This window comes from Bradyrhizobium sp. HKCCYLS20291 (genome assembly GCF_051167715.1).
Classification (GTDB): domain Bacteria; phylum Pseudomonadota; class Alphaproteobacteria; order Rhizobiales; family Xanthobacteraceae; genus Bradyrhizobium.
In genome coordinates this window covers 110,297-166,222 of sequence record NZ_JBNPTO010000016.1, presented here as the reverse complement: position 1 = coordinate 166,222, position 55,926 = coordinate 110,297, and the positions used below count along the sequence as shown (strand labels likewise).

General features: G+C 65.5%; 54 protein-coding genes (2 of these 54 only partly in view). 31 read left to right on the top strand and 23 right to left on the bottom strand.

Translation table 11 applies throughout. From position 1 onward, the window contains the following. Positions 1-824 carry the 3' portion of a UDP-glucose 4-epimerase GalE gene (gene galE / locus ACQR07_RS28930; RefSeq protein ID WP_434905486.1) on the top strand. 172 nt of this gene lie to the left of the window's left edge, so 824 of the gene's 996 nt are visible here — the last part of the coding sequence; its start codon lies off the left edge, out of view; it ends in the stop codon at positions 822-824. 17 nt (positions 825-841) lie between these two features. Here galE and ACQR07_RS28925 read toward each other — a convergent pair whose 3' ends face one another. The 4 genes from ACQR07_RS28925 to ACQR07_RS28910 all read right to left on the bottom strand — a co-directional run bounded on the left by ACQR07_RS28925 (position 842) and on the right by ACQR07_RS28910 (position 5,253). Next, the gene (locus ACQR07_RS28925) at positions 842-1,135 is read right to left on the bottom strand and encodes a hypothetical protein (protein WP_434905485.1); all 294 of its coding nucleotides are present in this window, start codon (positions 1,133-1,135) and stop codon (positions 842-844) included. A 51-nt stretch (positions 1,136-1,186) separates the two neighbouring features. Further along, on the bottom strand, positions 1,187-2,641 hold the full coding sequence (gene hydA, locus ACQR07_RS28920) for a dihydropyrimidinase (RefSeq protein ID WP_434905484.1): 1,455 nt from the start codon (positions 2,639-2,641) through the stop codon (positions 1,187-1,189). Between the two features lie 132 nt (positions 2,642-2,773). Next, the gene (locus ACQR07_RS28915) at positions 2,774-4,027 is read right to left on the bottom strand and encodes an acyltransferase family protein (RefSeq protein WP_434905483.1); all 1,254 of its coding nucleotides are present in this window, start codon (positions 4,025-4,027) and stop codon (positions 2,774-2,776) included. A gap of 92 nt (positions 4,028-4,119) precedes the next feature. Further along, positions 4,120-5,253, bottom strand: a complete 1,134-nt coding sequence (locus ACQR07_RS28910) for a helix-turn-helix domain-containing protein (protein WP_434905505.1) — start codon at positions 5,251-5,253, stop codon at positions 4,120-4,122. Positions 5,254-5,442: 189 nt separating this feature from the next. Here ACQR07_RS28910 and ACQR07_RS28905 point away from each other — a divergent pair, with 189 nt between their 5' ends. Then, entirely contained in the window at positions 5,443-6,069 is a 627-nt protein-coding gene (locus ACQR07_RS28905) for a hypothetical protein (RefSeq protein WP_434905482.1), read from the top strand. Positions 6,070-6,126: 57 nt separating this feature from the next. On the opposite strand, the gene ACQR07_RS28900 is transcribed toward ACQR07_RS28905, so the two are convergent. Both ACQR07_RS28900 and ACQR07_RS28895 read right to left on the bottom strand, forming a co-directional pair. After that, complete coding sequence (locus tag ACQR07_RS28900; RefSeq protein WP_434905481.1) at positions 6,127-7,746, bottom strand: ABC transporter substrate-binding protein; 1,620 nt, start codon at positions 7,744-7,746, stop codon at positions 6,127-6,129. Between the two features lie 381 nt (positions 7,747-8,127). Further along, a complete protein-coding gene (locus tag ACQR07_RS28895) occupies positions 8,128-8,745 on the bottom strand; it encodes a TetR/AcrR family transcriptional regulator (RefSeq protein ID WP_434905480.1) in 618 nt (205 codons plus the stop codon). Positions 8,746-8,848: 103 nt separating this feature from the next. Between ACQR07_RS28895 and ACQR07_RS28890 the strand changes: the two genes are divergently transcribed. The 4 genes from ACQR07_RS28890 to ACQR07_RS28875 all read left to right on the top strand — a co-directional run bounded on the left by ACQR07_RS28890 (position 8,849) and on the right by ACQR07_RS28875 (position 12,551). Further along, on the top strand, positions 8,849-9,547 hold the full coding sequence (locus ACQR07_RS28890) for a PspA/IM30 family protein (protein ID WP_434905479.1): 699 nt from the start codon (positions 8,849-8,851) through the stop codon (positions 9,545-9,547). Between the two features lie 52 nt (positions 9,548-9,599). Beyond that, positions 9,600-9,875 (top strand): YiaA/YiaB family inner membrane protein, encoded by a 276-nt coding sequence (locus tag ACQR07_RS28885; protein WP_434869297.1) that lies wholly within the window; start codon positions 9,600-9,602, stop codon positions 9,873-9,875. A 457-nt stretch (positions 9,876-10,332) separates the two neighbouring features. Next, positions 10,333-11,337, top strand: a complete 1,005-nt coding sequence (locus ACQR07_RS28880; RefSeq protein ID WP_434905478.1) for a hypothetical protein — start codon at positions 10,333-10,335, stop codon at positions 11,335-11,337. Beyond that, complete coding sequence (locus ACQR07_RS28875; protein ID WP_434905477.1) at positions 11,334-12,551, top strand: hypothetical protein; 1,218 nt, start codon at positions 11,334-11,336, stop codon at positions 12,549-12,551. Before ACQR07_RS28880 ends, ACQR07_RS28875 begins: the two co-directional genes overlap by 4 nt. Here ACQR07_RS28875 and ACQR07_RS28870 read toward each other — a convergent pair. Further along, on the bottom strand, positions 12,536-14,116 hold the full coding sequence (locus ACQR07_RS28870; RefSeq protein ID WP_434905476.1) for a hypothetical protein: 1,581 nt from the start codon (positions 14,114-14,116) through the stop codon (positions 12,536-12,538). The two genes, ACQR07_RS28875 and ACQR07_RS28870, sit on opposite strands and share 16 nt — an antisense overlap. A gap of 397 nt (positions 14,117-14,513) precedes the next feature. After that, entirely contained in the window at positions 14,514-15,365 is an 852-nt protein-coding gene (locus tag ACQR07_RS28865) for an SDR family NAD(P)-dependent oxidoreductase (RefSeq protein ID WP_434905475.1), read from the bottom strand. A gap of 242 nt (positions 15,366-15,607) precedes the next feature. Here ACQR07_RS28865 and ACQR07_RS28860 point away from each other — a divergent pair, with 242 nt between their 5' ends. The 9 genes from ACQR07_RS28860 (at position 15,608) to ACQR07_RS28820 (ending at position 26,696) form a co-directional block, all read left to right on the top strand. After that, positions 15,608-16,729 (top strand): alkene reductase, encoded by a 1,122-nt coding sequence (locus ACQR07_RS28860; protein ID WP_434905474.1) that lies wholly within the window; start codon positions 15,608-15,610, stop codon positions 16,727-16,729. Between the two features lie 212 nt (positions 16,730-16,941). Further along, positions 16,942-18,606 carry a thiamine pyrophosphate-binding protein gene (locus tag ACQR07_RS28855; RefSeq protein WP_434905473.1) on the top strand — a complete coding sequence of 555 codons (1,665 nt, stop codon included), beginning with the start codon at positions 16,942-16,944 and terminating at the stop codon, positions 18,604-18,606. Between the two features lie 818 nt (positions 18,607-19,424). Further along, positions 19,425-20,807 (top strand): M20 family metallopeptidase, encoded by a 1,383-nt coding sequence (locus tag ACQR07_RS28850; RefSeq protein ID WP_434905472.1) that lies wholly within the window; start codon positions 19,425-19,427, stop codon positions 20,805-20,807. A gap of 576 nt (positions 20,808-21,383) precedes the next feature. Continuing rightward, a complete protein-coding gene (locus ACQR07_RS28845) occupies positions 21,384-22,298 on the top strand; it encodes an amino acid ABC transporter substrate-binding protein (protein WP_434905471.1) in 915 nt (304 codons plus the stop codon). Between the two features lie 428 nt (positions 22,299-22,726). Beyond that, entirely contained in the window at positions 22,727-23,458 is a 732-nt protein-coding gene (locus ACQR07_RS28840) for an amino acid ABC transporter permease (RefSeq protein WP_434905470.1), read from the top strand. Position 23,459: 1 nt separating this feature from the next. Beyond that, entirely contained in the window at positions 23,460-24,152 is a 693-nt protein-coding gene (locus ACQR07_RS28835) for an amino acid ABC transporter permease (RefSeq protein WP_434869306.1), read from the top strand. Positions 24,153-24,161: 9 nt separating this feature from the next. Then, entirely contained in the window at positions 24,162-24,893 is a 732-nt protein-coding gene (locus ACQR07_RS28830) for an amino acid ABC transporter ATP-binding protein (protein WP_434905469.1), read from the top strand. Positions 24,894-25,138: 245 nt separating this feature from the next. Beyond that, positions 25,139-25,999: a D-amino-acid transaminase gene (locus ACQR07_RS28825; RefSeq protein ID WP_434905468.1), complete on the top strand. Its 861-nt coding sequence runs from the start codon at positions 25,139-25,141 to the stop codon at positions 25,997-25,999. Positions 26,000-26,096: 97 nt separating this feature from the next. Further along, positions 26,097-26,696: a 3-keto-disaccharide hydrolase gene (locus ACQR07_RS28820; RefSeq protein ID WP_434905467.1), complete on the top strand. Its 600-nt coding sequence runs from the start codon at positions 26,097-26,099 to the stop codon at positions 26,694-26,696. Here the strand turns inward: ACQR07_RS28820 and ACQR07_RS28815 are convergent. The 3 genes from ACQR07_RS28815 to ACQR07_RS28805 all read right to left on the bottom strand — a co-directional run bounded on the left by ACQR07_RS28815 (position 26,683) and on the right by ACQR07_RS28805 (position 28,256). Further along, the gene (locus tag ACQR07_RS28815) at positions 26,683-26,850 is read right to left on the bottom strand and encodes a hypothetical protein (protein ID WP_434905466.1); all 168 of its coding nucleotides are present in this window, start codon (positions 26,848-26,850) and stop codon (positions 26,683-26,685) included. The genes ACQR07_RS28820 and ACQR07_RS28815 overlap by 14 nt on opposite strands. Before the next feature lie 71 nt (positions 26,851-26,921). Continuing rightward, complete coding sequence (wrbA, locus tag ACQR07_RS28810) at positions 26,922-27,521, bottom strand: NAD(P)H:quinone oxidoreductase (protein ID WP_172113277.1); 600 nt, start codon at positions 27,519-27,521, stop codon at positions 26,922-26,924. Between the two features lie 36 nt (positions 27,522-27,557). Beyond that, positions 27,558-28,256: a pirin family protein gene (locus ACQR07_RS28805; protein WP_434869312.1), complete on the bottom strand. Its 699-nt coding sequence runs from the start codon at positions 28,254-28,256 to the stop codon at positions 27,558-27,560. Positions 28,257-28,385: 129 nt separating this feature from the next. On the opposite strand from ACQR07_RS28805, the gene ACQR07_RS28800 reads away from it, so the two are divergent. Both ACQR07_RS28800 and ACQR07_RS28795 read left to right on the top strand, forming a co-directional pair. Continuing rightward, positions 28,386-29,294, top strand: coding sequence for a LysR family transcriptional regulator (locus tag ACQR07_RS28800; protein WP_434905465.1), 909 nt, complete (start codon positions 28,386-28,388; stop codon positions 29,292-29,294). Positions 29,295-29,424: 130 nt separating this feature from the next. After that, positions 29,425-30,414 carry a Bug family tripartite tricarboxylate transporter substrate binding protein gene (locus ACQR07_RS28795; RefSeq protein ID WP_434905464.1) on the top strand — a complete coding sequence of 330 codons (990 nt, stop codon included), beginning with the start codon at positions 29,425-29,427 and terminating at the stop codon, positions 30,412-30,414. A gap of 3 nt (positions 30,415-30,417) precedes the next feature. Here ACQR07_RS28795 and ACQR07_RS28790 read toward each other — a convergent pair whose 3' ends face one another. From ACQR07_RS28790 to ACQR07_RS28775, 4 genes are all read right to left on the bottom strand, one after another. Next, positions 30,418-30,885 carry a YbaK/EbsC family protein gene (locus ACQR07_RS28790; protein WP_434905463.1) on the bottom strand — a complete coding sequence of 156 codons (468 nt, stop codon included), beginning with the start codon at positions 30,883-30,885 and terminating at the stop codon, positions 30,418-30,420. Next, positions 30,875-31,621 (bottom strand): haloacid dehalogenase type II, encoded by a 747-nt coding sequence (locus tag ACQR07_RS28785; RefSeq protein ID WP_434905462.1) that lies wholly within the window; start codon positions 31,619-31,621, stop codon positions 30,875-30,877. Before ACQR07_RS28785 ends, ACQR07_RS28790 begins: the two co-directional genes overlap by 11 nt. A gap of 79 nt (positions 31,622-31,700) precedes the next feature. Continuing rightward, positions 31,701-32,585, bottom strand: coding sequence for an amidohydrolase family protein (locus ACQR07_RS28780; protein WP_434905461.1), 885 nt, complete (start codon positions 32,583-32,585; stop codon positions 31,701-31,703). Positions 32,586-32,663: 78 nt separating this feature from the next. After that, a complete protein-coding gene (locus ACQR07_RS28775; protein WP_434905460.1) occupies positions 32,664-32,786 on the bottom strand; it encodes a hypothetical protein in 123 nt (40 codons plus the stop codon). 48 nt (positions 32,787-32,834) lie between these two features. Between ACQR07_RS28775 and ACQR07_RS28770 the strand changes: the two genes are divergently transcribed. The 4 genes from ACQR07_RS28770 to ACQR07_RS28755 all read left to right on the top strand — a co-directional run bounded on the left by ACQR07_RS28770 (position 32,835) and on the right by ACQR07_RS28755 (position 34,623). Continuing rightward, positions 32,835-33,218 (top strand): hypothetical protein, encoded by a 384-nt coding sequence (locus tag ACQR07_RS28770; RefSeq protein WP_434905459.1) that lies wholly within the window; start codon positions 32,835-32,837, stop codon positions 33,216-33,218. A 196-nt stretch (positions 33,219-33,414) separates the two neighbouring features. Next, positions 33,415-33,540, top strand: coding sequence for a type B 50S ribosomal protein L36 (ykgO, locus tag ACQR07_RS28765; protein WP_006611362.1), 126 nt, complete (start codon positions 33,415-33,417; stop codon positions 33,538-33,540). 90 nt (positions 33,541-33,630) lie between these two features. Continuing rightward, the gene (locus tag ACQR07_RS28760; protein WP_434905458.1) at positions 33,631-34,260 is read left to right on the top strand and encodes a tetratricopeptide repeat protein; all 630 of its coding nucleotides are present in this window, start codon (positions 33,631-33,633) and stop codon (positions 34,258-34,260) included. Positions 34,261-34,365: 105 nt separating this feature from the next. After that, the gene (locus ACQR07_RS28755; RefSeq protein ID WP_434905457.1) at positions 34,366-34,623 is read left to right on the top strand and encodes a hypothetical protein; all 258 of its coding nucleotides are present in this window, start codon (positions 34,366-34,368) and stop codon (positions 34,621-34,623) included. Positions 34,624-34,649: 26 nt separating this feature from the next. Here ACQR07_RS28755 and ACQR07_RS28750 read toward each other — a convergent pair whose 3' ends face one another. After that, positions 34,650-34,832 (bottom strand): hypothetical protein, encoded by a 183-nt coding sequence (locus ACQR07_RS28750; RefSeq protein ID WP_434869320.1) that lies wholly within the window; start codon positions 34,830-34,832, stop codon positions 34,650-34,652. Positions 34,833-35,083: 251 nt separating this feature from the next. Between ACQR07_RS28750 and ACQR07_RS28745 the strand changes: the two genes are divergently transcribed. Beyond that, entirely contained in the window at positions 35,084-36,043 is a 960-nt protein-coding gene (locus ACQR07_RS28745) for an alpha/beta fold hydrolase (RefSeq protein ID WP_434905456.1), read from the top strand. 86 nt (positions 36,044-36,129) lie between these two features. Here the strand turns inward: ACQR07_RS28745 and cycA are convergent, their stop codons facing one another. Continuing rightward, the gene (gene cycA, locus ACQR07_RS28740; RefSeq protein WP_434905455.1) at positions 36,130-36,525 is read right to left on the bottom strand and encodes a cytochrome c-550 CycA; all 396 of its coding nucleotides are present in this window, start codon (positions 36,523-36,525) and stop codon (positions 36,130-36,132) included. Positions 36,526-36,736: 211 nt separating this feature from the next. On the opposite strand from cycA, the gene ACQR07_RS28735 reads away from it, so the two are divergent. Both ACQR07_RS28735 and ACQR07_RS28730 read left to right on the top strand, forming a co-directional pair. Beyond that, complete coding sequence (locus ACQR07_RS28735; protein ID WP_434905454.1) at positions 36,737-38,230, top strand: FAD-linked oxidase C-terminal domain-containing protein; 1,494 nt, start codon at positions 36,737-36,739, stop codon at positions 38,228-38,230. A gap of 1,274 nt (positions 38,231-39,504) precedes the next feature. After that, positions 39,505-40,182, top strand: coding sequence for a hypothetical protein (locus tag ACQR07_RS28730; RefSeq protein ID WP_434905453.1), 678 nt, complete (start codon positions 39,505-39,507; stop codon positions 40,180-40,182). A gap of 91 nt (positions 40,183-40,273) precedes the next feature. Here ACQR07_RS28730 and ACQR07_RS28725 read toward each other — a convergent pair whose 3' ends face one another. Continuing rightward, positions 40,274-41,161 carry a DUF3800 domain-containing protein gene (locus ACQR07_RS28725; protein ID WP_434905452.1) on the bottom strand — a complete coding sequence of 296 codons (888 nt, stop codon included), beginning with the start codon at positions 41,159-41,161 and terminating at the stop codon, positions 40,274-40,276. 584 nt (positions 41,162-41,745) lie between these two features. Between ACQR07_RS28725 and ACQR07_RS28720 the strand changes: the two genes are divergently transcribed. From ACQR07_RS28720 to ACQR07_RS28705, 4 genes are all read left to right on the top strand, one after another. Then, positions 41,746-42,978 (top strand): FAD-binding protein, encoded by a 1,233-nt coding sequence (locus ACQR07_RS28720; RefSeq protein WP_434905451.1) that lies wholly within the window; start codon positions 41,746-41,748, stop codon positions 42,976-42,978. Continuing rightward, complete coding sequence (gene glcF / locus ACQR07_RS28715) at positions 42,975-44,294, top strand: glycolate oxidase subunit GlcF (protein ID WP_434905450.1); 1,320 nt, start codon at positions 42,975-42,977, stop codon at positions 44,292-44,294. The genes ACQR07_RS28720 and glcF overlap by 4 nt, the downstream gene beginning before the upstream one ends. A gap of 70 nt (positions 44,295-44,364) precedes the next feature. Further along, positions 44,365-44,841, top strand: coding sequence for a hypothetical protein (locus tag ACQR07_RS28710; protein ID WP_434905449.1), 477 nt, complete (start codon positions 44,365-44,367; stop codon positions 44,839-44,841). Positions 44,842-45,357: 516 nt separating this feature from the next. Continuing rightward, a complete protein-coding gene (locus tag ACQR07_RS28705; protein WP_434905448.1) occupies positions 45,358-46,371 on the top strand; it encodes a TorF family putative porin in 1,014 nt (337 codons plus the stop codon). A gap of 373 nt (positions 46,372-46,744) precedes the next feature. On the opposite strand, the gene ACQR07_RS28700 is transcribed toward ACQR07_RS28705, so the two are convergent. Continuing rightward, positions 46,745-48,508 carry an ABC transporter ATP-binding protein/permease gene (locus ACQR07_RS28700; RefSeq protein ID WP_434905447.1) on the bottom strand — a complete coding sequence of 588 codons (1,764 nt, stop codon included), beginning with the start codon at positions 48,506-48,508 and terminating at the stop codon, positions 46,745-46,747. A 324-nt stretch (positions 48,509-48,832) separates the two neighbouring features. Here ACQR07_RS28700 and ACQR07_RS28695 point away from each other — a divergent pair, with 324 nt between their 5' ends. Both ACQR07_RS28695 and ACQR07_RS28690 read left to right on the top strand, forming a co-directional pair. Then, entirely contained in the window at positions 48,833-50,497 is a 1,665-nt protein-coding gene (locus ACQR07_RS28695) for an L-lactate permease (RefSeq protein WP_434905446.1), read from the top strand. Between the two features lie 147 nt (positions 50,498-50,644). Continuing rightward, a complete protein-coding gene (locus ACQR07_RS28690) occupies positions 50,645-51,052 on the top strand; it encodes an META domain-containing protein (RefSeq protein ID WP_434905445.1) in 408 nt (135 codons plus the stop codon). Between the two features lie 269 nt (positions 51,053-51,321). On the opposite strand, the gene ACQR07_RS28685 is transcribed toward ACQR07_RS28690, so the two are convergent. The 3 genes from ACQR07_RS28685 to groES form a co-directional block, all read right to left on the bottom strand. Next, positions 51,322-52,512 carry a hypothetical protein gene (locus ACQR07_RS28685; RefSeq protein WP_434905444.1) on the bottom strand — a complete coding sequence of 397 codons (1,191 nt, stop codon included), beginning with the start codon at positions 52,510-52,512 and terminating at the stop codon, positions 51,322-51,324. A gap of 151 nt (positions 52,513-52,663) precedes the next feature. Beyond that, positions 52,664-54,307, bottom strand: a complete 1,644-nt coding sequence (gene groL / locus ACQR07_RS28680) for a chaperonin GroEL (RefSeq protein WP_434905443.1) — start codon at positions 54,305-54,307, stop codon at positions 52,664-52,666. A 121-nt stretch (positions 54,308-54,428) separates the two neighbouring features. Next, positions 54,429-54,725 carry a co-chaperone GroES gene (groES, locus tag ACQR07_RS28675; RefSeq protein ID WP_008961387.1) on the bottom strand — a complete coding sequence of 99 codons (297 nt, stop codon included), beginning with the start codon at positions 54,723-54,725 and terminating at the stop codon, positions 54,429-54,431. A gap of 328 nt (positions 54,726-55,053) precedes the next feature. On the opposite strand from groES, the gene ACQR07_RS28670 reads away from it, so the two are divergent. Beyond that, positions 55,054-55,563, top strand: a complete 510-nt coding sequence (locus ACQR07_RS28670) for a hypothetical protein (protein WP_434905442.1) — start codon at positions 55,054-55,056, stop codon at positions 55,561-55,563. A 108-nt stretch (positions 55,564-55,671) separates the two neighbouring features. Here ACQR07_RS28670 and ACQR07_RS28665 read toward each other — a convergent pair whose 3' ends face one another. Continuing rightward, positions 55,672-55,926, bottom strand: the 3' portion of a protein-coding gene (locus tag ACQR07_RS28665; RefSeq protein WP_434905441.1) for a protein phosphatase CheZ. The gene runs 534 nt beyond the window's last position; 255 of the gene's 789 nt are visible here — the last part of the coding sequence; its start codon lies beyond the right edge, outside the window; it ends in the stop codon at positions 55,672-55,674.

Below are 55,926 nucleotides of genomic sequence, written 5' to 3'. Positions count from 1 at the left end.
GCATCAAGGTGGCGAGCACCATCCGCCAATACGACGTCGAGGCGGTGATGCACTTCGCGGCGTCGAGCGCCGTCGGTGAATCGGTCGCCGACCCGCAGAAATATCATCTGAACAACGTCGCCGGAACGCTCGGGCTGCTGCAGGGCATGCGCGAGGCCGGCTGCACGCGGCTGGTGTTCTCCTCGACCGGCGCGGTCTATGGCAATGCCGGGCGCGAGCCGATTCCGGAGAGCGCGGCGGGGCCGACCGTCAATCCCTACGGCCGCTCGAAATACATGATCGAGCAGATGCTGTCGGACTATCGCGCCGCCTACGGCTTCTCCGCGACGGCGCTGCGCTATTTCAACGCCTGCGGCGCCGATGCCTCGGGCGCGATCGGCGAGCTGCGCGACCCGGAGACGCATCTCATTCCGCGCGCGCTGATGGCGATCCTCGGCCATGTGCCTGACTTCGCGATCTTCGGCACCGACTACGAGACGCCCGACGGCACCGCGGTGCGCGACTACATCCATGTCGACGACCTCGCCGCGGCCCATATCGCCGCGCTCGGGCGGCTGCTCGAGGGGCATCGCGGCGGCGCCTACAATCTCGGGACCGGCAGCGGCTATTCGGTGCGCGAGATCGTCGATGCGATCCGGCAGGAGACCGGCGAGCAGGTGCCGCTGGTGGTTCGCGAGCGCCGCGCCGGCGATCCGCCGATCCTGGTCGCCGATGTCAGTCTGGCCGAGCGCGAGCTCGGCTTCAAGGCGCGTCGCTCGGATCTCGGCAACGTCATCCGCTCGGCGTGGACGTGGCACCAGACGGCGCACCCGCGCATCGTCTGAGGGGAGGGGATCTCTCGCTACGCCGCGGCCGGCGGCGTTTCCGCGAACGCGTCCATCACCATCATCTCCACCTGCTCGTCGTCGACCGACCAGCGGCCGATCTCGGCCGCATCGCGGAAGAAGTGGATGCTGTGGACCGGTGAGCGGGCGTCGTCGCCGCGGATCATCCGGAGCAGGTTCTGCGCCACACGGCAATGATCGCCGGGCAGCCTGAGGTCGAAGAATGCATCGCCAAAGCCGGGCAGCGGGGTGCCGGCCGAATCACGAACTTCCATGCGCAACTGTGCCATACTCGCATTCAACGCCAGCAACGGTTTCCGCCCGGTAAATGCCGCCGGGTCGCGTGTAGTTTCTCGCGATGATCACGGCGTAATCATGTCGCGCGCGACGGCGCGCGGCGCGGTGATCTCCTTCCAGGTGGCGTTGGCGACGTGCACGGGCGGGAAGGCGGGCCGCTCGACATAGCGGCCGTCGCCGGCTTCGGCGCGCAATTCGCCGCTCTGCCAGGCGACGCGGCCGCGCGACACCGTGACCGCCGGCCCGCCGGTGCAGGCAAAGCCCTCGAACACGTTGTAGTCGATACGGCTGACCTGTTTGCTCGCGCTGATGGTGTTGTGTGCGTCCGGGTCCCACACCACGAGGTCGGCATCGGCGCCGGCCATGACCGCGCCCTTGCGCGGGAAGATATTGAGGATGCGCGCGATGTTGGCCGAGGTGACGGCGACGAATTCCTCCTTCGTCAGCCGCCCGGTGCCGACACCCGCGGTCCACAGCAGTGGCATGCGGTCTTCCAGACCGCCGGTGCCGTTCGGGATCTTGCGGAAGTCACCGTGGCCGAGCCGCTTCTGCGCCAGCGTGAAGGCGCAATGGTCGGTCGCGACCACCTGCAGCGAGCCGGACTGCAGCCCCGCCCACAGGCTGTCCTGGTGCGCCTTGTCGCGGAACGGCGGCGACATCACGCGGGCGGCGGCATGGTCCCAGTCGTCGGAGCGATACTCGCCGGCGTCGAGCAGCAGGTGCTGGATCAGCGGCTCGCCATAGACGCGCTGGCCGCTAGCGCGGGCGCGTGCGATCGCCTCGTGCGATTGGCGGCAGCTGGTGTGCACGACATAGAGCGGCGCGCCGGTCATGTCGGCGATCATGATGGCGCGGCTGGTCGCCTCGCCCTCGACCTCCGGCGGCCGCGAGAAGGCATGGCCCTCCGGCCCGTCGATGCCGCGCGCCAGCATCGCCTCCTGCATCCGCGCGACGACGTCGCCATTCTCGGCATGGACCAGCGGCATCGCGCCGAGCTCGGCGCAGCGCGCGAAAGAGTTGTAGAGCTCGTCGTCATCCACCATCAGTGCGCCCTTGTAGGCCATGAAGTGCTTGAAGGTGTTGATGCCGTAGGTCCTGACGACGGTCTCCATCTCCTCGAATATCTGCCTGGACCAGGAGGTCACGGCCATGTGGAAGCCGTAGTCGGCCGCCGCCTTCTCGGACTTGCGCCGCCAGTCCTGATAGGCCGCGAGCATCGACTGGCCGGGATCGGGGATGCAGAAGTCCACCACCATCGTGGTGCCGCCGGCGAGCCCGGCCTTGGTGCCCCATTCGAAATCGTCCGCCGAGACCGTGCCCATGAAGCCGAGCTCGAGATGGGTGTGCGGATCGATCCCGCCGGGCATCACGTAGCAGCCGTCGGCATCGATCACCTCGGCCGACAGCGGCGGCTCGATGGCGGTGCCCACGGCCAGGATGGTTCCGCCTTGGATCAGGACGTCGGCGCGCCGGGAGTGGTCGTGGTTCACCACCGTGCCGCCGCGGATGAACAATGACATGGGCCGCCTCGCTCTGCGCATCGCTTGCAGCGTCCGTGCGCCGCCGCTGACAAAACTAGCGCGCGTAGGCCGGGCTGCCCTGATCAAATTTTGACCAGGGCAGAGCGTTGGGAAGGCAGGCGGGCGCAGGCGTCAGCTCGACATGGCCGAGCCGGCGACGGCCAGCTGCTTCGGCGTCTGTCCGCGCCTCTCGCCGTTCAGCACGCGACCGATGAACGTGCCGCGGACCAGCAGGTGATAGCTCGCCAGCATCAGCGGAATGGCGATCAACAGGATGAAGCCAAACTTGACGGGCCATGGCCAATCGAGTTGCGACACTGCAACTTGCAGCGCCATCACGATCGGCAGGTGGATCACATAGAGCCAGTAGGAGGCGTCCGCGAGATAGCGCCGCGTCCGGCTGAAGCCTGCCAGAAAGCGCAGCGCCAGGCCGATGACGGCGAAGGTCGTGGCCCAGATCGCGAGCGCGTAGGCGATCGCGCCGGCAAGCCTGACCGTGGCGAGGTCGACCGGCGCAGTCCAGTTTCGTGCCGAAACTTGCATCACCGCGAAGGCCAGCCCGAAGCTGAGCGCAATCAACGTCGCCGCAGCGACCGTGGTCAGCAGCCAGCGCTGCTCCAGGAGCCGCAACAGCCCGATCTGCCGGTGCAGCAACCAGCCGACGGCAAACGCGCTGCCGAAGCAGACCCAGGCCTGGCCGTTGGTGATCAGCGACTGGTCGGGCGTGCGCACGCCGATGAAGCCGATCCAGTTCGGGTCGGAGCTGAGGGTGAGCAGGATCGGCAGCGCCAGGATCGCCGGCGCGAGCCGGCTCTGCATGACCCGAGCGAACAGGCGGTCCACCGCGGCGCGGGCCCGGCCGCCGGAGTCCATGGAAATCACGGCCCAGCGCAGCAGCAGCGCCGCAACATAAAGCTCGATCAGCACGTAGAGAAACCACAGATGGGTCAGCGGAAAGCGTGGCAAGGCTGGCGGCCACCCGCCCATGCCCGGCGTCGGTCCGCCATGCGGAAACTGGCTCGCAACCATCACCAGAGCGGCGATCGGGATGAAGACGAGCGGCCACGCCACCGTCAGCGGCAGCACGATCCGCAGCAGCCGGTCCTTGACGAACCCAGCCGTACCGCGCCGGTGCAGGCTCATGCGGGCGAAGAAGCCGGCCATCAGGAAGAAGGTCGTCATCCGGAAGACGTGGATGACGAAGGTCACGACGCCGAGCACGGCGCTCGGGTGGGTGTCCTCGATGAGCCAGAACCGCCGTGGTCCGAGCGGCAGGAACGACGTCGCCGCATGCAGCACGATGCCGAGCAGCAGGGCATAGGCTCTGACTGCGTCCAGCGCATGCAGCCGTTCGGAGGTGGGAGCAGGGCAGATGGCATGGGTCATCGCGTTCTCCAGGCGGTAAGGACGAGGGCCCATCTTTGCCCTCATCCGCCATGTCGCGTTGGCCGGATCGCGAATTCGGCCAGCCGATGTCTTCAGTCGGCTTGCCGAATTCTCAAATCGCCGGCGTCATCCGGCGATGACGACAGCGCCTGCCGGCGGAATTCGGTCGGTGTCATGCCGGTCGCCGCCTTGAAGGCCCGGTTGAACGGGCCGATCGACTGGAAGCCGGCGTCGATCGCGACCGTCAGCACCGGCACGTCGCGCTGGCTCGGGTCGGACAGCGCCGCCTTGGCGTCGTCGATCCGGTAGCGGTTGAGGAAGGCGTTGAAGTTGCGATGGCCGAGCCCCTCGTTGATCGCCTGCCGCAGCCGATACTCCGGCACGTTGAGCTGCGCCGCGAGCCCGCCGATCGACAGTCCTTCCTGCCGATAAATGCGCTCGACGGTCATGAGCTGATCGAGCCGGCGCAGCAGCAGCGGCGCGATCGCGGGGCGCGCGTCGCCTTCGGCCCTCTTCGTCTCGGTGGCACCGGCCGCAAGCACCGCCGGTGTCGGCAGCGCCGCAATCGTGTTGGCCCCGAACAGATTCCAGCTCGCCAGCACCGCCAGCACGCAGAGCGTGAATGCGCTGATGAAGCTGCCCAGGCCGCCGAGATTGGCCTTCACTCCGAGCGGCGCGGTCGGCAGCGGCAACAAGGCCGGTCCCGCGACCAGGGCGATGAAGCCGAGATTCAAGATCACGACGGCCATGCGCAGCAGCCGGCGTCGCGCGACGAGATCGTCGCGCCAGGTCGTCACCGTCTGCACGATCGCGAGCAGCGCGAAGCCGAGCGCGAGCACCGACAGGGTCTTGGCGCAGGCTTTGGTGACATCAGGCAACATCGGCCAGCTCAGCGACGCCGTGAAGCCGACGATGACGACAGCCAGCCACACCAGGCCGTGCCAGCGCCTGAGCGCGAAATCGTCGTCGAAGGCGGCGCGGGCCCACAGCCAGAACACGACCGGCTGTGCCGACAGGATCGGCAGCGTCCACCAGAACGTGGTCGTTGGAATGAACGGCGCGGTGGCAATCGCAAACCCCGCGCCGCCGGCCGACATTGCCAGGCCGAGAAGGGCCTGGCAATTGGTCAGGCGCGCGCGCAGCAACACGAGCACCATCATCACGAACAGGCCGCTCGCCGCGCCGCGCAGCCCGAGATCCAGCGCCGTGAGACCGATGTCCTGCACCCGTACCAAGCCCCGTCCTTGTACAGCGTCGGATATTGCATCCTGAGCGTGTCGAGGACAATGGCCGCAGCTGAGGAAAGGCGAGATCGAAACGGTGGAGCGACCTTCACTATGCTAGAACAGGGACCGATCGATCCCATTGGCGCTGACGCGTCGGGCAACGGTCGACAACTCCGGGAGACACCGATCATGAGGCGAAAAGCCGCGATTGCTCTTGCCCTGACCGTGCTCTTCCCATCAATCGGGCCGGCCGTCGCTGGGTTGGGCGAGGTCAAGGTCGTGATGATCGAAGTCGTCGACGACTATGACCAGGCCGATGTCAGTCCAATGGGTCATCAGCCACGGCCGATGATCAAGGTGACACTGTCCTCGGACGAAGATCTTCGGGACTATACCCGTCGAGGCTTTCATGTCGGCGTGAACGTCGGTGTCTGTCTCGAGGGGAGCTTCACCGTCGATGAGACCAAGAACCTGTCAGGGGTGTATGTGTACGACGCATCCGGCAACATCAACGACCATCGGGAGCTATTGCCGTCGGGTGCGTCTGAATACATCTACCACTTCTACTTCAACGTTGCCTTCAAGAAGCTCTTTGAACCCGCACCGGGGCAGCTTCCGTCGTTTTCTTGGGATATGCGCACGCAGCCCGAAGACGTCTGCTTCAAGATCAGGGGCGGCACCATGCTCGGAACGGGTTTCGCGAAAGACCCGGTGGTGATCCCGGCAACTGAGATAACCGACGCCATCGCGCGCGGTGAGCGCTCGAAGAGGGGCGTGAGCGCCAAGAAGAAGAGCGCCGTTCGGGACCGGCGCTGACCACCGCTAGCTTTCGCGTCGCTGCCATACCGCTCGACGGACGTCGGACCGGACCCGCTATTCCAGATCAATCGCGTGATACTGGCCGGTCTTGTCGAGCTGCGTGCCCCAGACCTTGTGCAGCGCCTGGTGGTCGGACGGGCTGAAACGCACCTTCGATCCGACGCCGAGCTCGTAGTCCTGCATCGCCTCGAGATTGCTGACCAGCGATTCGGTGTCGAGCGCGGGACCGGTGCGTTTCAATCCTTCGATCAGGACATTGGCCGTGAGATAGGCCTCGAGTGAAGTGTAGTCCGCAGGCTCGCCCGGGAAATACTTCGCGAGCGCCTTCTTGTAGTTCAGCGTGACGGACGCGTAGCCGTCGACGGCCGGCGTGACCTGGGTGCAGATGACGCCGTCGGCATAGCGCGGGCCGAGCACCATCAGCTCGCTGGCAAGCCCGGTGCTGCCGACGCCGGAGATCGTCGCGTAGATCATGTCCGGGTGGAGGTCGCGCGTCTTCTCGATGAACTTCGCCGCAGCGCGGAAGGTGGCCACCAGCACGACCGCCTTGATCGCCGGGCGTTGCCGCTTCAATTGCGCGATGGCGTCGTCGACATTCACCGTGTTGCGGTTGTAGGTCATGCGGAAGACGTCGCCATTGCCGCCGCGCAGCGCGCGCATCGCCTTGACGACGCCCTCCCATCCGGCATCGCCGTAGGCGTCCTGCTGGGTGAGCACGCCGATGTCCTGCGGACGCAGCCGGCGGTTCTTGACGAGATAGCGCACCAGCGCGTCGGCCTCCTCGGCATAGCCCGCCCGGTAGTTGAACACGTAGCGGTCGGGCGGATCGCGCCGCAGCGAGGGCGCGCCGGTGAAGGCTCCGAAGTACAGCGCGTGGCGCTCGAGCGCGTAGGGCACCGAGACCAGGGCGGTCGGACTGCCGTAGTTCTCGACGAAGCCGAACACCTTGTGCTGCTCGTAGAGCTCCTTCATCGCGTTCAGCGTCCGCGTCGGCTCATAGGCATCGTCGGCTGTGGTGAGCTTGAGCTGGCGGCCATGCACGCCGCCGTCCTCATTGGCCTGCGCAAAGGCGAGCTCGATACCGAGCTTGAGCTGATGACCCATCTCCCTGGCCGGCCCCGAGAACGGAGCCGCCATGCCGAAGCGAATCTCGGTGTCCGTCACCCCCTGGACCGCGGGCTGAGCGCTGGCCTGCGGAACTGCGGCCGCGGCGACCATCCGCGTGTCGAATGCCGGGAGGCGATCCTCATCCCTCAAGCGCATGCTCTGCTCGGGCATGGCGGCAGTGGTGCCCGCAATCGTTCCCGTTGGGAGCGTGTCCGCCACGGCCTGCGGGACTCGCGCAGCCGACGCGGGCGGCGTCGAGGCCGCTGCGACGTCGGCGCTGCTGCCAGCGGACAGTGCCGCAGCCCAGCGGGTCGGCAGATTGCTGAATGCGAGGGCTGCCATGGCCGCCGCCACAGCGACGAGGCCGAGCGTGCTCGGCACGCCGCGAAATCGCCGCTCGCGCGGCGGCGGGAGCACATCCTGGATGCCGAAACGTGACGCAAATTCGGCCGGCGTGGGCCGGTCGTGCTCGTCGCGCCAGGCCTGCTCGTAGGGCGGACGCCGGCCTTCGTCGTAGGCCGGCTTGGATGGCGGATCCCTGTCGTTGGGCGCACGCAAATGTCTCACGACTTCCCCCTTGCCACGCACGCTCCGGTCATCATTGGAGTTGTTGTCTCGGATCGCGCGGCGGCCCTACGATGCTGCCGGCCAGATGAGCGTGACCATGCGCCATGTGCGCCAGATCCCACCGAACTAACACTCCCCGTCGAGTGTTCGTTGATCGGCCGTTCCCGACATGTTGTCTGGAACGCGTCCGAACCTCGGCATGATACTGCGAACCAATGCGGCGGTAGTTTGTTCGCTCGGTCGAACGTGACCGAACTCTGATCAGGCGTCCACTGTTGTGAGACGTCGATCAGCAGAGATGCAGACGCGGGGGTATTTGCAGCGCGCGGCAGCAATGTCCTACTTTGTAGGATGGTGTGGCCTGCCAGGGTTCCATTCGTCTCAACTGTTCGTCTTCTCCTCCACGACCAGCCCGGTCACCATCGCCTTCACCATCGTCGCGATCTGCTGCCGCAAGGCGGCGAGCGGCACGGCGATCAGCTTCTGCTCCAGGCCGAGTGCGACCATGCCGTGGACCGCCGAGAACAGGCTGCGCGCGGTGACGCTGATGTCGTCGAAGGTGCGGTTCGGAAAAAGCGCCGCCAGGGGCTGATGAATGTGGCGGAACAAATGCATCTGGTCGGCAACCGCCCAATCGGGCAGCGGCTTCTCGGCCGGCATGCGGTGTTCGAACAGCGCGCGCCACAGTTCGAGATTGTGAGCGGCGAAGTCGCAATAGGCGATCGCGATGCGCACCAGGGCGGCCTCCGGTCCCGGCGGACCCGCGCTTTCAGCCGCCGACAGATCGGCGTCGAGCCGCGCCAAGGTGCGCGATCCGACCATCAGCACCAGGTCGTCGACGTCGGCGACGAGGTTGTAGACCGCGCCATTCGCGACGCCGATCTCCTGGGCGAGATCGCGCGTCTTCAGGCCGGCGAGACCACGGGTCTTGATCATCCGCTCGGCCGCCTCGATCAGGGCCTCGCGCTGTTTTGCCCGCCGTTCCAATGTTTTAGACATCGTTAACCATCCCGATGAGCAGCGCTCAACATTTCTCTTGAGCGACGCTCAAGATCGCGCCAGAAGAATGTTCATGAGCGATGCTCATAGCAGGGAGTTCACAATGTTCAAGACCGTTCTGACGCTGTTTCGAGGTACCGTGGCAGTCGCGGAGGAGGAGCTGCAGGATCGGACCGCGCTGGTGATCCTGGATCAGCAGCTGCGTGACGCGGCTGCGGCCGTCGAGCGCAGCAAGCGCGCGCTGGCGCTGGCCATTGCACAGGATCAGCAGGAGGGCCGGCGGCTCGAGGCGACGCTGGGACGCATCACCGACCTCGAAGTGCGGGCCACGGCCGCGCTCGACGGCGGCCGCGAGGATCTGGCGCGCGAGGCCGCGCAGGCGATCGCCGGCCTGGAGGCCGAACGCGATGCGGCCAAGACGGCCCGGGCGCTGTTCGCCACCGAGATCAACCGGCTGAAGAAGCACGTGACCAGCGCGGAAGCGCGCATCGCCGAGCTCGACCGTGGCCGCCGCATCGCTCGCGCCTCGGAAGCCGTGCGCAATCTGCGCCGCGGCGGCATCGAGGCGGCGCGCCCCTACGAATGCACGCTGCCCGACGCCGAGGCGACGTTGAAGCGGCTGCGCGAGCGGCAGATCGAGGCGCAGGCCGCCGACGAAGCGCTGATGGAGCTCGACGCCGCCACCGGCCCGATCACCACCGCCGAGAAGCTCGCCGAGCAGGGCTTTGGTCCGCGCATCAAGACCACCGCCGACGACGTGCTGGCCCGGCTGAAGGCCGGCCGCGCCACTGCGGCGAACTGACATCCATCCTCACCACCAACACTCAACTCAACCGACACCATAGGAGCCGACCATGAACCAGAACGTCCAGCCGCACTCCGGTGCCTTCATCACTTTCTCCTACGCCTCGTTTGGCGCATCCGCCTTCCTCGTCGCGCTCGGCGTGTTCTTCATGCCGATCGATCTCTGGATGAAGGGCTATCTGACGATGGGCATCGTCATGCTAGTGCAGACCTGCGTCACCCTGACCAAGACGCTGCGCGACCGCCACGAGAGCAGCAAGCTCGTCAACCGCATCGAAGACGCCCGCGCCGAGCGCCTGCTGATGGAGGTGTCGAAGGCGGCGTGAGGCGGAGCGCCGGCAAGCTCGCCTGCTCCCATAAGCCCGGCTGCCCTCCCTCTCCCCGTTCTTCACGGGGAGAGGGTCGGGGTGAGGGGCAGCCACACGGGCAGACTTAGCTATGAGCACCATTGCCACGGGGCTTTGAATGCAAGTGTACAATGCTCTTAAGTTCACCACGGAGCTGACACCGCCCGCCCGGCTGCCCCTCACCCCACCCTCTCCCCGTGAAGAACGGGGAGAGGGAGCAGACCGTTGTCGCGGCGGGTGAGGTTCTGAATCAATACGGTCACGCAAGCGGTGGCTGCAAATGCAGCCGCCGTTTGCCGTTATTCAAGCTGCGTTTACCGTGACTGCGTCTCCGCCTTTCGTCGTGGTGCGCGCATTAACGTCGGCGGAGCATATGTCGTGAACGGCAGGGCAGGGCCGCCGCGAGCCGTTTCCGATGCGCCGAGTGGATAAGGGCATGAACATCGTCGCAGCGTTGAGCCGCATCAGACGCAACGCCAGCTTCTGGCTGATAGCGCTGGGGCAGGAGGCGATGGACCTGTCGCTGCGCACCCATGCGGATCTGCGCACGCGCATCGTCGAAAGCCCGGGCCGCACGCTGGATGATGCGGCGCTGGCTGCGCTCGTGGCCGATCTCCGCTCCATTGCGGCCAAGACGCTGCCGGCGGGCGATCTCACCTACGGCATCTTTTCCGGACGGCGCGAGGCGCTCGCCCGCGCCATCATCACGCTCGTCTCCGACGCGGCGACCGGCAGGCCGATCGCCTTCAATGCGCTGGCGGTGATGCAGGTCGCGCGCGACGGCGAGACGCAGGAGGTGGTCCATCTCGGTCTGGTGATGGTCGATCCGGAGGCGCGCGGCAAGGGTCTGTCCGGCGTGCTCTACGGCCTGACCACGCTGCTTCTGTTCATCCGTGACGGCCTGCGACCGAAGTGGATCTCCAACGTCACGCAGGTGCCGGCGGTCGCCGGCATGGTGTGCGAGACCTTCTCCGACGTGTATCCGTCGCCGCAGCCGGAGGCGCGGCAGAGCTTTGCGCATCTGGAGCTCGCCCGCGGCATCATGCGCGCGCATCGCTCGGTGTTCGGGGTCGGCGAGGACGCGGGCTTCGACGAACGGCGCTTCGTCATCACCAATGCCTATACCGGCGGCTCCGATGCGCTGAAGAAGACCTATGACGACGCGCCCAAGCATCGCGACGAGGTCTATAACGGCTTCTGCGCCCGGGAGCTGGACTACGTCAGGGGCGACGACCTGCTGCAGCTCGGGCGCATCGATCTCGCCGCCGCGCGCCGCTACCTGACGCGTGAGATTCCATCCGGCTCGCTGCCGGCGCTGCTGGCCACCTCGGCGGTGCTGGCGCTGCAGCGCATGGTGCTGCCGCTGCTGCATTGGCTCGACGACACCAGGGCCTTCGGCACCTTGCGGCCGCATCTGCCGACCGGCGAGACCCCGCCATGACGCCTGGCGTTATCGCGGATTCCGTCGTCAACCTGTGCGGCGCGATCGGCCTCGCGGTCGCCGCCGCGATGCTTCATCGCCGCGATCCCAGGGGACCGCTGACGACGCGGCTGGTTGCGCTGCTGGCGGTCGTCGCCGCCCTGTTCCTGCTGCGCGGCGTTGCCTGGTGGACCGACAGCACGACGCTGGACCGCATCTCGCTGATCCCGGCGGCATTGATCCCGCTCGGCGCCGTGGTCGTGACCGAGGGTCTGCTGCGCCGGCATGTTCATCGTTGGCTGAAGCTAGCGGCGCTGATTGGCGGCGCCGTGCTCGCGCTGGCTGGCGCGCTTGGCCCGGTCGAGCTCGAAAATCTCCACACGATGGTGTTGTCGGCCTTTCAGCTCGCAGGCTTTGCCGTCTGCGCTCTCGTGCTGCTTCGCCGCGATCGCAAGAGCCTGCTGGCCTGGGAGAACCGCGCCATCGATCGCGTGGCCTTCGGCGCGCTCGTCGTCATTCCTTTCATCATCACCGATTTTCGCGTGCTCGCGCCCGACATGCCGGTGCGGCTCGGCGCGCTCGGCGCGCTGCTCGCGGTGACCGCGATCCTGATCGCCGGCGCCAGCGCCGAGGCGCAGCGCCAGGGCGTGTGGCTGACATTGCTTCGCGTCACCGGCGCGGCCGTGCTCGGTGCGGCCGCAGCAGCGCTGTTGCCCGACGCCGATGCGGCGCAGCTGACGCGCCTTTGCGCGGTGGCCATCGCGGGCGTCCTCACCATCGGCCTGATGGGTGATGCGTTGCGCGCGGTGCTGGAAGCCCGGCAGCCCGGCGTGCTCGATTCGATCAGCGTCTCGACCGGGGCCACGCGCGACGAACTGATCGCGGAGCTGACGCGACAGCCGATCTTCGAGAGCGCGCGGCGCTGTCGCACGGCGGAGCTTGCAAATTACGATCCGCCGCTGCTGCGCGACTTTCTCGCACCCCGCCGCGTGCTGCGCCGGGCCGATGCGCCGTGGGGCCTCGCGCCGACCGATCCTGCGGTCGAGCGCATGACGGCGCTGATGGCGGCGCGCCACGCCACGCATGTGATCGTGCTGTCGCACGATCCGGTCGACATCATCGCGCTCGCGGTCTCCGTGATCGCGGCCGATCCGGCCACCGAAACGGCACTCGCGCTGGTCCGGCGCCTGCTGGTGCAGGCGCCCGACGTGCCGTCGGATCACGCCCACATGTGATGGTGCGCGTGCTGATGATGCTGTGACATGTCGATGTGCGGCACGTCGACCTGCGGCGGCTCGATTGCCGGCGCCGCGCCGGCGTGCGCGGCCGCTGCGACGTGGGGCAGCATGATCACGTTCGCCGCCGGGGCGGCCATGATGGCTGCCAGCAGCGCCGCGGAGTCGGCACTGCCGCCGCCGGTGGTTGCCAGCACCTGGGCGGCCGTGGTGCCGTCGACATTGTAGGCGCCGCCGTTGATGGGGATGTTGTTGCCGCCGACGTCGGCCGCGTTCTGATGCATCTGGTCGGCGGCGGCTGCCACCAGCGCCTTGTTGCCGGTCTGGAAGCCTTCGAGGATCTTGGCGATCTCGGCGCCGAGCGTGCTCTGGTCGCCGAGCAACTCGTTGTCGAAGCGCGCCTGGAAGATGCCGCCCTGCGCCGCGTCGAAATCGGTGACGTCCTTCTTGAACGTCATCAGGTCGGCGGTGATCTTCGCCATCGCCGCCGCATCGCCGGCATTGACCGCCGCGATCGCGGCCTTGCCGAGCGCGTTCGACTGCGCGATGAACATGGCCCAGAAATCGGTCTGTGCCTGGTTGTCCTGATAGGCCGGCGTCGGGTTGAGGAAGTCGCCGAAGCCGGTCCAGCCCTTGAGGCCGTTCTGCTGTGCCATGTTGGCGAGGTTGGTGTCGCCGGCGACGATGTCGATGATGTCGAGGAAGTCATCGTTCAGCGCGCGGCCGATGTCGACATTCCCGGCCGCGCCGTTGATGTGGGTGTTGATGAGCGCGAGCTGATCGATGATGGCGAGCGCGTGCACGCCGGTCAGGCCGCCGAACTGCAAGGGATTGGCCGCGACCAGCGCGTTCAGGCCGGCGATCAGCGCGTCGACGTCGTTCTGGATGACGTCGACATTGCTGTCGTTGACGCCGCCGAGCAGGCGGTTGGTGGCGTCGTTGAAGATCAGGCCGAGCTCGGCCAGCGTGCCCTTGGCGGCGGTTGCGGCGGTCACGCCGTCCGGCAGCAGCGCTGGTGCTTGCATAAAGCCGGTGACGCCGTCGGCAGTGGTGGCCCTGCCGACGAGAACAGGGTCGTTGTTGACGACGTGGAGAATGTCGAGATGCGCGTTGCGCAGCGCCGTCTCTGCCGCGGCGATGCTGCCGAACGCGCCGCCGCCGGTCACCGAGGCCATCGCGGCATCCTGCGCGACGGTGATGTCGCAGAGGATCCTGTTGACGTGGGCGAGCGCCTGGCCGGTGAACTGGCCGGCCGCGACCATCGCCTTCAGGCCGTCCTGAATCACGGTGAGGTCGCCGGTGTAGTTGAAGACGCTGCCGAGGCCCTGGCCACCTTCGTCGACCACGTTGCGCCACAGCCCGCCTTCGAGAAAGCGCGTGGCGTCGTTGAACACGACGCCGAGATCGGCAAAGCCGAGTGCGGGCGGCGTGGGTGTGGGCGGCGTCGGGGTGGGCGCCGGCTGGCAATGATGGTTGTGATGATGATTGGCGTGATGATGATGGTGATCGTTATGATGATGATGGTGGTGGTGGCTGTCGTGATGGTGACGGTGATGGCGCGTCATGTCCGACGTACTCCCCAATGCTGCGCACGCCTGCAGATCGGCCGACGCTATCAAGGTCCGCTGATCGGGTGCGGTGATCGGGCCATCTGGGGCCTGCTTCGTGGCCGCTTCGCGCAAGGTTTGTGGAATGTGTCTGCGTCAGATTGTCGTGCGGCACGTGAGCCGCGTAGCAATGGAACTGCGACACCGCGGCGCTTGACGTCGGGCGGATCGCCGGCCCGCCGTGGCCGAGTGCGAAGCAACGCCGCTCAACTACCTGACACGTCGCAAAGGGTTCCCGCGCGACGCCTCCTTCAGCCGCCTCCGCCGGCGACGCGCGCGCGGCCCGGCTGCGACGATCCGACACGCCGGCAGTGCAGCAGATCCTGTGAGGGGCTGCGATCCGGGCGTGGCGGGATCATGGCAATTTCTTCACGAACTCCGCGAACGCATCGGCGTAGTCGGCGTGCCAGCGCGACAGCGGCGGCCGGTTCTCGACGATATCGGAGGCCGCCCACAGGATGCGCCGCTCGTCGAGGGCGCGCGGCACGTCGTTGTCGGGACACAGCACGTAGAAGTCGCCGGCCGCGACGCGCTCCAGCATGAAGTCGACGGTCTGCTCCGGCGTCCACGCGGCGGCCGGTTTCTCGACGCGGCCATTGGCCGTGAGCGGCGTGAACACGAAGCCGGGGATGAACAGATGCGCCGTGACCCGGCAACCGGGCGTGTTGCGCAGCTCGTGCTGCAGCGCCTCGGTGAACGCCTTCACGCCGGCCTTGGAGACGTTGTAGGCGGGATCGCCGGGCGGCGTGGTGATGCCCTGCTTGGAGCCGGTGTTGATGATCAGCGCCGGCTTGCCTTGCGCGATCATGTTGGCTGCAAACACCTGCGAGCCGTGGATGATGCCCCACAGATTGACGCCGAGGATGCGCTGCCAGTTGGTCTCGGCGAGCATCCTGCTGCCGGGCTGGATGCCGGCATTGTTCATCAGCACGTCGATGGCGCCGAAGCGCTGCCGTGCAGCCTGCTCCAGGGCGGCGACGCTGTCACGGCTGCTGACGTCGACCGTGGCGGTCATGACCGCCGCCTCGCCGCGCCTGGCCTCGGCGGCCACCTGCGCAGCGGCCGACCGCAGACGCGCCTCGTCGACATCGGCGATGCAGACATTCATGCCGAGCGCGGCGAAGCGCCTGGCGGCGGCAAGGCCGATGCCGGAGGCACCTCCGGTGACGACGGCGGTGTGGTCGGGCGACAGGGCAGGGTGGGACACGGGCGGCTTCTCCGGCAGGATGATGATGACGTTGGTGCATGACGACTGAGGGCGGCGGCAAGATCATACATCTCGGCGCATGACAGGTCGTCATCGCTGCAACGCCAAGCGCGGGGCCCGGTTGCAGTTTTTCGGCATGGAGGGTCTGCTCGCCGACGGGAGCAGCGGACATTGCCAGCCTCATGTTTTGCGAACAAGATGACATCAATCCACATGCCATGAGATGGAAAATCGGGGGAGAAATGCCGGCACTGTTTTCACCGCTCACGATCGGTCCCTATCACCTGAAGCATCGCGTCGTGATGGCGCCGTTGACCCGCATGCGCGCCGACCCGGCGACGCTCGCGCCGCGCCAGCTCAACGCCGACTATTATGCGCAGCGCGCGACGCCGGGCGGGCTGATCATCGCCGAGGCCTCGCCGGTACACCGGACCGGCGCAGGCAACCCGAACGTGCCGGGCGTCTATAGCGAGGCGCAGGTCGCCGGCTGGACGCGGGTCGTCGACGCCGTCCATGCCAAGGGCGGCTTGATCTTCCTGCAGCTCTGGCACGTCGGCCGCGTGTCGCATTCCTCATTCCAGCCCGGCGGCGCGCTGCCGGTGGCACCGTCGGCGATCGCGATCGGCGACGATCTCAAGGCGATGACGGCGGACGGCAAGGGGGCGGCCTACGAGACGCCGCGCGCGCTCGAGACCGACGAGATCCCCGGTCTCGTCGCCGCCTATGGCCAGGCCGCGCGCAACGCGATGGCCGCCGGCTTCGATGGCGTCGAGGTGCATGGCGCGAACGGCTATCTGATCGAGCAGTTCCTGCAGACCCGCAGCAACCAGCGCACCGACCGCTATGGCGGCTCCATCGAAAACCGCTGCCGCTTCCTGCTCGAGGTGACGCAGGCGGTGATCGATGCCTGCGGCGCCGGCAAGGTCGGCGTGCGGCTGTCGCCTTACGGCATCGCCAACGGCTCCGGCGAGGCCGACCCGATGCCGCTGTACACCTACGCGATCGAGGCGCTCAACCGGCTCGGCATCGCCTATCTGCACGTGATCGAGCCGCGCTCCTCCGGCGCCGGGCGTGCCGACGTCAACTGGCAGAACGTGCCGTCGGCGCTTCAGCTGTTCCGGCCGGTCTGGAAGGGCGTGCTGATCGGCGCCGGCGGCTTCACCGGCGAGCCGGCGGAGGCGGCGATCGCGAGCGGCCAGGCCGACGCCATCGCCTTCGGCCGCTACTTCATCTCCAACCCGGACCTGCCGGCGCGCCTGCAGCACGGCTGGCCGCTGACGCCCTACAACCGCCCGACCTTCTACGGCGGCGAGGAGAAGGGCTACACGGACTATCCGGCGTATGACGCGACGGTGGACGCGTAGCCCGCGCGCGCTCCGCCGTCATTGCGAGCAGCGCATAGAAAGATGCGAGCTTTTCGCTCGACTGCCTCAACGTCGTCATGCCCGGGCTCGTCCCGGGCATCCACGTCCTTCCGAGAATGCCGACCGACGTGGATGGCCGGGACAAGCCCGGCCATGACACGGCGAGATAGCGCAATTACAAACAACACCGCAGTGCCGGAGGAATCGCCGCCATGAAAAACCGCACCACCGGACGCTCGGCCTTTCTCGCGCTGCTCAAGGATGAGGGTATCACGCATCTGTTCGGCAATCCCGGCACCACAGAGCTGCCGGTCATGCATGCGCTGAAGGACCATCCTGATCTCACCTACGTGATGGCGATGCAGGAGAGCCTGGTGGTGGCGATCGCCGACGGCTTCAGCCGCGCGTCGGGACGTCTCGTCGCCTGCAACGTCCATGTCGCGCCCGGCCTCGGCAATGCGATGGGCTCGCTCTACAATGCGCAGTTCACGGGCACGCCGATGATCCTGACCGCCGGCCAGCAGGAGCAGGGCCACGGGCTGATGGAGCCGCTGCTCTACGGCCCGCTGGTGCGCATGGCCGAGCCGCTGGTGAAATGGGCGGTGGAGGTGACGCGGCTGGAGGACCTGCCGCGCATCGTCCGGCGCGCCGCCAAGGTCGCGACCACGCCGCCGACCGGCCCGGTCTTCATCTCGCTGCCCGGCGACATCCTCAACGCCGAGGCCGGCATCGAGCTCGGCCGCGCGACGCGGGTCGATGCGCGCGTGCGGCCGTCGGCGGAGGCGCTTCAGGCGCTGGCGCAGCGCATTCTCAAGGCGCAGCGGCCGGTGATCATCACCGGCGACGAGATCGTCAAGAGCGACGCACTGCAGGCCGCCGCTGAATTTGCGTCGGCGATCGGCGCGCCGGTGCATCAGCAGTCCGCGCCCTACGGCGCGCATTTCCTCTCCGAGCATCCCTGCTACATCGGCTCGCTGTCGCGCGCGCAGAAGCAGGTGCGCGATCTGCTGGCGCCGCATGATCTCCTGATCGTGCTCGGCGCCGATCCGCTGCGGATGTCCGTGCATAGCGAGATCGAGCCGCTGCCCGATGGCCTGCCCATCGTCCAGATCGGCCTCGTCGACTGGGAACTGGGCAAGAACTTCGGCGCCGAGATGGCGCTCAAGGCCGACGTCCGCGAGACCCTCGCACAGCTGACGCCGCTGCTGCGCGAGCTCGGCGGCGCGGCCCTGCAGGCGCGGGCGCAAGAGCGCATCGCGGAGTTGGCGCCGAAGAACTGGAGCGCGCGCCGCCGGACGCTCACTGCGCAGATCGAAACGTCGCGCGACAAGGCGCCAATCGATCCCGACTACCTGGCCCTGCAGGTCGCACAGGCCATGCCCGAGCATGGCATCCTGGTCGACGAGGGCCTGACCTCGGCGCGCTACATGACGGCGCTGTTTCCCTATCGCGACCGCTACAATTATCACGGCCTGGCCTCGGGCGGCATCGGCTGGGGCCTGCCGGCCTCGGTCGGCGTCAGCCTCGCCAATCCCGACCGTCCCGTGGTGTGCTACTCCGGCGACGGCAGCGCGATGTATTCGATCCAGGCGCTGTGGACCGCCGCCCATCACAAGCTGCCGCTGTCGGTCGTCATCGTCAACAATGGCGGCTACCGCATCATCAAGCAGCGGCTGCTGTCGTTCCATGGCGACGACAACTACATCGGCATGGATTTCGCCGACCCGCCGGTGGATTTCGCCGGCCTCGCCCGCTCGCTCGGCTGCGAAGCGCTGCGCGTCAGCGATCCAAGCGAGTTGAAGTCGGTGCTGTCGGAGGCCTTCCGGCGGCCGGGCACCAAGCTCATCGAGGTGATGGTGAGCAACGCGGTGAATTGACAGGCGAGTGGATTGAGGGGCGGCCCTGTCCCCACCCACCGCCGTCATTCCGGGGCACGCGGGTCCACGACCCGCGTGAGCCCGGAATCCATAGCCACAGGCGAACGTTGTGGCGCGAGTTCGTCACACAGCCGGCTGTGGTTATGGATTCCGGGCTCAGCCAAGCACAGGACGGCTCCGCCATCCTGTGCTTGGCTGCCCCGGAATGACGACCTCATGAGCAGCCTCTAAGAAAGCACTTTACGAATATCCGAATCTATGCTTTATTCCCGAAATCCCGCCTCGACACGGAGGGGCGTTGCGCGCGATCGTCACGACACGCGGGGCGGGGAGCGATGGCTGCTGACAGGCCGCAGCGTGGGGAAGCCCGCGCCGACGAACGGCAGGTTGCAGACGCAAAGGCGTGTGGTCCTGGCGCCCCGATGCTGGCGCCAAGTCGACGGGTGATGATCCCGCTGACGACGGTGGCTATCGAGCCGGACACCGGGGAGAGCGCGCTATAAGCGTAAATCCGTCGCGCGGGGAATGCCGGATGTCCGGCTGAACCTGTGGTGACTGCCGCCTGCTTTTCTTTCTGCAGGCGGGCCATGGGTGAGGCCCTCACCCGGCATTCCCCGCGCCCTTCGTCTTGCGAGGGCGTTCAATGGTCATAGCTCGGGTGCCGATTGCACCGCGAGAACGAAAGCGCATATTTGCGAGCCGGACTGGTTCCGAATTCCGAGACCGCAATCGCGTGCCCCATTGAATTCAAACCAGCCCCTTCCGCTGGCCGCCCGATCCCGATATGACGCCGCCTTCGTTGTGACTGGAAAAGCGCCATGACCAGGATTGATGCAATCGCCCGTGCCCGCCAGAGCCTGACCGGTGGTGACTTCCTGGCAGAGCTTGGCCGCAGGGTCGCCTATCGCACCGAGAGCCTCAATCCCGAGCGCAAGGACGTGCTCGCGTCCTATCTCACCGACGAGCTGACGCCATCCTTTGCCGCGCTCGGCTTCTCGTCCGAGCTCGTGGCCTCGCCGAGCGGCAAATCGCCATTCCTGATCGCGACCTATCACGAGAGCGACGACGCTCCGACCGTGCTGAGCTATGGCCATGGCGACACGGTCGACGGCATGGCCGGCGAGTGGCGCGACGGGCGCGACCCCTGGGCGGTGACGCCGGCGGGCAACCGCGTCTATGGCCGCGGCACCGCCGACAACAAGGGCCAGCACAGCATCAATCTGGCGGCGCTGCGCGCCGTGCGCGAGGCCCGCGGCGGCAAGCTCGGATTCAACGCGAAGTTCATCATCGAGATGGGCGAAGAGATCGGCTCGCCGGATCTTGCCAAGGTGGCCGATCTGCATCGCGAGGCGCTGAAGGCCGACGTCTTCATCGGCTCGGACGGCCCGCGGCTGTCGACCGCCCGCCCCACCATCTTTCTCGGCTGCCGCGGCGGCATCCGGCTGCATCTCGACGTCGCCTTGCGCGAGGGCGGCAACCATTCCGGCAATTGGGGCGGCGTGCTGGCCAACCCCGCGACCATCCTCGCCAATGCCATCGCCACGTTGGTCGACGGCCAGGGCCGCATCAAGCTGGACTCGCTGAAGCCGCCACGCCTCACCAACGCGATTCGCTCCATCCTGGCCGACGTGAAGGTCGAGCCGACCGCCGACGAGCCGGCGCTGTCGGACAATTGGGGCGAGGACGGCCTGACGCCGGCGGAGCGGCTCTACGCCTGGAACACGCTCGAAGTGCTGGCGATCTCCTCCGGCAATATCGACAAGCCGGCGAACGCGATTCCCGGCAGCGCCCGCGCCGTGCTGCAGCTGCGCTTCGTGGTCGGCACCAAGGTCGACAGCATCGTGGAGGACGTGAAGAGCCACCTCGTCGCGCACGGCTTCCCGATGATCGAGGTCAGCATGACGCAAGGCTTCGCGGCTTCGCGCGCCGACATCGACAGCCCCTGGATCAAATGGGCCGCGGAGTCGATCAAGATGAGCACCGGCAAGGCGCCCGCCGTGCTGCCGAACTTCGGCGGCTCGCTGCCGAACGACGTGTTTGCCGACGTGCTGAAGATGCCGACGATGTGGGTTCCGCACTCCTATCCCGGCTGCTCGCAGCACGCGCCGGACGAGCACATTCTGCTGGACGTCACGGAGGAGGCGCTGGGATTGATGGCGGGGCTGTTCTGGGATCTGGGTGAGTTGCGGAAGCCGTTGTGAGTGAGGTTTCGTTGCGATGCGCACAACTCGTGCGGCGCGCTGGGTGTACCTCGCCCCGCCAGGGCGAAGCGAAGCTTCGCTAAGGCGGGGAGAGGTCGGATCGCATCGCCAGATGCGATCCGGGTGAGGGGGTACAGGTCTCTCCACGGACACCACTCGCGCGTTTGCCCCTCACCCCGACCCTCTCCCCGTGAAGAACGGGGAGAGGGAGCACACCCGCCGTTCGGGGGACGGGGTCGGCTAACAGGAAAAGGTGCGCTCGCGAGCCATGGAACTTGATTTGCAAGCTGATCAGCAAACGCGGTGCCCCCCTGCAACTTTCGTCGGGTCGCCCGACCGCTGCGGGCCTCGTAGTTTACCATCAGGATGGTTGCCGCGGCGGCCGTCGCGCGAATGCCTTGTCGAACGGGACGCCGGGCAGGCAATTTGTCGCAAGCGTCCGAGAACTTCCCGCCGCGGGGCGGTCTATGGTGCCCGCGCTCTCCCGGTCGGGAAGATTCCCCGGCCGGGAGCCATTTTGACTTTGCTCTGGTTCGTGCAAGCATCCGGCAATCTGTCGGATCGAGGAGATCAGTTATGAAGCAGCTTCGCCTATTCGGTCTTGCCGTCGCCGCCGCGCTTTGCGCCGGTCAGGTGCAGGCCGAGGACCTGACGGGGACCTTGAAGAACATCAAGGAGACCGGTGCCATCACGCTCGGCGTCCGCGATTCCTCGATTCCGTTCTCCTATCTCGACGACAACCAGAAGCCGATCGGGTTTGCGATCGACATCTGCATGGGCATCGTCGATGCCGTGAAGAAGGAGCTGAAGCTCGACAAGCTCGAGGTCAAGCTCAACCCGGTGACGTCGTCGACCCGCATCCCGCTGCTCGCCAATGGCACCATCGATCTCGAATGCGGCTCGACCACCAACAATGCCGAGCGCCAGAAGCAGATCTCCTTCACCAACACCCACTTCCTGACGGCAAGCCGCTACGTCTCGAAGAAGGCGAGCAACATCACCAAGATCGATGATCTGAAGGGCAAGACCGTGGTGTCGACCGCCGGCACCACCAACATCAAGCAGCTCACCGAAGCCAATGCCGCGCGCAGCCTCGGCATCAACATTCTCCCGGCCAAGGATCACGCCGAGGCCTTCCTGATGGTCGAGACCGACCGTGCGGTGGCGTTCGTGATGGACGACATCCTGCTGTCGAGCCTCGTCGCCGGCTCGAAGGATCCGGCCGCCTACGTCATCTCCAGCGACGCGTTCTCCAAGCCCGAGCCCTACGGCATCATGCTGCGCAAGGACGATCCGCAGTTCAAGAAGGTCGTCGATGCCGCGACCGCCAAGATCTACACCAGCGGCGAGGGCGCCAAGCTGTACGACAAATGGTTCATGCAGAAGGTCCCGCCGAAGGGCCTGAACCTGAACACTCCGATGTCGGCCGAGCTGAAGGCCGAGTTCGCCAAGCCGTCGGACTCGCCGGACCCGGAATCCTACAAGCCGTAAGCTGCTTCCTCGCTCCATCTGCAGCTGCCGCATGATGCCGCTCGCAAAACTTGGAGCCGAGCCGTCGCAGCGACGACGGTCTACTCCCTCTCCCCGTTCTTACGGGGAGAGGGTCGGGGTGAGGGGCAGCCACACGGGCGGTGCGCGTGGTGTGACCGTCCGGATTTACACGCGATGCGATCCTGAAGATGGGAATCGCTCCATGCACGGTGACTTCCCGTGTGGCTGCCCCTCACCCCAGCCCTCTCCCCGTGAAGAACGGGGAGAGGGGGCGCACTGCCGGTGCCGCGGCAGTCGAGCTATGAAGTGATTGCGGCAACACTGGCCCGTTGATTGCATTCGCTGGACGGAATGAGCTTGATTGACTGCGCCCGATCCTATCAGCTGATCGCAATGGCTCACCGAGCGAACCCTCTCAGGACACCCCCGTGAACTACACCTGGAACTGGCACATCTTCCTGGAGCCCAACCCGACCGGGGCCGGCACCTATCTCGACATGCTGCTGGCGGGACTGAAGGTCACCATCGTGACCTCGCTGCTGGCCTGGGTGATTGCGCTGATGTTCGGCACCATCGTCGGCATCCTGCGCACCCTGCCGTCGAAGCTCGCGACCTGGATCGGCTTTCTCTACGTCGAATTCTTCCGCAACATGCCGCTGCTGGTGCAGCTGTTCCTGTGGTTCTTCGTGCTGCCGGAGCTGCTGCCGCGCGCCGCCGGGCTGTGGCTGAAGCAGCTGCCCAATGCGCCGTTCTATACGGCGGCGGTCGGCGTCGGGCTGTTCATGTCGGCGCGCGTTGCCGTGCAGCTGGGCGCCGGCATCGGCTCGCTGCCGCGCGGCCAGAAGATGGCGGCCACCGCGCTCGGCCTGACCACGTTGCAGGTCTACCGCTACGTGCTGCTGCCGATGGCCTTCCGCATCATCCTGCCGCCGTTGACCTCCGAGTTTCTCAATACGGTCAAGAACAGCGCCGTCGCGATCACCATCGGCCTGATCGAGCTGACCGGCGCCGCGCGCGCCATGCAGGAGTTCTCGTTCCAGGTGTTCGAGGCGTTCAGCGCCGCGACCCTGATGTATCTCGTCATCAACATCATCGTCGTGATCGGCATGCGGCTCCTGGAGCGCGCGGTGGCGATCCCTGGCTACATCACGGGCAAATGAGATGCTGGCCAATTTCGATTTCGACGTCATCCGCCGCTCGCTGAGCTATCTGTTCATCGACGGCATGACCTTCACGCTGACCTTGACGGCGCTGTCGGCGACCGGCGGCCTCGTCTTCGGTACGCTGATCGCGCTGATGCGTCTCTCCGGCTATCGCGTGATGGGCTGGATCGCCGGGCTCTATGTCGACTTCATGCGCTCGCTGCCGCTGGTGCTGGTGATCTTCTGGTTCTACTTCCTGGTCCCCTATATCGGGCAGTGGATCACCGGTTCTTCCAGGCCGATCAAGGTCGGCGCCTTCGCATCGTCGCTGATCACCTTCATCATGTTCGAGGCGGCGTATTTCTCCGAGATCATGCGCGCCGGCATCCAGTCGATCTCGCGCGGCCAGCCCGCCGCGGCCTCTGCACTCGGCCTGACCTATGCGCAGACCATGCGCTACGTCGTGCTGCCGCAGGCGTTCCGCAACATGCTGCCGGTGCTGCTGACCCAGACCATCGTGCTGTTCCAGGACACCTCGCTGGTCTACGTGCTGTCGATCCCGGACTTTCTCGGCGCGGCCTCGAAGGTTGCGCAGCGCGACGGCCGCCTGGTCGAGATGTACCTGTTCGCGGCCGTGATCTACTTCTCCGTTTCCAGCATCGCGTCCTACGGCGTCCGCCGTCTGCAGTCGCGCATCGCCATCATCAGGTAATCGGCTCCCATGATCGAAATCAGCCACGTCAACAAATGGTACAGCCCGGCCTTCCAGGTGCTGAAGGACTGCACCACCTCCGTCGCCAAGGGCGAGGTCGTGGTGGTCTGCGGGCCCTCCGGCTCGGGCAAGTCGACCCTGATCAAATGCGTCAATGCGCTGGAGCCGTTCCAGGACGGCGCGATCACCATCGACGGCCTCAAGGTCAATGATCCCAAGACCAATCTGCCGAAGCTGCGCTCGCGCGTCGGCATGGTGTTCCAGCACTTCGAGCTGTTTCCGCACCTGAAGATCATCGACAATCTCTGCCTCGCCCAGCAGAAGGTGCTGGGACGCGGGCAGGAGGAAGCGACCGCAAAAGGCATGAAGCTGCTGGACCGCGTCGGCCTCAAGGAGCAGGCGCAGAAATTCCCGGCGCAGCTCTCCGGTGGCCAGCAGCAGCGCGTCGCCATCGCGCGCGCGCTGGCGATGGATCCGATCGCGATGCTGTTCGACGAGCCGACCTCGGCGCTCGACCCGGAGATGATCAGCGAGGTGCTCGACGTCATGGTCGATCTCGCCCGCGAGGGCATGACCATGATGGTCGTCACCCACGAAATGGGCTTCGCCAAGAAGGTCGCCCACCGCGTCATCTTCATGGATCGCGGCGAGATCGTCGAGGACGCCAAGAAGGAGGATTTCTTCGGCCAGCCCCGCAGCGAGCGCGCGCAGCAGTTCCTGTCGAAGATTTTGTCGCACTGACGTTCGGAGTTGCGTGCGAATTTCATCGCAGACGGCAGTCTGCTCCCTCTCCCCGTTCTTCACGGGGAGAGGGTCGGGGTGAGGGGCCGCCGCACGGGAAGCGTCCGCGGCGAAACCTGTACCCCCTCACCCGGATCGCATCTTGCGATACGATCCGACCTCTCCCCGCAAGCGCGGAGAGGTGAAGAGAAAGCGGTGCGCGGGGCAAGATCGTCGCGCGCTGAGAGTTGAGAGGAGATACCGCCTTGGACCCGATCGCTTACGTCAACGGCGCCTTCGTGCCGCTCTCCGAGGCCAAGGTCTCGGTGCTCGATCGCGGCTTCCTGTTCGCCGACGGCATCTATGAGGTCGCCGCGGTGCTCGACGGCAAGCTGATCGACAGCGCCTCGCACCTCGCCCGCCTGGAGCGCTCGGTCGGCGAGATCGGCCTCGCATTGCCCGAGAGCGTCGCTCGCATCGAGGAGCTGCAGAAGGAGCTGGTCGCGCGCAACCAGCTCGACCAGGGCATGGTCTATCTGCAGGTCACCCGCGGCGCCGACAAGAGCCGCGACTTCCCGTTTCCGAAGGGCGACGTCAAGCCGACGCTGGTGATGTTCGTCACCGCGAAGAACATCGTCGATGCGCCCGCGGCGAAGACCGGCATCGGCGTCATCACCGTGCCCGACATCCGCTGGGCGCGGCGCGACATCAAGAGCGTGGCGCTGCTGGCGCAGGTCCTCGCCAAGCAGGCGGCGGCCGCCGCCGGCGCCGGCGAGGCCTGGATGGTCGAGGAGGGCCACGTCACCGAGGGCGGCTCGTCCTCCGCCTTCATTCTCACGCAGGACGACGTCATCGTGACACGGCCGAACTCCAACGCCATCCTGCCGGGCTGCACCCGCAAGGCGGTGGTGAAGCTCGCCGAGGAGCGCCAGCTCAAGGTCGAGGAGCGGCTGTTCACGGTCGACGAGGCGCTGGCGGCGAAGGAGGCCTTCATCACCAGCGCGAGCTCGTTCGTGCAACCGGTGGTCACGATCGACGGCAGGCCCGTCGGCGGCGGCAAGCCGGGGCCGGTGGCGGCGCGGCTGCGCGAGATCTATGTCGAATTTGCGCGGGCGACGGCGGTGTAGTTCAACGACAGAGCAGGTGCAGCATCGAAACTCGTTTGCATTATCCGGCGCTTTGCTATCGTGGCGGAGCAACAGAAAATCGCAGGGAGGAGTTTCGATGCGTTATCGCTGGGGTGTGCTCGCGGCCGGATTGGTGATGACGGGCGCGGCGTTGAATGGGATCGGGGCGGCGTCGGCCGATGACGGCTGGGTGACCCTGGTCGACGGCGGCAAGAAGGTCGAGTTCACCGAGGTCGGCAAGGCCAATTGGGAGGCCAAGGACGGCTCGCTGATGGCCGACAAGCTCGACGGCAAGGACCCGTCCTATCTGGTCACCAAGACCAGCTACAAGGATTTCCAGATCAAGGCCGAGTTCTGGGTCGACGACGCCGCCAACAGCGGCATCTTCATCCGCTGCGACCAGTCGGAGAAAATCGACGCTGCGATCTGCTACGAGGTCAACATCTTCGACAAGCGGCCCGACCCGAAATACGGAACCGGCGCGATCGTCGACGTGGCGAAGGTCGAGCCGATGCCGAAGGCCGGCGGCAAATGGAATACCTACGAGATCACCGCCAAGGGCACGCGGCTGACCGTGATCCTCAACGGCGAGAAGACCGCCGATGTCGACGACAGCAAGCACGCGGCGGGGCCGATCGCCCTGCAATACGGCTCTGGGGTCGTGAAGTTCAAGAAGGTGCAGATCAAGCCGCTGTAGTCGCTTTGGCCGCTGTCGCGGCCGTGCATTCCGGGCAGCGGCGCTGGCCGCGGCTCGCACGATAGAGGCTCTTGCAGTACCAGTGGCGCGCCATCATCTGCAGAGGATGGCGGGCCAGCCGGGCCAGCGTCACCAGTTCGAGCATGGCGGGCATTGCGGACTCCTTTACATTCTTCCAACGAGATGGGGCGGCACTTCCGAGACAGGAGTGCCGCCCCAGTCGCATCAGCCATGCAGCTTCTTTGCGGTCTCGGCGATCGCGCGGCCCTGATAGCGCGCCCCCGCCAGCTCGTTTTCGCTCGGTTGGCGGCTGCCGTCGCCGCCGGTGATGGTGGTCGCGCCGTAGGGCGAGCCGCCGGTGACCTCGTCGAGCTTCATCTGGCCGGCGAAGCCGTAATTGAGGCCGACGATGGTCATGCCGAAATGCAGCAGGTTGGTGATGATCGAAAACAGCGTGACTTCCTGGCCGCCATGCTGGGTCGCGGTCGAGGTGAAAGCGCCGCCGACCTTGCCGTTCAGCGCGCCCTTGGCCCAGAGCCCGCCGGCCTGGTCGAGGAAGTTGGCCATCTGCGAGGCCATGCGGCCGAAGCGGGTGCCGGTGCCGACGATGATCGCGTCATAGTCCGCGAGCTCCTCGATCTTGGCGATCGGCGCGGCCTGGTCGAGCTTGTAGTACGATGCCTTGGCGACGTCGGCGGGCACCAGCTCCGGCACGCGCTTGATGTCGACGGTGGCGCCGGCCTCGCGGGCGCCTTCGGCCACCGCATTGGCCATCGCTTCGATGTGGCCGTAGGCCGAGTAGTAGAGGACGAGAACCTTGGTCATGGCAGTCTCCGTGGGGATGAAGATGAGCAGAAGCGGTTAAGCAGCGTCGACCAGCACCAGCTCGGAATCTTCGAGCGCGGTGATCTTGAGCGTCGCCTCGTCGCGGATGGCAGCGCCGTCACGGGCGTTCACACGGACGCCGTTGACTTCGACGCTGCCGGCGGCGGGCACGAGATAGATGTGGCGGGCCTTGTCGGCCGCGTACTCGGCGGTCTCGCCGGCCTTCAGCGTGGTACCGAGCACGCGCGCCTTGGCCCGGATCGGCAGCGCGTCGGTGTCATCAGCAAAGCCGCTGGCCAGCGTCACGAGCTTGCCGGAGCGATCCGATTTCGGGAATGGCTTGGCGCCCCAGGTTGGCTGGCCGCCGTCGGTGGTCGGCTCGATCCAGATCTGGAAGATCCGCGTCGTGGTCGGCTCGAGATTGTACTCGGAGTGGCGGATGCCGCTGCCGGCGCTCATCACCTGGACGTCGCCGGCCTCGGTGCGGCCCTTGTTGCCGAGGCTGTCCTGATGGCTGATCGCGCCTTCGCGGACATAGGTGATGATCTCCATGTTCTGGTGCGGGTGCGGCGGGAAGCCGGTGTTCGGCGCGATCTCGTCGTCGTTCCAGACGCGCAGGGCGCCGTGGCCCATGTTCCTGGGGTCGTAATAGCTCGCGAACGAGAAATGGTGCTTGGCCTTGAGCCAGCCGTGGTCGGCGCCGCCCAGCGCCGCAAAGGGCTTCAGTTCGATCATGGGTCTGCTCCTGATGCTGCAACGGTCGGCTGGAGCCGCCGTGCGGTTGGGCATTGGAATAAGGGAGCGGCTGGAGTATAGAAATAGAAACTATTGAAACCTATTGTTTCCAAAATCGAGATTGAGCCGATGGTGCGACTTCCGGATTTCGAGGCGATGGCGATCTTCGCCAAGGTCGTCGAGCTGCGCTCGTTCGCCGGCGCAGCCCAGGAGCTGAGCCTCTCCAAGGCCTCCGTCTCCAAGGCCGTCAGCCGGCTGGAGGAGCGCCTGGGCACGCGGCTGTTCAACCGCACCTCGCGTCGCCTGGCGCTGACCGACGCCGGCCAGCGCCTCTCCGAGCGCGCCGCCCAGCTGCTCGCCGATGGCGAGGCCGCGGAGACCGAGGCGCTGGCGCAGTCGCTGACGCCGCGCGGCCTGGTGCGCTTCGCGGTGCCGATGACCTTCGGCGTCAAGAAGATCGCGCCGCTGCTGCCGGCGTTCCTGGAGCAGTATCCGGAGGTCTCGATCGACCTGCACATGAGCGACGCCACCGTCGACCTGATCGGCGAGGGCTTTGATCTCGCGCTGCGGATCGCGCGGCTGCCGGATTCGTCGCTGGTGGCGCGCCGGCTCTGCGCGATGCCGCGCTACACGGTGGCGGCGCCGTCTTATCTGAAGCGCTACGGGCGACCGACACATCCGATGCATCTCGCCGAGCACAAATGCTTCGGCTACGCCTATCTCTCCACCGCCGGCGTCTGGCACTACACCAATGCGGCCGGCGAGCAGGCGAGCGTACGTCCCGCGGGACAGCTGCGCGTCAACAATGGCGAGGCGCTGTTGCCGGCGGTGCTCGCAGGCCTGGGGATCGCCGACCTGCCGGATTTCATCGTCGCCGATGCGATTGCCTCGGGTGACGTCGAGGTGGTGCTGAAGGGCTGGAGCCAGCAGGAAGGCGCGATGCATCTGGTAATGCCACCCGGCGGCCCGCGTCCCGCGCGCGTCGAGGTGCTCTCGGAGTTTCTGGTGAAGGAGCTCGCGAAGGGAAAGAAGCGGTGATTGCGCCGAATGCTTTCGATGCAGTGCAATTGAGGGCGAAGCACGCGCGATGAAATGTTGCTTTGCCAGCGTGCCGCGGTTCGCGCTAGGCTCCTCTCACAAGAAGACCTATGCCAGGGGAGAGCTGCCGATGAATCGCCGCCGGTTCCTGCGGACCGCTGCCGCTCTGCCGCTTCTTCAAGGTCCTCTGACGACGCTCGCCTCCGCACAGGATGCCTATCCCACCCGCAACATCACGATGATCGTGCCGTTTCCGGCCGGCGGCCAGGCCGATCTCGCCGCGCGCCCGGTCGCAGCAGCACTGGAGCAGATTCTCGGCAAGCCGGTGATCGTCGACAACCGCGCTGGCGGAGGCGGTGGTTCGGTCGGCAATGCACAGGCCGCGCGTGCGGTGCCCGACGGATATACGCTGCTGATGACGTTGTCGTCGCTCGCGGTGCTGCCCGAAGCCGACCGGCTGTTCGACCGGCCCGTGGCCTACGAGGTGACGCAGTTCGCGCCGATCGCGCGCGTGCTCGCCGATCCGACGCTGCTGGCGGTGCCGGCCTCGGCGCCGTGGCGGACGCTGCAGGATCTGATCGACGATGCGCGCAAGCGTCCCGGCGAAATCCCCTATGGCTCCTCGGGACCGTATGGCACCTTGCACGTGGCCATGGAGATGTTTGCGTCGAGTGCCGGCATCAAGCTGCTCCACGTCCCGTTCCGCGGGGCTGGCCCGGCGCTGACCGCGCTGCTCGGCGGGACCGTGCAGGCGCTTGCGGCTGCTCCGGGCACGCTGAAGCCGCAGGTCGATGACGGCCGGCTGCGGGTGCTGGCGAACTGGGGCGCGGCGCGCGTCCCGAGCTTTCCGGATGTGCCGACGTTCATCGAGCTCGGCTACAAGGATGTCGAGATGTACATCTGGGCGGGCCTGTTCGGCCAGCAGGCCATGCCTGCGAGCGTGATGAAACGGCTTCGCGAGGCGATGGCCAAGGCGACGGCGAGCCCGGAGGTGGTGAAGCCGCTCGCGGCCGTCGGCAGTGTCGTGGCCTATCAGGATGCGCCGGAGTTCGCCCAGTTCATGCAAGCCGACAGCGCGCGCCTGATTGCGGCCGTGAAGCGGATCGGGCGGGTCGAATAGCTGCTATTGGCTCACCTCGCAGACATCGACCCATTCGGCCGATGTCAGCTCGGCCATCCGCTCCGGCGTGATCTTCACCGCGCTATGGGTCGAGCCCGCGGCGGGCACGACGATGTCGAAGGCTTTCAGCGAGACGTCGCAATACACCGGCAGCGGCGCCTTCAGTCCGAACGGACACACGCCGCCGACCTCGTGGCCGGTGATGTCGGCGACCTCGTCGAGCCCGAGCATCTTCGGCTTGCCGCCGAACTGCGCCTTGACCTTCTTGTTGTCCATCCGCGCATGGCCGGCGGCAACGATCAGGATGACGCGATCGCCGACGCGCAGCGACAGCGTCTTGGCGATGCGGGCGGGCTCGACGCCAAACGCCTCCGCCGCAAGCGCCACGGTCGCGGAGCTCTGGCTGGAGACGAGGACGTCGATGTCGGGAGCTTTCGCGGCAAAAAAGGCGCGGACGGATTCAAGGCTCATGCGTGGTGACGATCTCAGTCAATTCGGAGAGTGCAGCAATACGATAATCGGGCGCAAAACCCAACTCGTCCATCTGGGTCCGTAGCGCCTTGAACAGGGTGAGCGGCGCCACGAGATCGGTCTTGATGCACGCCGCCGCCATGGCCGCCGGCGTGACGCGCTCGATCCAGGCGACGTTGAGGCCGAACGCCTTGGCGCCGCAGACGTCCCAGGGGTTGGAGGAGACGAACAGCACGTCAGCCGGCGCCAGGCCGAGTTTTTCTTCGATCAGTGCGTACGCCTGGGGACTTGGCTTGAAGATCTTGCGCGCATCGACGCTGATGACGGCATCCAGCAGAGCATCGAAGCCGCTGGCCCTGACCAGCCCGTCCAGCATCGCGGGGCTGCCATTGGAGAGGATCGCGAGCTGATGATCCTTCATCGCCGCGAGCGCCGTCCGCGCGTCGGGGTAGGGATCGAGATCGAGGTACTTGGCAACGATGCGATCCAAGGTGACAGTCTCGGCCTGCAGCCCGAGCACGCGTAGTGTGTAGATCAGCGAGTCGCGGGTGACGACCGCAAAGTCCTCGTAGCGCTGCATCAGCGAGCGCAGCCAGGTGTATTCGAGCTGCTTGATGCGCCAGACCTGCGTGATGATGTCGCCACGGCCGGGAAATGCCTGCTCGGTGACCGCCGCGACCGACTGGATGTCGTACAGCGTGCCATAGGCGTCGAAGACCACGGCTTTGAAGGGCACGGCGATGACCTGGCTTTCAAAGCAGGCGCGATGGCCGATGGCACCGCGCCTGCGGATGATGGAACGATCTCCGAGGAACTCAGATCCCGAGCAGCCTGCGCGCGTTGGCCTTCAGCACCTTCGGCCGGATCTCCTCGCGGATGTCGAGCTTGGCGAAATCCGCGAGCCAGCGGTCTGGCGTGATCACCGGCCAGTCCGAACCGAACAGCATCTTGTCCTGCAGGATCGAGTTGATGTAGCGCACCAGGATCGGCGGGAAGTATTTCGGCGACCAGCCCGACAGGTCGATGTAGACGTTCGGCTTGTGGGTCGCGACCGACAGCGCCTCCTCCTGCCAGGGGAAGGAGGGATGGGCGAGGATGATCTTGAGGTCGGGGAAGTCCGCCGCGACGTCGTCCATGTACATCGGGTTGGAATATTTCAGCCGCATCCCCATGCCGCCCGGCATGCCCGAGCCGACGCCGGTCTGGCCGGTGTGGAACAGCGCGATCGCGCCGCCGTCGTTGATGGCTTCGTAGAGCGGGTAGGCGAGGCGGTCGTTGGCGTAGAAGCCCTGCATGGTCGGGTGAAACTTGAAGCCGCGCACGCCATACTCGTCGATCAGCCTGCGCGCTTCGCGCACGCCGAGCTTGCCCTTGTGCGGATCGATCGAGACGAACGGGATCAGCACATCGAGATGCTCGGAGGCGATCTCCAGCATCTCCTCGTTCTTGTAGCGGCGGAAGCCGGTCTCGCGCTCGGCATCGACCGGGAAGATGACAGCTGCGATGTTCTTGGAGCGATAATAGGCCGCGGTCTCCGGCACGGTCGGCGGATGCTTGTGCGGCGACTTGAAGTAGTCGGCCATCTGCGCCTGGAAATCGTCGTAGCCGTCATCCGCATGCATGCCGCACGGCTCCTCGGCATGGGTATGGATGTCGATGGCGACGACGTCGTCGATCTTGGGCAGAGCGAGCTTGGGCATGGGCGTTCCCGGCGGTTGGTTCTTGGCTTTGCGAGAATGATTATACGATATAACAAAATTGGCAAGTCGGCGTTGATGTCACGTGGGCATATCTGCAAAGCGCTGCGTGCAGCGCAGGACGTGCAGGACCGGGATCGGGTGCACACTGAGCTTTCCTGTCATGTGAACGGCTTCATAGTCGCGGCCATTGCGATCGATCATTGTTCAACCTGGAATTGCCGTATCCAGCTCTATCTCCAGGAGGCAGTCATGGCCCACCAACCCACGCTCTATGAATTGCACGGAAGCGGTATTCACGTGACCTATTCGACCAGCAGCTTCCAAGGTAAGCCGCAATTCAGCTACCACGACGCGTTCCAGGCGAAGACGTTCTCTGGCGACGAGATCCAGACCCAGGACACCGTGCTCGGAACGCTGGTCAGTGTCTATCTCATGCGCACCGTTGACGGCCCCTCGACCTCGTTCACGCTGCTGTTGCCCAGTATCCGCCTGCCGCCGTCCGGTGTCGCCACCGTAACGACCGAAGGTATTAGGACGCTGCACAAATCTTCGATCATCGGCCCGCCGCAAGGACAGGCCGAGATCTACACCGTCCATCCGCTGCACGGCACGGCGCAGTTCGTCGTGTTTTAAGACGGACCCCGCGGCCGCCCGTGGAGCCCTCGGGCGGCCAGAGGTAGTGTGGAACAGGGGGCAATCCGCATTGACATCGCCGGGGCCGGTGGCTAGAAACCGGCCACTCCGGGCGGCTTGGTCGCTTGCGGAACTCCCTTTCTTTTTGCCACTTCCGGCCTGTCCAACACGGCCTTTCAACGTATCAGGATGTCCCATGAAGGTCCGTAACTCGCTGAAGTCGCTGCGTGGCCGTCACCGTGCCAACCGTCTGGTCCGCCGCAAGGGCCGCGTCTACGTGATCAACAAGGTCCAGCGCCGCTTCAAGGCCCGCCAGGGCTGATCGAGGCGCGGAGCCCAAGCCGCTCTGCTCACGGGTCTTTGACGCGCGTGCTGCTTTGCAGGACGCGCGGACTGCGGCTACACTTGCCGCATGGCCAAGCGCTTCTTCCGAGCAATTCTGCTCGCCTCCGCCCTCGTGTCCCTGCCGCACCTCGCGTTCGCGCAGGGTGAACCGCGGTCCGGCGTCAAGCCGAAGCCGCCCGAGGCGCCCTCGAAGCTGCCCAAGGTCGGCGCCGACAAGACCAAAGGCCTGGATTTCCTGTTCGGAGCGCTGAAAGCCGCGCCCGATGGGGTCAGCGCCAAGCATGTCGAGGCGCGGATCTGGGCGATCTGGATGCAGACCCCGAGCGACACCGTCGCCCTGCTGATGTCGCGGTCGAAAGCCGCCATGGATGCGCGGCAGAACGAGGTGGCGCTCAAGCTGCTCGATTCGGTCATCAAGCTCCGCCCGGACTATGTCGAAGCCTGGAACCGCCGGGCGACGCTCTATTACCTCCAGAACGACTATGGCCGGTCGCTCGCCGACATCCAGCAGGTGCTGCTGCGGGAGCCGCGGCACTTCGGCGCGCTCGCCGGTCTCGGCATGATCATGCAGGACCTCGGCGAGGAGAAGCGGGCACTGGATGCGTTCCGCAAGGCGCTCGATGTCAATCCGCACCTCGACAAGGTGCCCGAGCTGGTCAAAACCCTGACCGAAAAGGTCGAAGGCCGCGACATCTGAGCCTTTACGTCTGATTAACCATGTTGCGACGGCCGTCCTTGCCGGCAGAACCGCCTGCCCCCAGCTGCCGTTCAGGTGGAGGATAGCAGGCCAGGAGACGGCGCAATGACGCGTGCACTGCTGACGGCAGCGCTTATCGGAGCGACAGGGCTGGGAGTGGCGGCGACGGCCGCCTGGGCGGACGATCTGTTCTGGGTGGTCGGCAACCGCGCCACCGATCGGTGCGAGATCGTGACCAGCAATCCCGTCATCATCGGGGACATCTGGTTTGCCTCGGGTCCGTTCAAGTCGAAAGACGACGCCAAGCTGGCGCGCTCGACCATCAACGCGTGCCCGAACAAGGATCTGACGGCCGAGGACTGATCGGCCGAAGCCGCCGGTCAGTCCGCTCAGTGGAACGCGGTGCTGCGGCGGTCCGGCAGGCCGTACTGCGCGGCTGCGGCATACAGCTGTGCGATCTCGGCCTCGAGATGCTCGTTGACCAGCAGCAGGGCCTTCAGCGCGCCGCGGAGGTCGCCATTGCAGCTCGCCACGATCTCGTCGATGGCTGTCTCGCTCGAACGAATACTCATTGGTAACCCCCTCCCAAAACACCAAACTAAACGCGGGGCCGGTCATCGTGCGTCGTCTGCGCAACGACCTGACCGCAAGTAATTCACGGTCATCAGCCGATTGCGAGGAAAAGTCCCGACCATGGTTATAAAATGGCCGACGACGCGGTGATGACAGGATTCCAGGGCGAAACGGCCAAACAAGCCCGCTGGATTTGCAACTCCTGCCGATCCATGCCGTAACTGTCGGTGTGACAGGCAGAAAACTCCCAATGATTTCAATGTTTCTGGTCGGCACCTTGGCCCTCCTGGCGGTGCTGACCCAAACCGGCGCTGTGGTAATCGAGCGCCGCTATCCGGCTCGCGGGCAGGCCGTCGATGTCAATGGCGCGAGCATCAATCTTGTGGATATCGGTCCGCGCGACCTGCAAAGCCCGCCGCTTTTGCTGATTCACGGCGCCAGCTCGAACCTGGAGGCGATGCGACGGCCGCTCGGCGATCTCCTGGCGGAGCGGCATCGGGTGCTGCTCGTGGACCGCCCCGGCCACGGCTGGAGCCCGCGCGAGCGCGCCGACGATTCCACCCCGGCGGCCCAGGCGCGCATGCTGAACGAGGCGCTGGACCGGCTCGGGACCGGTCCCGTGATCCTGGTGGTGCATTCCTGGAGCGGCGCGCTCGGCCTGCGCATGGCGCTCGACTTTCCCGACCGGGTGGCGGGCCTCGTCCTGCTGGCGCCGGTCGCCTATCCCTGGCCCGGCGGGGTCGGGCAGTACAACGCGGCCGTGGCAACCCCCGTGCTCGGGCCGCTGCTGGCGCACACCATCACCCTGCCGCTCGGCCTCGCCTTGATGGGCCCGGGGGCGCGCGGCGTGTTCGCACCGCAGGCGATGCCGGACGATTTCGTCGATGCAACGGCGACGCCGCTGCTGCTGCGCCCCAGCGAATTCATCGCCAATGCCCGCGATCTCGTCACCCTGAAACAGGCCGTGATTGAGCAGGCGCCGCGCTATGGCGAGATCAAGATCCCCATGACGATCGTGGCGGGCGAGGCCGACAAGACCGTGTCCACGAACATCCATGCCCGCCCGCTGGCCGAGGTGGTGCCGCAGGCCCGCCTGGTCGTGCTGCCCGACCTCGGGCACATGGTCCAGAGCGCGGTCCCGGAGCTGGTGGTCAGCGAGGTCGACCGCATCGTCGCGGAGCTCGCGCCGGCCGCGGCCGTCGAGCCCTGAAAACGAAGCGAGCCCTGAAAACGAAGAAAGCCCCGCTGCCGGGGCTTTCGCAACTCTGAGCAGGCAGCCGTGAAGCCGACGGCGGCTTACTGCTTCTGCTTGCCGTCCTTGTCGAACGACGAGACATACGCCCAGAGGTTGTTGATCTCGGTCTCGTTCTTGATGCCGGCGAAGGTCATCTTGGTGCCGGGGATCTTGGCCTTCGGGTCCTTGATGTATTCCTTGAACACGGCCTCGTTCCAGGTGATGCCCGAGTTCTTGTTGGCCTCCGAGTAGTTGTAGTCCGGAGCGCTGCCCGACTTGCGGCCGTCGAGGCCGTTCAGTTCCGGGCCGACCTTGTTCTTCGCGCCTTCGCCGATCGCATGGCAGGGCAGGCACTTGTTGAAAGAGGTCTTGCCGGCGGCGGCGTCCTGGGCCAGCGCGGCCGAGGCCAGCGACGACGAGGCGACAATGATGAACGTGGTCAAAGTCAGTTTCTTCATGGATCAGGCTCTGGGGTTTCGAGACAAAAATCGTGCGCAGGTTTGTGGCATGACCTCCGCGCTCACACAAGTCGCCCGTCCCGATTGGGTTCAGTCCAATTGACGCGATATTTGTGCGGCGACAAACAGCGAACCGGCCTCGGCCGCCTACCCAAAGCGCCGCTGTTGTGATTGATATGGCGGCGGAAATCGACTTCAGGAGAGGCGTGCGATGGCGATCATGATGCCGGAGGCCGATCAGGCGGTGCTGGCGCGCCGCGACGGAATCGTTGCTGCATTGCGTGCGATCGTGCCGGGGGAGGGCGTCATCGACAGTGCCGCCGAGATGCTGCCCTATGAGTCCGATGGGCTGATGGCCTATCGCCAGCCGCCGATGGTCGTGGTGCTGCCGGAGACCACGGCACAGGTCTCGCAAGTGCTTAAATATTGCCATGCCGAGGGCATCAAGGTGGTTCCGCGCGGCTCCGGCACGTCGCTGTCGGGCGGCGCGCTGCCGCTCGCGGATGGCGTGCTGCTCGGCCTCGGCAAGTTCAAGCGCATCCGCGAGATCGATTTCGACAACCGTGTCGTCGTCACCGAGCCGGGGGTCACCAACCTCGCCATCAGCCAGGCGGTGGCGCATGCCGGCTTCTACTACGCGCCCGATCCGTCGTCGCAGATCGCCTGCTCGATCGGCGGCAACGTCGCGGAGAATTCCGGCGGCGTGCACTGCCTGAAATACGGCATGACCACCAACAACGTGCTCGGCTGCGAGCTCGTGCTGATGAACGGCGAGGTGTTGCGCATCGGAGGCAAGTGCACCGAGAACGCCGGCTACGACCTGATGGGCCTGATCACCGGCTCGGAAGGGCTGCTCGGCGTCGTCACCGAGGTCACCGTGCGCATCCTGCAGAAGCCGGAGACGGCCCGCGCGCTGATGGTCGGGTTCTCGCAGGTCGAGGCGGCCGGCGAATGCGTCGCCCGCATTATCGGCGCCGGCATCATCCCCGGCGGCATGGAGATGATGGACAAGCCGGCGATCCACGCCGCCGAGGCCTTCGTCCATGCCGGCTATCCGCTCGACGTCGAGGCGCTCCTGATCATCGAGCTCGACGGCCCCGGCGTCGAGGTCGACGAGCTGATCGGCCGCGTCGAAACGATCGCCAATGGCTGCGGCTCGACCACCTGCCGGATCTCGACCTCGGAGGCCGAGCGCAATCTGTTCTGGGCCGGCCGCAAGGCGGCGTTCCCCGCGGTCGGCCGCATCTCGCCGGACTATCTCTGCATGGATGGCACCATCCCGCGCGGCGCGCTGCCGAAGGCCTTGGCGCGCATCCGCGAGCTGTCGGAAAAATATCAGCTCGGCTGCGCCAACGTGTTCCATGCCGGCGACGGCAATTTGCATCCGCTGATCCTCTACGATGCCAACAAGCCCGGCGAGATGGAGCGCGCCGAAGCCTTCGGCGCCGACATCCTGCGCTGCTGCGTCGAACTCGGCGGCGTGCTGACCGGCGAGCACGGCGTCGGCATCGAGAAGCGCGACCTGATGCCGGACATGTTCACCGAGATCGACCTCAACCAGCAGCAGCGCGTGAAGTGCGCCTTCGACAGCCAGGGCCTGCTCAATCCGGGCAAGGTGTTTCCGACCTTGCATCGCTGCGCGGAGCTCGGGCGGATGCATGTGCACGGAGGCAAGCTGGCGTTTCCGGATTTGCCGCGGTTCTGAAAAGGGCGCAGGCCTTTCCACGTCATTGCGAGGCGCCCTTGCGCCGACGTGTCCGCCGAAGCCCGTAGGGCGAAGGCGGAAGCAATCCAGAGTCGTGGCGGGACGCTGGATTGCGTCGCTTCGCTCGCAATGACGTCGGAGAGAGCCCGACTAAAACCGTAGGGTGGGCAAAGCGACGCCGAAAGGCGGCGCGTGCCCACCGTCTATCAGCGCGTTGCGCGGCGAGACGGTGGGCACGGCGCCACTGCGATCGCGCGCGGGAAGAGCACAGTGCCTCGCCTTTGCCCACCCTACAGCTCCGTCGCTCGTCTCTCCCCACGTCATTTCTCTTCGATCGAGCGCGCGCTCCCTCCCCACGTCATTCCGGGGCGCCCGCAGGGCGAGCCCGGAATCCATAACCACAGGCCGGCATGTTGGGCTCGTCGGCAGCTCCATCTCGCTCCACCAACATCCGTTCGGGAGTATGGATTCCGGGCTCGTGCTGCGCACGCCCCGGAATGACGACGGAGAGAATCTTCCTCCCATCCCCATGATCTTAGACACACGTCCGCATCCCCGCGGCGCATCGCGCCCGGATTATCCAATCGACACCGCCCTCAAAGCGAGAGGGCGCAGGGAATGCCGGGTGAGGGCCTCACCCATGGCCCGCCTGCGAAAAAAATGCAGGCGGCAGGTACCACAGGTTCAGCCGAACATCCGGCATTCCCTGCGCGGCAGTCTTAACGCTTATACGTGCTCGCCCCGGGGATCGGCGTTCTTGTCCCCGTCGCCGACGCGATGCCCTGAAGCATCCTCGCCGACTTGGCCTCAGCACCGGGAGGCCAGACCCACACGATTTCACGTCCGCATCATAATCGTTCGTCGGCGCGACCAAAGCCACGCTGCGACCCGACACGGCCACCGCATCCCCACCCCACGTATCGTGACGACCGCGCGTACGCCCCTCTCGGCGGGGTAGGATGGGGGGAATATGGCATGGATTTCGGAAAAGCGAAAGAAAAATCTGAGGTGCGGAGACTGTCAGGCGCTTGGCGTTGAAAAAAATACGGAATCAGTCTTTTTCACGCTGGCAAGAACTTTGTTGCGCCAGCCATATTGGCGTAGTGAGCTCGCGCAAGAACACAAAGATAAGCTGTTCGATGCCTTGAAGAGATGCCTGTTCGCGGCCGTGACGGCTGGGCCGACGCTCAGAGATATCTCCCTGTCCCGAGCGAATTGCCGACCTAGAAGGTGATCTACTCAGAGTGACCAGCCTCAATTGAGGGCCTTTCTCGATGACGATTCTCGAAGCAATCCTTTTGATGTCGCCGTGGGCGGGGCTTTTGGGCCTAATTATGTGGGACGTGAATCGCGCTCAGAAGCCAACTCCCAAGGACGACGAGAGGTCCCGGAATGAAAGAGTGCTAGCAAACTGGACCCGCATACTTGGCCTTTCCACAATTCTTCTCTTTATCGCTACTCTATTCAGTGCGTTTATCCTGCACCAAACAGACAATGCTATTCACCGTCAGATGGAATTAGCGGAGAGAGACGCCGAGCCGTACATTTCGGTCGTAGACCTGGGCACGACTGGCCAACCTTACTACCTCAACAATCGGCTAAATTGGAATTTTCGACTTAAGAACCTCGGCAAAGGGCTAGCAAGAGATATCTACATCACCAAGCAGGCCGTATCCGGCGCAAAGATTGTCGATACAGACGCTTTGGAGTTTATGTTCCAGGGAGATTTCACGGACATAACAGTCTGGAGCGAGCCAATCGATCGAGTCGAGTTTGATCGATTGATGGCAAGTGATGCTGGGGTTTGGGTCTGGATACAACTCGACTATCGCGACAATTTCGACGGCAAGGCACACTCGAATTTTTTTTGCTTTGCCCGTCAAGTGAATGGGTTGTTTCAAAAGCGCTCAAGAGTGTCCTGTCCAAGCGTAGCGACGCCTAAGCGAGGATAGCGGCGCGCTCCGGCGGCCAGAAATCTTGCGCAGCTATTTTTTGCTGAACTCGCGGCCGAACAGAGTCGCGAAGGCAAAGTGCGCGAAAAGATCAGCGAAGCTTATAGCCGACTGCGTGAAGCGCTCGCCTCTGATCAACAGAGAGGGGGCCGCGGAAACCATCTGGCAATAGTTTGAAGCCATAGTCCGCTGGCGGCAATGACCCGTTATGGATAAATTTATCCCCTAATAGCTCTAGGTACTCCGGCCGACTGTCTCCAAACCAAGACTCGTCAAGCGCGCGAAAGATCGCGCTTGCGGCACAGTCCGCGATTTGTAGGCCGGGCTCGTCACGGTTCTTTCGTCCCGCTATCGATTTGAGATCTACAAGGGGCCAATCGATTTGGCCTCGATTGTTGAAGTAGTTTCGGTCGTGACGTTCGGTCTTGATTTTAAACAGATAGGCTCGCGTTTGTGAGTAGGAAAACTCCTTTCGCAGCGAGAACGTAGTCTCGATGCATCGAACTTCGCCATATGCAGTGATCGTCCACCTTCGGCATTCAGCGCTGGCGCGTTCGAGAAGATAGCGAGTAAGGTTATTGTAAAACCAGTTGTATCGGCGAGGTTGATATTTTCCTCGAACGAACTCTAGATTTTTAGCTTCGCAGCGCAAGTTACGATATCCTCGCATATTGCGTTTGTTGGAGACGATTGCCACTAGTCCAAACTTGGCTTGCGATAGGCTGCGCAGCAGAACCAATTTTTGGTCGTCGTCCAGGTCTCGGAAGTGGACTTCGTCGCTCGACCTCAATCCGATTGCATGCTTTGCCTTATTGAACGCCTGAGTAAGCTCTCGATATTTCACGTTCCTAACGAGAACGCCGCACAAAACAAAATATTCCGAAGCGCCGTTGGCGTCGGTCGGCCGGATTCGGTCGAGGCCTTCATCGCCCGCTTCATCAATGAATAGATGAAAGCCGCACCTCATAAGGTACCCCATCTCCTGAAACCTGATCAGCTAGTAATCTATTCCTCTTGGCTTGATAGTGTTATCACGAAACGCGAGTTGCTGTGGGGGGGGCTACCAACAATTGCCCAATACTCGATGCTACAGCGCAAAACGAATGTACCATTACATCCGACGACTCGGCTGCGTGGTCTTGCGATGGTAGAGGCCAATGGCGCATAGAGCGGATTAGCCGAAGGCGTAATCCGCCGCTTGTCTCGAAAGGTTAGCGGGTTACGTTTCGCTAACCCGCCCTAGCGAGCCGGACCACAACATGCACCACCCGCGCGGCTGCCCCTCACCCCAACCCTCTCCCCGTGAAGAACGGGGCGAGGGAGCGCACCGCATGTGGGGTGATTGCTCGTGTCATGTCGACAGCGCTCCTGGCAAGTCCGCACCCTGAAACCCGAACGTTCCGCCCCACGCGTTCCTCGTTCCCTCCCATCTCCTTGTCCCCGCACGATCTTTTCCCCACACCGGGCTGCACTTTTCGCTCATCATGCTCTAGAACGATTCCAACGCCGGTGGCCGCGCCTTCGCTCGTCCATCGGCATCATCAACGAGCAAGGCGAGCAGTGGTGGACGCCCTCAAAGTACGCAATGCAGGCGATGTCGAGGAGGTGGTTCGCTCGGCGATCGCGAGCGAGCAGCCGCTCGACATCATCGGGCACGGGTCGAAGCGGCGGATCGGGCAGTTGACGGCGACCAATGCCGTGCTCGACCTGTCGGCGCTGAACGCGGTCGTGTCGTATGAGCCGAACGAGCTCATCGTGACCGCGCAGGCAGGCGCCCCGCTTGGCGATCTCCTGTCGCTGATCGATTCCAAGAGCCAGCAATTCGCGTTCGAGCCGATGGATACGGGGCCGCTGCTGGGGACCTCGGGGCGGGGGACGGTCGGCGGGATGATCGCGGCCGGGCTGGCCGGGCCGCGCCGCATCCGGGCCGGCGGGGTGCGCGACCATCTGCTCGGGGCGCATGCGGTGTCGGGCTTCGGCGAGAGCTTCAAGACCGGCGGCAAGGTGGTCAAGAACGTCACCGGCTACGATCTCTGCAAGCTGCTGGCGGGCTCCTGGGGCACGCTGGCGGTCATGACCGAGGCGACCCTGAAGGTGATGCCGCGGCCGGAATCCGAGCGCACGCTGGTGCTGCGCGGGCTCGACGACATCAAGGCCAACCGGGCGATGACGGCGGCGCTGGGCTCGCCGTTCGACGTGTCGGGTGCCGCGCATCTGCCGGCCTCGTCGCTGCGGCCGGAGGTCGACGGGCTGGGCTCGCCGCGCGAGGCGGTCACGGTGATCCGGCTCGAGGGCATCACGGCCTCTGCCGCGCATCGCGCGGCGTCTCTCGCCAGGCAACTGGCGACCTTCGGCGCGGTCGACATCATCGAGGATGACGCTTCCGCCAAGGTGTGGAGCGCGGTGCGGGACATCCTGCCGTTCGCGGCCAACGGGCCGCTCGGCGCCTGGCCGGTGTGGCGGATCGTCTGTCCGCCGGTCTCGGGCGGAGCGATCGGGCAGGCGCTGACGCGCCAGACCGGCGGCGAGGTGATCTACGATTGGGGCGGCGGCCTGATCTGGGCGGCGCTGCCGCCGCAAGCCGACGCATCCGCGGGGCTGGTGCGCAAGCAGGTCGACGCCGTCGGCGGCCACGCGACCCTGCTGCGGGCCTGGGACGAGATGCGCCACGTGGTCGACGTGTTTCATCCGCAGGCGCCGGGCGTGGCCGCCCTGGAGGAGCGGGTGCGCGTGTCCTTCGATCCCAAAGCCATTTTCAACCGCGGCCGGATGCGTCGGAGCGTTGCGTCATCATGAAGACCGAATTCACTTTGGCGCAGCTCGCCGATCCCGACATCGCGGTCGCCGACAAGATCCTGCGGGCCTGCGTCCATTGCGGCTTCTGCACCGCGACCTGTCCGACCTATGTGCTGCTCGGCGACGAGCTCGACAGCCCCCGCGGCCGGATCTACCTGATCAAGCAGATGCTGGAGAAGGGCCAGGCGCCGACATCGGACGTGGTCAAGCACATCGACCGCTGCCTCTCCTGCCTGTCCTGCATGACGACCTGTCCCTCGGGCGTGCACTACATGCACCTCGTCGACCAGGCGCGGGTGCGAATCGAGCAGACCTATCAGCGCCCGCTGACCGAGCGGCTGCTGCGCGCCGTGCTCGCCTTCGTGCTGCCGCGGCCGCGCGAGTTTCGCCTCGCCATGACGCTGGCCCGGCTCGGCCGTCCCCTGAAGGCGCTGCTGCCGTCGACCTCGGTTGCATCAGGGCCGTCGCCCAGCCTGTTGCGCCGCGTCAGGGCGATGCTCGATCTCGCGCCCGCGGCGTTGCCGGCGCCGGGACCCGCCGGCGGCTCGGTGTTTGCGGCGCAGGGCGCACGGCGCGGCCGCGTCGCGCTGCTGCAGGGCTGTGCCCAGAAGGTGCTGGCGCCGCGCATCAACCAGGCTGCGATCAACCTGCTGACGCGGCACGGCGTCGAGGTGGTGCTGGTGCAGGACGAGCAATGCTGCGGTGCGCTGACCCATCACATGGGGCAGGACCAGGACGCGCTGTCGCGCGCCCGCGCAAACATCGACGCATGGGGCGCCGAAGCGAAGCGCGGCGGGCTCGATGCGATCCTGGTGACCACGTCGGGCTGCGGCACGGTCATCAAGGACTATGGCCACATGCTGCGCGAAGACCCGCAATATGCAGCACCTGCGGCCGCGATTTCGGCGATGGCGAAGGACATCAGCGAGTACGTTGCGGGCCTGAATCTGCAGTCGAAAGCGGCGCAAGACGACATGGTCGTCGCCTATCACTCCGCCTGCTCGCTGCAACATGGGCAGAAAATCACGAGCCTTCCGAAAGAATTGCTTTCCAACTTCGGATTCGTGGTGAAAGATATACCGGAGAGTCATTTGTGTTGCGGTTCGGCGGGGACCTACAACATTCTCCAGCCTGACATCGCGATGAAGCTGCGCGATCGCAAGGTCGCCAACATCGCGACCGTCAAGCCGAATGTGATCGCGGCAGGCAATATCGGCTGCATGATGCAGATTGCCAGCGGCACCACCACCCCCGTCGTGCACACCGTTGAGCTTCTCGACTGGGCGACGGGTGGTCCGCGGCCAGGAATGATTTGACGGATGGGCGCGTGCGGACTGCCGGCCCGTCCCGCCGGGGACGTAATCGGCGGCAACTGGAGGGTTTCTGATGGCGAAAGACAAGACGGCCAAGGACAAGACGGCCAAGGACGACAAGAAGGACAAGAGCAAGGTGATGGCGCAGGCCAAGTCGACCAAGGGGTCGGCTAAGAAGTCGGCGAAGAAGGCAGCCAAGAAGGCTGCAAAGAAATCTGCCAAGAAGGCCGCCAAGAAGGCTGCGAAGGCTCCCGCCAAGAAGGCGAAGAAGACCGTGAAGAAGGCGGCCAAGACGGCTGCAAAGAAGGCCGCGAAGGCTCCTGCCAAGAAGGCCGCTGCGAAGAAGGCCGCCAAGTCGGCTGCGAAGGCGCCGGCTGCAAAGGCTCCGGCTGCGCCGAAGAAGAAGGCCGCCAAGAAGCGCGCTCCGAAGATGGCGCCGCTGGTCGAGACCCCGCAGGTCAACGAAGCCGAGACGGCTGCCGAGACCAGCTGGGCGACGCCGAGCGCGGCCGAGGAGCACGGCGACGAGGCGACCTCGTCCGAGAGCTGATCGCTCGGGATCGATCCGAGCGAATCAGCGGCGTCTCATCGTCCTGAGCGATCGATGTGACAGCCGGTTTGACCGACCCATTCGACAGGGCCGCAGCCTCGACGCTGCGGCCCTGTTTGTTGGTGCGGTCCGTCCCGCTGCGGGTCGTCCAAGGGAACTCGCGGTGCCCGGCGTGCCGAAGGGTCGATCTCCGCAAATTCCACGTCCGTGCGAATCCTGCCTTGGATTTCAGCGCTTTTCCGCTGCGAAAACGCTGTTCCCGGCGCTTCGGGACAGCCGAACCGCCCCCCGACAAGCCGCTGCGACACGTAAATTTGTTGTTCAAATGCAACAGCCGCTGACAACCTGCCGTAGAATTGCCTGATCGCCCAAAAAGGCGGCAGATGACGCGCTTTTTTGCTTCACCTGCGGCGAGACCCTGGCACAAATTGCGTCCGGATGACGCAGCCTGTCGCGATGTGCCCTGGGGGGCCGAAGTCGGGGCAGGCTCTTTGAAATAGGGTTATGGGGATCGTCATGAAAAAGTGGGCTTTGTTGGCAACGGCGCTGGCAATGGTTTCGGGATCGGCTTCGGCTGCTGATATGGCTTTGAAGGCCGTGAAGGCGCCGCCGCCTGCGGCGTTCGATCCCTGGGACATCGCGTTCGGCGCCGCCATCATGAACGACTACGTGTTCCGCGGTATCACGCAGTCCAACCACAAGCCGTCGGTCGCGGCCTATTTCGAGCCGCGCTTCAACGTCAACAAGGACCTGCAGTTCTACGTCGGCGTCGCCGGCGAGAGCATTTCGTTCCCGAACCGCGCCGCGGCCGAGATCGACATCTATGGCGGTATCCGCCCGACCTTCGGCGCCTTCGCCTTCGACATCGGCGTGTGGGGCTACCTGTATCCGGGCGGCACCTGCTACGCCGGCGCTGCCTTCGATCCGGCTGGCCAGCCGCTGAGCGCCGAGTGCGCCGCGAACGCGCTGCTCAACGGCAACGTGATCAAGAAGGACCTGTCGTTCTTCGAAGTCTTCGGCAAGATGAACTACACGGTGAACGACAACTGGCAGTTCGGCATCACCGAGTTCTACACCCCGAGCTTCCTGCACTCCGGCGCCTGGGGCAACTACGCGTCGGTCACCGGCAAGTGGACCGCGCCGAGCACGACCTTCGGCTCCAGCGGTGTCGGCATGTATGTGTCGGGTGAGTTCGGCCGTCAGTGGCTCGGCACCTCCGACTCGTTCTACGGCACGGCGATTGCCAGCCCGACCGGCGGTGGACCGTTCCCGAACGGCATCAAGTACGCCGACTACAACACCTGGAACATCGGCGTCGGCTTCACCTACAAGGTCATGACCCTCGACCTGCGCTACTCCGACACCAACCTGTCGAAGGCCAACTGCAACGCCTTCACCAGCGACTACACCGCCGTCGCGAATGGCAGCTTCTCGCCGATCAACCCGACCGGTGTCGGCTCGAAGTGGTGCGGCGCGACCGGCATCGCCAAGCTCTCGTTCGACCTGACGGCGATGACCAACCTGAAGTAATCGTCGCAAGGCGGATCGAATTCTCCAGAGCAAAGGGCGGCAGAGCAATCTGCCGCCCTTCTGCATTTCCTCTCTCTTTGCCGAGAGCATCATCCGATTCCACGGAGTCGGATAATGGTGGTCTCGTGCGGTCCCGAGTCCGGCACACGCAGCTTGGAGCTCAGCCCCGCTGTCACCCTCCCCTGGAGGGGAGGGTCGGCTCACGCTGAGCGCAGCGAAACGTGAGGCGGGGTGGGGTGATCTCTCCACTGGCACCGGCGTCCGCGGAGAGATCACCCCCACCCCGCTCGCCCGCTTCGCGCGCGATCGACCGTCCCCCTCCAGGGGAGGGTGAGATCGCGGCGCCCGAGGCCGCTGCCAAGTCTGGACTGCCTTACTCCGCCCCGCCTGCCGTCGCATCCGCGGCCACCGGCCCGCTCGGCCGCAGCGTGAAGCGGTCGCCGTCGCGGGTCAGCTCGACCCTGCGGTCGTGGAAGTCGTGCAGGGTGGAGCGGTGGCCGATCGAGACCACCGTGGTCTGCGGCAGCCGCTCGGCGATCACCTGATAGAGCCTGGCCTCGCTGGGCTCGTCCAGCGACGCCGTCGCCTCGTCCAGGAACAGATATTGCGGGCCATGGATCAGCGCCCGGGCGATCCCCAGCCGCTGCTGCTCGCCGAGTGACAGCGTCCGGTTCCAATGGCCGTCCTCGTCGAGCCGATCGGCCAGCTGCGGCAGGCCGACGGCGACCAGCGCGTCCTTGACCTGCTCGGCACTGAAGGCATCCGCCGCGGCCGGATAGAGGATGGCCGCCTTGAGCGCGCCGATCGGGAAGTACGGCCGCTGCGGCAGCATCATCAGCTTGGCGTGCGACGGCACCTTGATCGCGCCGCTGCCGAACGGCCAGACCCCGGCGATGGCCCGGAACAGCGTCGACTTGCCGGCACCGGAGGGACCGGTGAGCAGGGTGCTCTGGCCATTGCAGATGCTGAAGCCGTCGGCGGCGATCAGCGGCAGCCCGTTCGGCAGCTTGAGCAGCAGCTGGGCGAGATCGATGCTGTCGCCGGCATGATTGACGACGTCGATGGTCTGCGGCTCGCTCGACAGATGCTCGGCGCTCTCGATCGACATGTCGAAGCCGTCGAGTCGGGCCACGGTGGAGCGCCAGTCGGCGAGGGTGCGGTAGGTCGTCACGAAGAACGACAGCGCACCCTGCACCTGCGAGAACGCCGAGGCGGTCTGCATGATGCCGCCCATCTGGATCGACTTGGCGAAGTAGGCGGGGGCGACCAGAACATAAGGGAAGATCACCGCGGCCTGCGAGTAACTGGCCGTGAAGGCGGTCAGCCGCTTGGTCCGGCTCATGATCCGATACCAGTTCTCCGCCACCCGGCCGAACCTCGTGCCGAGATGACCCTGCTCAGCACCTTCACCCCGCAGCAGCGCGATCTGCTCCGAGCTCTCGCGGACCCGCACCAGGTTGAAGCGGAAATCGGCCTCGAAGCGCTGCTGCTCGAAATTGAGGTTCACCAGCGGCGAGCCGATCCAGTGCGTCAGGACGGTACCGAAGATGGCGTAGACCAGCGCGATCCACACCAGATAGCCGGGGATCGCGATCTGCGTTCCAAATATCTGCAGCGGCGCCTCGTTCGACAGCGCCCAGAGCACGATCATGAACGATGCCAGCGTCACGATCGAGCTGAGCAAGCCGACGGTGATGTTGAGCGTCTTGTCGATGAACATCTGCACGTCATCGGCGATGCGCTGGTCCGGATTGTCGGCGATGTCGCCCTTCAGCTGCATGCGGTAATGCGTGGCGTTGTTGAGCCAGCGGCGCAGATAGACGTCGGTCATCCAGCGCCGCCAGCGGATCTGCAGCCACTGGTTGAGGTACAGCTGGTAGATCGAGAGCACGATGAACACGGTCGCGAGCCCGGCGAACACGCCGATTTCCCAGATGAAGCTGTCCCAGTCGTACTGCTGCAGCGCGTTGAAGAACCGGTTCTGCCACTGGTTCACCAGGACCTGGATCGCGACCAGCGACAGTTCGATCGCAATCACCGCGGCGAGCAGGGAGCGGCCGGCGAGCTTGTCCTCGGAGCGGAAGTAGGGAATGGCGATCCGCCAGACGATGGCGAGGGTCGAGCGGAGATTGTTCACAGAGGGGCTGCTCCTGAGAAAGCGTGTTAACAGGCTGACTTAGATCAAGAATTTGTCAGTTTTGGCCGCCTGTCTAGACTAAAGTCGCAATGGACCCGGCGACCACTGGCTTGTGGGCCGCCTGCGGCAAACCGTAGCATGCAGCCGGGGAGAGGGACCGCGGTCGGCGCCAGATTTCGCGAGAAATTGAGCAGAGTTTGGCAATGCCGGTGTTGTGATCCGCTTTCCCGGTGGACCTGCCCGGGCGAGCCGCGGGGCAGGGCAGACCTGATCCGCGCCCCGCCGGAGCGGGTCCAACAACAAGAACTGGGGGGAGACGTCACAATGTGGAATCAGATTTACGACCCGCTGGGGAACCCGGCGCTGTCGACGCTTGCCGCCGCCGTGCCCGTGGTGACGCTGCTGGTGCTGATCGCCAGCGGCAAGGTCAAGGCGCACATCGCCGCAATCATCGCGGTGGTCCTGACCAACATCATCACGATCTTCGTCTTCACGATGCCGGCCAACATGTCGATCCGCGCCACCCTCCTGGGCGTCGTCACCGGCTTCTTCCCGATCGGCTGGATCGTGCTGAACGTCATCTTCCTCTACCAGGTCACGGTCTCGACCGGCCGCTTCGAGCTGCTGAAGCGGGCGATCGGCGGCGTCACCGAGGACCGCCGGCTGCAGCTGCTGCTGGTCGCGTTCTCGTTCGGCGCGTTCTTCGAGGGCGCCTCCGGCTTCGGCACGCCGGTGGCCATCACCGGCGCCGTGCTGATCGGCCTCGGCTTCTCGCCGCTCGCCGCCTCCGGCCTGTCGCTGATCGCCAACACCGCGCCGGTCGCCTATGGCGCGCTGGGCACGCCGATCCAGGGCCTCGCCTCGGTCACGGGCATCGATCCCTACCTGCTCGGCGCGATGGTCGGCCGGCAGCTGCCGGTGTTCTCGCTGATCGTGCCGTTCTGGGTGATCTGGGCGTTCGCGGGCTGGAAGGGCATGAAGGACGTCTGGCCGGCGATCCTGGTCACCGGCGTGACCTTCGCCGTGCCGCAGTTCCTGATCTCGAACTACATCAATCCGTGGATCGTCGACATCGGCGCCTCGCTGATCTCGATGGGCGCGCTGATCCTGTTCCTGAAGGTCTGGCAACCCAGGCAGCTGTGGCTGTCACCGGCGCTGCGCGGCCGCGACGAATCGGCGGCGACGATGGCCGCGGCCAAGCCGCTGGACCGCACGCCGTTGACGCAGAGTGAGCTCTGGGGCGCGCTGCTGCCCTGGATCATCGTCTGCATCATCATGCTGATCTGGGGCAACGGCGCCTTCAAGTCCTGGGCGAACTCGATCTTCACCTATAGCTATCCGGTGCCCGAGCTCGACAAGCTGATCAACAAGATCCCGCCGGTGGCCGCGAAGCCGACGCCCGAGGGCGCCGTCTTCTCGTTCACCTATCTGACCTTCACCGGCACCGGCATGCTGATCGCGGCGATCATCTCCGGCTTCCTGATGGGCGTCGGACCGGGCAAGCTGATCGCCGAATATGGCCGCACCATCCGGCTCTGCGCGATCTCGCTGATCACGATCTCGGCGATGCTCGCGATCGGCACGCTGACGCGCCTCTCCGGCGTCGACGCGACGCTCGGCCTGGCCTTCGCCGCGACCGGCGTGCTGTATCCCTTCTTCGGCACCTTGCTCGGCTGGTTGGGCGTGGCGCTGACGGGATCGGACACCGCCTCCAACGTGCTGTTCGGCAACCTGCAGAAGATCACCTCCGAGCAGCTCGGCCTGTCGCCGGTGCTGATGGCGGCGGCCAACTCCTCCGGCGGCGTGATGGGCAAGATGATCGATGCGCAATCGATCGTCGTCGCCTCGACTGCCACCAACTGGTATGGCCATGAGAGCTCGATCCTGCGCTACGTCTTCCTGCACTCGATCGTGCTGGCCTGTCTGGTCGGCCTGTTCGTCACCTTGCAGGCCTATGTCTATCCTTTCACGGCGATGGTGCTGAAATAGCACCACTGCTCGCGACAAAGCCCCGCGTCGCCCAGGCGACGCGGGGTTTGCTATGTTTGGGTCACATTTGTGCGGGAGCCGTGCTGGCGGCAGTGATCATCGCCCGGGAGGCGAGCGCTGCCTGTGAGGACGGATCGAGGGGGAACGATGCGAGACGTGAAGCGAGCCGTCGCCGCCATGGTGGCGGCGCTGATGATGTCGGGGGTGACGCTCGCTGCGGCGTCGGCCGAGGAATTCCCCTTCGGCATGGAGATGACGCTCGACGCGTTGCCGATGCCCGGATCGAAGCGGGTGCCGGACCTCGACATCGGCGACAATGGTGACACCGTGCTCGAGCTCTGGTGCAAGGGCGGCAAGGGCCAGTTCTCGGTCGCCGGCAACACCATCGTGTTCATCGCCAGCAAGATCGAGGATCGCAACTGCCCGGCGGCGCGCGCCCAGGCCGACGACGAGCTGATCGCCGCGCTGAGCGCCGTGACCAATTGGAAGCGCCAGGGCGACCTGGTCATCTTCGTCGGCCCGAAGACGCTGCGCTTCCGGCTGAACACGAATTGAGCGCGAGACGAACTTCTCCGAAGCCTTGGTCATATCGATCGGCGTGCGGGCCCCGCTGTCACCCTCCCCTGGAGGGGCAGGGCAATCGCATATGGCTCTCCAACGCGGCCCAAACGAAATATTGGAATCGCGAAGGCCGACGGGAGGAAATTTTCGAATCCAGACTGCTCCTTGGAAGCACGAAAAGAATCGAAAAATTCCACATGCGATTGCCCTGCCTGGAGGGGGAGGGTGAAATTGAGATCGCGGCGGCAGGCGTAGCGCTCGCTTTACTTCCACACCGAATTGTCCGCGTCCCAGCGCTTGGCCTTGAAGGCCTTGGCCAGCTCGTCGATGGCGCCGCCATCGTCCCGCGTATCGCTTTCCTCGTCGCCCGAGGACTCGTCGGACAGGATCAGCTTGGCGGCGGAGTTCTCGTCGATGGTGGTGGTCGTCGGGCTGCTGATCCACAACACCAGCGCGTCCGCGCCGCCGGGCTTGTCGGGTGAGACGAGGCCGGTGATCTCGATCACGTCGGTGAGCTCGAGCGAGGGCATCAGCTGGCTCGGCCGCTTCAGGGTCAGCTTCAGCTTGCCGGTCACCGGGTGCCAGGCCGCGCTGGTCGGCTTGGCGTTGTAGGTCTTGGCGAGTACGTCGGAGATCGCGTTGGCCAGCTTGTCGCGGTTGATCTTGTCGCCGTCACGCCAGTCGGCGGCTGCGAAGCGGATGGTGCGGTCCATCTCCACCGTGCCGGCGGTCCAGCCGGCGGTGACCACGCCGGTGGTGGCGCGCGCCTTGGCGATCAGGGCGCCGGCGCGCTCCGGATCGACGGTCATGCTGACCGTCTGCTCGCCGGCGCGCAGCGCATCACAGCCCACGATCAGACTCGACAGCGAGACCTCGACGTTCTCGCCCTTCAGGCTCTTCAGGAAGTCGGCGACCGCATCCAGCTTCAGGCGGACGGAGATCGCCTCGGGCGAAACGTCGGTGAAGTCCTTCGGCTGGGCGCTGATGCCGTCGTCGCTCGACTGGCTCTCCTGAAACTCCTTCTCGCTGACGTCAGAGTTGTCGGTCGACGCCACCTCGGTGACCGTCTTGCCGATCGCGATCTGGCCGCGGAACTCGAAGGTGTCGCCGTTCGCCTTGCGGTTCAGCTTGACCGTCACCGGCTCCTTGGCGCCGTTGCTCTGGGTTGCACCGGTCATGGTCTGGCCGTTGACGGTGAGATTGACCACGAAGCGATCCTTGCGGTCGGAGTTCTTGGCGACGGGATAGCAGACGTCGAGCGTCGCCGCCGTGACGGTCTTGCCCTGGCGCGTTTCCTTGAGGATCACGTCGGCGTTGCCGTCCATCAGGCCATCGATCGCGGTGAAATACCGGGTTTCGTTGGCGGGGGCCTTGGTGCCGCTCTTGCTCTGGGCCCAACCGAGTTCCGGCGCGACCGCAGCAATCACGGCCAGCGCCACCAAAATCGCGCGCATCTGAAAATCCTTGTGGAGGCGGAATCGGCGCTAGCTGTAGCGCCGATTTGCGATCGCTGCATCCCCGGTGCGAACGCTCGGTCAAAAAGAAGGCCGCCCGGAGGCGGCCTTCCTGAAGTGTTGGTGATGAAAGGCAGGGCTTGGAACTGGCTCAGAAGCCCATGCCGCCCATGCCACCCATGCCGCCGCCGGCCGGCATCGACGGAGCTGCGTCCTTCGGCAGCTCGGCGACCATGGCCTCGGTGGTGACCAGGAGACCGGCGACCGACGAGGCGTCCTGCAGCGCGGTGCGGACGACCTTGGCGGGGTCGATGATGCCCTTGGCGACCATGTCGACATAGTCCTCGGTCTGGGCGTCGAAGCCGAAGGTCTCGGACTTCTCGTCCAGGATCTTGCCGACCACGATCGAGCCCTCGACGCCAGCGTTCTCGGAGATCTGGCGGATCGGAGCCTCGAGCGCCTTCAGCACGATGTTGATGCCGGCCTGGACGTCCGAGTTGGCGTTGGTGATGCGGCCGACCGCCTTCTTGGCGCGCAGCAGGGCGACGCCGCCGCCGGGGACGATGCCTTCCTGCACCGCGGCGCGGGTCGCGTTGAGGGCGTCCTCGACACGGTCCTTCTTTTCCTTGACCTCGATCTCGGTCGCGCCGCCGACGCGGATCACCGCGACGCCGCCGGCGAGCTTGGCCAGCCGCTCCTGCAGCTTCTCACGGTCGTAGTCCGAGGTGGTCTCCTCGATCTGCGCCTTGATCTGGCCGACGCGCGCCTCGATGTCGGCCTTCTTGCCGGCACCGTTGACGATCGTGGTGTTCTCCTTGTCGATCACGACCTTCTTGGCGCGGCCGAGCATCTTCACCGTGACGTTCTCGAGCTTCATGCCGAGGTCGTCCGAGATCAGCTGACCACCGGTCAGGATCGCGATGTCCTCAAGCATGGCCTTGCGGCGGTCACCGAAGCCCGGCGCCTTGACGGCGGCGACCTTGAGGCCGCCACGCAGGCGGTTGACGACCAGGGTCGCCAGCGCTTCGCCTTCGACGTCCTCGGCGATGATCAGGAGCGGACGGCCCGACTGCACCACCGCTTCGAGCACCGGCAGCATGGCCTGCAGGCCCGACAGCTTCTTCTCGTGCAGCAGCACGTAGACGTCGTCGAGCTCGGCGGTCATCTTCTCGGCATTGGTAACGAAGTACGGCGACAGATAGCCGCGATCGAACTTCATGCCCTCGACGATGTCGACCTCGGTCTCGAGCGACTTGTTCTCCTCGACCGTGATGACACCCTCGTTGCCGACCTTCTGCATCGCCTGGGCGATCATCTTGCCGATCGCGGCGTCGCCGTTGGCGGAGATGGTGCCGACCTGGGCAACCTCGGAGGACGCAGCGACCGGCTTGGCGCGCTTCTCGATGTCCTTGATGACCGCGGCGACGGCGATATCGATGCCGCGCTTGAGGTCCATCGGGTTCATGCCGGCGGCAACCGCCTTGGCGCCCTCGCGGACGATGGCCTGGGCCAGCACGGTCGCGGTGGTGGTGCCGTCACCGGCGGTGTCGTTGGTCTTCGAGGCGACCTCGCGCAGCATCTGCGCGCCCATGTTCTCGAACTTGTCCTCGAGCTCGATCTCCTTGGCGACGGTGACGCCGTCCTTGGTGATGCGCGGAGCGCCGAAGCTCTTCTCGATGACGACGTTGCGGCCCTTCGGGCCGAGCGTCACCTTGACGGCGTTGGCGAGAATGTCGACGCCGCGCAGCATGCGGTCGCGCGCGTCGCCAGCGAATTTGACGTCCTTGGCTGCCATTTAAATCTCTCCTGGAGTGGACCTCGACGGCCAGCGGCGTGATCGCCTGCCTGTCGCCTGAACGAGGTTGAAAGCGCTAGTCGCCAGGGGCGGCAGGGAGGCCGCCCCTCGGCGGGTCGGATCAGGCGACGACGCCCATGATGTCGGACTCCTTCATGATGAGGAGTTCCTCGCCGTCCAGCTTCACCTCGGTGCCCGACCACTTGCCGAACAGCACGCGGTCGCCGACCTTGACGTCGATCGGGATCAGCTTGCCGCTCTCGTCGCGGCCGCCCGGGCCGACGGCGACGACTTCGCCCTGCGAGGGCTTTTCCTTGGCGCTGTCGGGGATGATGATGCCGCCCTTGGTCTTCTCTTCGGCGTCGATGCGCTTAACCACGACGCGATCATGCAGGGGACGAAACTTCGATTTGGCCATGACGGATCCCTTTTGGGGTGCTTCAATAACGGTTGCTGGCGGAGGAATTTCTGATTGCGGCCACATTTGGCGCCAACGTGGCACCAACTGACTCGCGGCTTTAGCAATCGTGCCCTCCGAGTGCTAAAGACCGTTCCGGGAAATATGGCTTGCCGCTGATCCTGTCAAGCAAGGCAGTCAAGCCGTTCATGTGGCTGTTAGGGGATGTCGTGCGAAGCCAGACATGTTAGTGGAGCGGCGTCGTCCCTCCGACGTCGTTGCTCTTGCGCGCGTTTTGCGCTTGGTTGCCGGACGGGACAACCATGATCTTGTTCCTTAAGGGGATGCCATGACGAGTTCACGGTGCGCGCGGCCGATCGCCAATCTGGGTATCGTGTCGGCGCTCACATTGTTCCTGGGCGCGTGCGGAGGCGGCTTCAACATGTCGCCGACGAGCCAGCAGCCGCAGGAGATGGCGGTCGAGCCCGAGCGGCCGGCGACCATCCGCCCGGACGAAATCGTCGGCAAATGGGGCCTAGCCTCCTATCAGAACCCGAACGATCGCGCGCGCACCGAGAAAATGGCGCTGGCGCAATGCAAGCAGCCGTACACGATCGGCCCCGGAACCGCCGGCGGTGTCGTGATGCATCTGGCCGACCAGGCGACGCCACAGGAGCTGCGCCTGAAGGGCTCGGCCAGCGGCAAGAACTTCATTGGACCTGAAGGTCCTCCCGGCGGCGAGCAGGATCGCGAGGTCGTCTCGTTCGACGGCCGCGTGCTGATTACCCGGTTCATCGACAAGGATGCCGGAACGCGTTACGGCAACATGGTTTACGTGCGCTGCGGGCCGCGGGCCTGACGTCGCGCCGGAATACCGCTATCTCGAACGACAAACGCCGGCGGAAACGCCGGCGTTTCGTTTTGAGTCCGCACCTGCTGGAGCCGTCGCCCAAGCAGGCCGGCTCGATCAGTTGAACATCGCGTCGATGTCGTCCTGGGAGGCGTGGCCAGCTTCGTCCGCCGCCTTCGGGCCGTTCAGCAGCCTCGCGTCGCCCTCGCGGGTGTCGACGATCGGCGGCACATGCGCCTTGATGGCGTCGACGCCGCCCCAGATGTCCATCATCACCACGATGTGGTGTTCGATGAACTTCATGGTCGTCATGACCTTGTTGATGCGCTGGCCGGTCAGGTCCTGGAAGTTGCAGGCCTCGAAGATCGAGAC

What these genes read in the sequence shown, in the direction of transcription:
- hydA (WP_434905484.1), bottom strand. Translation starts at nt 2,641, where the DNA reads ATGTCATTGTTCATCCGCGGCGGCACGGTGGTGAACCACGACCACTCC.
- ACQR07_RS28915 (WP_434905483.1), bottom strand. Translation starts at nt 4,027, where the DNA reads ATGACCCATGCCATCTGCCCTGCTCCCACCTCCGAACGGCTGCATGCG.
- ACQR07_RS28905 (WP_434905482.1), top strand. Translation starts at nt 5,443, where the DNA reads ATGAGGCGAAAAGCCGCGATTGCTCTTGCCCTGACCGTGCTCTTCCCA.
- ACQR07_RS28895 (WP_434905480.1), bottom strand. Translation starts at nt 8,745, where the DNA reads ATGTCTAAAACATTGGAACGGCGGGCAAAACAGCGCGAGGCCCTGATC.
- ACQR07_RS28890 (WP_434905479.1), top strand. Translation starts at nt 8,849, where the DNA reads ATGTTCAAGACCGTTCTGACGCTGTTTCGAGGTACCGTGGCAGTCGCG.
- ACQR07_RS28885 (WP_434869297.1), top strand. Translation starts at nt 9,600, where the DNA reads ATGAACCAGAACGTCCAGCCGCACTCCGGTGCCTTCATCACTTTCTCC.
- ACQR07_RS28880 (WP_434905478.1), top strand. Translation starts at nt 10,333, where the DNA reads ATGAACATCGTCGCAGCGTTGAGCCGCATCAGACGCAACGCCAGCTTC.
- ACQR07_RS28875 (WP_434905477.1), top strand. Translation starts at nt 11,334, where the DNA reads ATGACGCCTGGCGTTATCGCGGATTCCGTCGTCAACCTGTGCGGCGCG.
- ACQR07_RS28870 (WP_434905476.1), bottom strand. Translation starts at nt 14,116, where the DNA reads ATGACGCGCCATCACCGTCACCATCACGACAGCCACCACCACCATCAT.
- ACQR07_RS28860 (WP_434905474.1), top strand. Translation starts at nt 15,608, where the DNA reads ATGCCGGCACTGTTTTCACCGCTCACGATCGGTCCCTATCACCTGAAG.
- ACQR07_RS28855 (WP_434905473.1), top strand. Translation starts at nt 16,942, where the DNA reads ATGAAAAACCGCACCACCGGACGCTCGGCCTTTCTCGCGCTGCTCAAG.
- ACQR07_RS28850 (WP_434905472.1), top strand. Translation starts at nt 19,425, where the DNA reads ATGACCAGGATTGATGCAATCGCCCGTGCCCGCCAGAGCCTGACCGGT.
- ACQR07_RS28845 (WP_434905471.1), top strand. Translation starts at nt 21,384, where the DNA reads ATGAAGCAGCTTCGCCTATTCGGTCTTGCCGTCGCCGCCGCGCTTTGC.
- ACQR07_RS28835 (WP_434869306.1), top strand. Translation starts at nt 23,460, where the DNA reads ATGCTGGCCAATTTCGATTTCGACGTCATCCGCCGCTCGCTGAGCTAT.
- ACQR07_RS28830 (WP_434905469.1), top strand. Translation starts at nt 24,162, where the DNA reads ATGATCGAAATCAGCCACGTCAACAAATGGTACAGCCCGGCCTTCCAG.
- ACQR07_RS28820 (WP_434905467.1), top strand. Translation starts at nt 26,097, where the DNA reads ATGCGTTATCGCTGGGGTGTGCTCGCGGCCGGATTGGTGATGACGGGC.
- ACQR07_RS28815 (WP_434905466.1), bottom strand. Translation starts at nt 26,850, where the DNA reads ATGCCCGCCATGCTCGAACTGGTGACGCTGGCCCGGCTGGCCCGCCAT.
- wrbA (WP_172113277.1), bottom strand. Translation starts at nt 27,521, where the DNA reads ATGACCAAGGTTCTCGTCCTCTACTACTCGGCCTACGGCCACATCGAA.
- ACQR07_RS28805 (WP_434869312.1), bottom strand. Translation starts at nt 28,256, where the DNA reads ATGATCGAACTGAAGCCCTTTGCGGCGCTGGGCGGCGCCGACCACGGC.
- ACQR07_RS28800 (WP_434905465.1), top strand. Translation starts at nt 28,386, where the DNA reads ATGGTGCGACTTCCGGATTTCGAGGCGATGGCGATCTTCGCCAAGGTC.
- ACQR07_RS28795 (WP_434905464.1), top strand. Translation starts at nt 29,425, where the DNA reads ATGAATCGCCGCCGGTTCCTGCGGACCGCTGCCGCTCTGCCGCTTCTT.
- ACQR07_RS28790 (WP_434905463.1), bottom strand. Translation starts at nt 30,885, where the DNA reads ATGAGCCTTGAATCCGTCCGCGCCTTTTTTGCCGCGAAAGCTCCCGAC.
- ACQR07_RS28780 (WP_434905461.1), bottom strand. Translation starts at nt 32,585, where the DNA reads ATGCCCAAGCTCGCTCTGCCCAAGATCGACGACGTCGTCGCCATCGAC.
- ACQR07_RS28775 (WP_434905460.1), bottom strand. Translation starts at nt 32,786, where the DNA reads ATGATCGATCGCAATGGCCGCGACTATGAAGCCGTTCACATGACAGGA.
- ACQR07_RS28770 (WP_434905459.1), top strand. Translation starts at nt 32,835, where the DNA reads ATGGCCCACCAACCCACGCTCTATGAATTGCACGGAAGCGGTATTCAC.
- ykgO (WP_006611362.1), top strand. Translation starts at nt 33,415, where the DNA reads ATGAAGGTCCGTAACTCGCTGAAGTCGCTGCGTGGCCGTCACCGTGCC.
- ACQR07_RS28760 (WP_434905458.1), top strand. Translation starts at nt 33,631, where the DNA reads ATGGCCAAGCGCTTCTTCCGAGCAATTCTGCTCGCCTCCGCCCTCGTG.
- ACQR07_RS28755 (WP_434905457.1), top strand. Translation starts at nt 34,366, where the DNA reads ATGACGCGTGCACTGCTGACGGCAGCGCTTATCGGAGCGACAGGGCTG.
- ACQR07_RS28750 (WP_434869320.1), bottom strand. Translation starts at nt 34,832, where the DNA reads ATGAGTATTCGTTCGAGCGAGACAGCCATCGACGAGATCGTGGCGAGC.
- ACQR07_RS28745 (WP_434905456.1), top strand. Translation starts at nt 35,084, where the DNA reads ATGATTTCAATGTTTCTGGTCGGCACCTTGGCCCTCCTGGCGGTGCTG.
- cycA (WP_434905455.1), bottom strand. Translation starts at nt 36,525, where the DNA reads ATGAAGAAACTGACTTTGACCACGTTCATCATTGTCGCCTCGTCGTCG.
- ACQR07_RS28735 (WP_434905454.1), top strand. Translation starts at nt 36,737, where the DNA reads ATGGCGATCATGATGCCGGAGGCCGATCAGGCGGTGCTGGCGCGCCGC.
- ACQR07_RS28730 (WP_434905453.1), top strand. Translation starts at nt 39,505, where the DNA reads ATGACGATTCTCGAAGCAATCCTTTTGATGTCGCCGTGGGCGGGGCTT.
- ACQR07_RS28725 (WP_434905452.1), bottom strand. Translation starts at nt 41,161, where the DNA reads ATGGGGTACCTTATGAGGTGCGGCTTTCATCTATTCATTGATGAAGCG.
- glcF (WP_434905450.1), top strand. Translation starts at nt 42,975, where the DNA reads ATGAAGACCGAATTCACTTTGGCGCAGCTCGCCGATCCCGACATCGCG.
- ACQR07_RS28710 (WP_434905449.1), top strand. Translation starts at nt 44,365, where the DNA reads ATGGCGAAAGACAAGACGGCCAAGGACAAGACGGCCAAGGACGACAAG.
- ACQR07_RS28705 (WP_434905448.1), top strand. Translation starts at nt 45,358, where the DNA reads ATGAAAAAGTGGGCTTTGTTGGCAACGGCGCTGGCAATGGTTTCGGGA.
- ACQR07_RS28695 (WP_434905446.1), top strand. Translation starts at nt 48,833, where the DNA reads ATGTGGAATCAGATTTACGACCCGCTGGGGAACCCGGCGCTGTCGACG.
- ACQR07_RS28690 (WP_434905445.1), top strand. Translation starts at nt 50,645, where the DNA reads ATGCGAGACGTGAAGCGAGCCGTCGCCGCCATGGTGGCGGCGCTGATG.
- ACQR07_RS28685 (WP_434905444.1), bottom strand. Translation starts at nt 52,512, where the DNA reads ATGCGCGCGATTTTGGTGGCGCTGGCCGTGATTGCTGCGGTCGCGCCG.
- groL (WP_434905443.1), bottom strand. Translation starts at nt 54,307, where the DNA reads ATGGCAGCCAAGGACGTCAAATTCGCTGGCGACGCGCGCGACCGCATG.
- groES (WP_008961387.1), bottom strand. Translation starts at nt 54,725, where the DNA reads ATGGCCAAATCGAAGTTTCGTCCCCTGCATGATCGCGTCGTGGTTAAG.
- ACQR07_RS28670 (WP_434905442.1), top strand. Translation starts at nt 55,054, where the DNA reads ATGACGAGTTCACGGTGCGCGCGGCCGATCGCCAATCTGGGTATCGTG.